Here is a 57671-nt window from a genome sequence, read left to right on the forward strand (position 1 = left end):
TCGACTATGTCCGCTACAGCAAGCGCATGACGCAGGCCGACACCGGCCTCACCGACCAGATCAGACGCCTGCATACCGGCGATGAACCGCCCCGGATCAGGCGCGTTCTCCAAGAGACCCTCAGGCGCCCCGACGCGCACACCGCCAATCTGGGGGTGACCGATCTGCCATGACTTAGGGGATGGGCGTAAAGAACGGCACCTTTTGGGGCGAGGCGCCCGAAGCGGGCAGGAAAACGACCTTGACCTTCTGGCCGATGGCCGTTTGTTCGGGATCGTCCGCGACGATATTGGTCAGCAGCCGCAGCCCTTCGTCGAGCTCGACATAGGCCACGACATAGGGTGGGTCCGCGCGGCGGAACACCGTGCACGAATAGATGACCCCCAGCCCCTCGCTGGCCACCCATTCGATGTCGGAGGACAGGCAGAAGGGGCAGGTTCCGCGCGGATACCAGTGAACCCGGCCGCATTGGTTGCACTTGGGCAGGACGAACCGGTCGCGCGCGGCGGCCTCCCAGAAGGGCAGCGTCTCCGGATCGGGCGACGGGCCGGGAACGATGCGATTGCCGGTCATGGCTAGAGCCGCTCCAGAACTAGGGTGGCGCTGGCGTGGCGGGTGGCAAGGTGACCGCCGGTGCCGTGGACGCAGGCCAGGTCGCAATCGGGGACCTGCACGGGGCCATTGGCTTCGCCGCGCAGCTGACGGACCGCTTCGACCATTCTGGTGATCCCTCCCCGATTTGCCGGATGGTTGTTGCACAGGCCACCGCCATCGGTATTAACAGGGAGTCGGCCGACATTGGCGATCAGATTGCCATCGGCGACGAAGGCCCCGCCCCGGCCCTTTTCGCAAAAGCCCAGATCTTCGAGCTGGACCACCACGGTTATGGTGAAGCTGTCGTAGATCGAGGCATATTTGATGTCGGCAGGCGTGACGCCGGCAGCGGTGAACGCGTCGTGGCCCGACTGACGGGCGCCTGAATAGGTAAGGTCGATGGCGCCGGACTCCTGATGGCCCAATGCCATGCCCGCGCCACGGATGGCGATTTTTGGCCGGTTGAGTTTGGCCGCGATCTCGGGCCGGGCCAGCACGATCGCCCCGCCGCCATCAGTGATAAGGCAGCAATCGAGGCGATGGAGTGGATCGGAAACCAGAGGTGAAGCCAGGACGTCCTCGACCGTCACCACATTGCGCAGCACGGCATGGGGATTGTGCTGGGCATGATGGGATGCCGCGACCTTGACCCAGGCAAGCTGTTCGCTGGTGGTGCCGAATTCGTGGAAATGGCGCGCCGCCACCAAGGCATAATTGGCGACGTTGGGCACGGCACAGGGCAGTTCCCAGGGCAGGTCCGGGGCCGTATCGTCCTTGACGATCTTTTTGGTGCCGGTGCGGATGCCGGCGGCCTTGGGCCGGCCGGCCTGAGTGATGAGGGCGACATTGCACTTGCCCATGGCAATGGCGGCGGCGGCCTGCGCTACCTGGGCGATGAGCGAGCACCCGCCGACATCGAGCGAGTCGAAATATCGCAGGTTGAGGTTGAGGTGATTGGCCATGGACAATACGCCCCCTGGCGCATCGCCCGAGCAGAAATAGCCATCGACATCCTCACGGGTCAGCCCGGCATCGCGCAGCGCGCCGGCGGCTGCCTCGGCGTGCAGTTGCGCTACCGATTTATCGGGCGCGGATCGGATGGGATGTTCGTATGCACCGACAATAAGACCGGCTTGGGCCATTGCAGTCATCGATCTTCCTGCTGGGCATCAAGTCCGAGCCGATAGAACCGCGACGCGGAACGCCAGAACAGGTCGTCTTTTTCATCGGGACTGACACCCGCCGCAATCCGCTTCATTCCATTCCATCCCACGGCATAGCTGTAGCTGCCCTTGTCCATCGGGAAATTGCTTTCGAACATGCAGCGGCTGGCGCCGAAAGCCTCGATGACCGTTTCCATCCAGGGCCTCCATGCCAAAGCCAGCTCTTCCGACGACGGTGCCCGCACGCCCTTCTCGAAGCCGAATCCGGAAAGGCTCATGCCCAAGCCGCCCAGTTTCACCATTACATTGACGCAAGATGCAAGCTCCTTGATTCCGGCGGACCAGACAGCAAAGACCTCGTCGCGCTTGCCGGCATAGGGACCGATGCCGGCGATGCCGCCGCAATGGTCGACGACGATCGGCGTTTCGGGAAAGGTGCGGGCCAGAGCCGCAAGGCGCGGCAGCTGATGGAAGAGCAGCCAGGCATCGAAGGTGAGCCCCAGGGGAGCCAGTTGCGCGAAGCCGGCGCGAAACGCGGGGCTGTCGAGCATATCCTCGGTCGGCCGGTAGGCCGGATTGATCATGGCCGGCTCGCGGTCCCAGACGGCGATGTGGCGGATGCCCCGGAACCGGCCCTCGCCGGGACGGCCGCCGCCGGCGGCGGTGATGTGGCCCTCAAGCAGCGGCCGGACGGCGTCGCCGGCCCGCAGATCAGCAAAGCCGACGATGCCGGCGCAAATCCTCGCCGGGCCGTATGAACCGCTCGCGCTCATGGCGGCGATGCCGTTGGCGAATTCGGTTTCGCCGATGGGCTTCATCCCCTCGAGTCCATCGGCCCGCAGCATGGCCCGACCCTGCACATAAACGGTGGCGCAAATGGCATGGCCCGTGTTGACGTCCTCAACCATCTCGTCGAGCAAGTAACGCCAGCCGGGACGGTCGAACAGGTGATGGTGGGCGTCCACGATCGGCTGATCGGGGTCGAGAATGTCTTCCATCGTGGTCGCTAGCCAATCCGGACGAACGACAATATGGCTGCGTTGCGGCGATGCGCTCACGGTGCGGGTTCCCCCAATTCAGGCGCTGCATTCTGGGGCAGGCCAAGCTCGAAGGCATTGGCGGTAAGCGAAACGAGACAATAATAGCCCACGATTCCGACCAGTTCCACCACGCCGGGCTCACCCAGAACGTTGACGGCGGCGGCGTATTGGGCATCCAAAAGGCGGTGGGTGGCGAGCAGGACCGCAGTGGTCTCGAATACCACTCGCTCTTGTTCATCGGACAGGACCGGTGGGCGACGAGCGGCGATGGCTGCGATGACGTCCTCGCTCAGCCCGGCGGCCAGTCCGTGCTTTTTGTGCGAGGTCCAGACCTGATGCGAACTCCAGTGGCGAGCACAGACGAGAGTGGCCAGCTCGACCAGCTTCGTTTCGAGCGACGTCCCGAACCGCAAATGCTCGCCGAGCAATTGGCCCCTGCGCGCAAATTCGGGGTTCTGGAGCCAGGCGATCATCGGTGACGGAATCTTGCCGCGCCGGCCAGCCACCACTTCGTCGCAAACCGCACGCTGGTCGGGCGTCATCTTCTCATCGGCTGGAAGGGCGAGCCTGGCCATGGCCTACCGCGCCGCCGTCAGCCCGCCATCCACAACCAGTTGCGTGGCGGTGATATAGCTTGCTTCGTCGCTGGCCAGAAACACCACCGAATTGGCAATATCCCATGCGTCGCCCATACGGCCCATCGGGACGCTCGCATGGCGCTTGGCAATGAAGGCCGCCGGGTCGTCGAGATTGAGCTGTTTGATGAGGCGATTTTCGACCAGCGGCGTGTGCATGGTGCCGGGGATCACGACATTCACCCGGATGCCCTTTTTTACATAGGCGATGCCGGTCGAGCGGGTGAACGCGACCACACCCGCCTTGGATGCGGCATAGGCCACATGAACGCGACCGCCAACCGCCGAACTCAGACAAGCAACGCTGGCCATATTGATGATCGACCCGCCTTTGCCCTCTGCCTCGAACTGCCGCTCCATGACCGGCAAAACGTGCTTGCAGCCCAGAAAGGCGGTCTTGAGGTTGAGGTCGAGCTGCGTTTCCCAGACATCCTCGGACATGGTCACCGGGTCGCCCGGCGCGCTGCCGCCCACATTGTTGACGAGGATGTCAATCCGCCCGAACCGTTCGAGGCAATCGTCAACGGCCGCCTTGACCTGATCGGAATTGGTCATGTCGCAGATGCGCGACGTCCAGTTGGCCAGCCCCTCGGCCTGCATCGCATCGGCGGTCGATTGCAGGGCATCGGCGTTGAGATCCACGCCGAACACCGTGGCGCCCTGCCGGGCCAGCAGGACGGCGATGGCCTTGCCGTTGCCCCAGCCTTCACCGGCCGAACCGGCCCCGGTGACGAATGCGACTTTTCCTCTTAGATCGAGCATGTGTTCTCTTCCCTTGCGCGGCTTGCCCGCGCCTATCGTTTAAACGGCAGTTCTCAGGCGATCAGGCCTTCTTCGATGGCCTTGATCTGGAGCGCCAGCGGCTTGGAATAAATCCGGCACTGGGCAAGACCACCGCCCATGAACCACAATCCCTTTTGAGCGGTGCCGCGGTACATGTTGTTCATCTCGCCATCCGGCGCGACGCCCCATATGGGCCCGATACGGTCGGCAATATCTCTACCGAGCAGTTGGCGAACCACTTCCTGGGGGGGCAGGTAGCCGCTGGCGGTGACGATCAGATCCGCCTTTTCGACGCGGCCGTCCTTCATCAGGGCACCATGCTGGACGAAGCGGTCGATATCCTCGTTCTGGATCAACCCGATTTCGCCATCGACGATGAGGTCCGAGCAGCCGACGTTGAGATAATAGCCCCCGCCGCGCCGCCGGAGCTTCATCTGGTGGCCGGTCTCGTCCTCGCCCATGTCGAGCTTGAACCCGCGTGCCCTGAGGCCGGCGATTAGATCCTTGTCGATCTCGACCATCGTCCTGACGTTGCCCTGATAGGTGCGGATCAACAACGGATAGGTATTGGCCGCCGAAATCAGGTCGCTGTCCTCGAGGGGGAAATCCTCGGTATAGAGCGAATGGTTGATCTGCGAGCTTTCGAGACTGACAACGGTGGTCGAACCGCGCTGCACCAGCGAAACGTTGGCACCGTGGCTGTGCAGATCCTGCGCCACGTCGTGACCGCTGCTGCCCGTTCCCAGCACCAGCGCCTTCTTGCCCTTCCAGGCCGAGCCATCGGTATAGTCGTGGGTATGAATGATCTCGCCGGAAAAGTCCTCGAAGCCGGGAAGGGTCACGCGATGGGGGATACCGCTCAGGCCATTGGCAAAAACCAGATGCCGCGGCCGGAGGGGCCGCTCGCTGCCATCCTCGCGTCGGACGCGGAGGATCCAGGCGCCGCTGGCCTCGTCATACGCGCCGCCCACAAGGTCGGTACCTGTCCAGACGTTGAGTTCCATGGCCCAGGCGTAATGCTCGAACCAGCCGGCCAGCATGTCCTTGGGCAGGAATTTAGGCCAGCTTGGCGGAAAGGGAATGTAGGGCATGTGATTGCGCTGCACCTCATTGTGCAAGGTCAGCGAATGATACCGGGACCGCCAGTTGTCGCCGATGCGCGGGTGCTTTTCGATGACCAGCGTATCGACACCGAGCAGCTTCAGCCGGGCCGCGACGCCCAGACCGGCCTGGCCCGCGCCGACGACGAGCACCGCAGGCTCACGGTCGGCGAAGGCCTGTTGCACGGTCCGCTTGTCCTGCCAGTTCTGAGCGCCGAAAATGCGGGTGTAGCCCGAGCCGGTGGGACGGCGTTCGCCAATCGGCTCCTCATGGTTCTTGATCTCATCGAGCGAAGTCAGCAGCACCCATGCCCTGCTGGTATCGGCCGTCGGCAACCGCAGCAACCCGTTGCCGCGACCGGATGCGGTCTCGAACTCGAAAATGGCTTCTATAACCTGCGCACCGGCGCGATTGACGCGGCGGGGGGCCGTGCGCTTGCCGGCGAGGCGAAAGCTGGAGGCTTGAATTTTCGGCTGCGCCTTGAGCAGCCGATCGATGATATCACCCCTGCCCTCATGGGTCGAAATGGTCCAGGTAAAGGCTACCAGGTCCCGCCAATGGCACTCGTCGGCGAACAGCCTGCCCAAAGCCTGCCTGTCGCTCCGCAGCAGCGCCCCCTCGAACGCTTCGAGCCAAAGGGCAGCGCATTCGCTGTCCGTCGTCGGCGTAACCAGAGCGGACTCCTTTGGAGCAAGGCTTATGGTGTTCATAAAGATCAATCCCCGTTCGGCTGCACCTACCGCAACACAGCCTTTCCTTGCCGGTGCGCGCCGCCTCCCAGCGGATCGACGCTACCAGCCAATTCATAGGGGCATTCTAGTGAATGGAACCGGTTACGAAAACGTCTTTTCGTGCGAAAGATTATTGCGCTTAGCGCAATAATATCGCGCCCAACATGCACGTACAAAGCCGTTTCGGCTTTCGTCTTTGCGAACAATTCAAAGAATTACCGCCTGACGACGGGTTAAGCCGTCCTCGCCATGGCAAGTCGGACGGCCAGTGACCCGGAAATATGGGCCTTGGCGGTCACGGCGGCGCGGTCCTGGTCACGGCGCGCGATGGCATCCAGTATTTCACCATGCTCGCTCATAGCGACCGAGATGCGATCACTCTGAACAAATGTCGTACTGGGCAAGACGGCAATGGTCTCGTGCAAATCCTCTACCGCCGCGCGCAGATACCTGTTGCGGGCCGCATCGTAAAGACGGGCATGAAACTCGCGGTTGACGCCGGCGGCCTCCTGAGGGGTTCGCGCCGCGCCAAACTGGACATTGAGCTCGACGAGGTTAACGATTTCCGCCTCGGTCGCGTGTTGCGCGGCGAACTTAGCCACCAGCGCCTCGAGCTCTCCACGCATGGCGTAAAGCTCGAATACCTGCTCCATGGTCAGTTTTGCAATGGCCAAGCCTCTGCCTGGCGCGGGCTGGAGCAATCCCTTTTCCTGCAAGCGACCCATGGCTTCACGCACAGGCGTCCGGCTCATGCCCAGCCGTTCGGCGACCTCTTCCTCGAGCAGGCGATCTCCCGGCGCGAATACACCGCTCCGGATGGAATCGAGGATGGCCTGATAGGCGCTCTGCCCCAACATCTTGCGTTTACCGCTCTCGGCCATACCCCGCCGTCTCCCGTCTCTCCAGCAAGCTTTTAGCGGAATTGACCGGCGGTGGCCATCGATCCTCTATCGACAATCGATGTATTGCACCCTATTGTATCCGTATGTATACAAAATAAAAGTTCGAGTGAATATGGATGATGCCCCTTGTCGAACAATCTACGAAAATTGAGCCAGCAGACCTGGGACGTAATTGTCGTGGGGGGCGGCAATGCCGCGCTTTGCGCTTCGATCGAAGCCGCCCAGGCCGGGGCTCGGGTTCTCCTGCTCGAGGGCGCGCCGAAGCCATATCGGGGCGGCAATTCGCGTCACACCCGTAATTTTCGCTGCATGCACACAGGCCCGCTTTCGGTTCTCACTGGCGCCTATGAGGAGGAAGAATATCTTCACGACCTGATGCTGGTGACCAAGGGAAAGACCGACGAACACTTGGCGCGCCTGGCGATTCGAACCTCTGAATCATGCCTGCCATGGATGGAGAAACATGGCGTGGTGTTCCAGCCTTCCCTGTCGGGCACGCTTTCGCTGTCGAGGACCAACGCCTTTTTCCTTGGGGGAGGCAAGGCGCTCGTCAACGCCTATTACAATACCGCCATCGACCTGGGCGTGACCGTGGCCTACGAGGCCAAGGTCGCCCACGTGATTATTCGCGACGATGCCTTTGAGGCTGTACGGCTGAGCATCGCCGGTGAAGACCTCGAAATAGCGGGCAAATCGGTGGTATTAGCCTCGGGCGGCTTTCAGGCGGATATCGATTGGCTGGCTCGCGCCTGGGGACCGGCGGCCCGCAACTTTCTCATTCGCGGCACGCCCTACAACCGTGGCGAAGTGCTGCGCGACATGCTGGACTCCGGCGCCGAAAGCGTCGGCGACCCCACCCAGTGCCATGCCGTGGCCATCGATGGCCGTGCCCCCAAATATGATGGCGGCATCGTCACCCGCCTCGACTGCGTGCCTTTTTCCGTAGTGGTGAACCAGGAGGGGCAGCGTTTTTACAACGAGGGCGAAGACGTCTGGCCGAAGCGTTATGCCATCTGGGGCCGCCTCGTGGCCGCCCAGTCCGATCAGGTTGCCTATTCCCTCATCGACTCCAAGAGCATCAACCTGTTCATGCCATCGGTATTTCCGGCCGTTTCGGCCAATTCCATCCCCGAACTTGCCGAAAAGCTCGGACTGCCGGTCGGGGCCGTCACCAAAACGGTCGAGGATTTCAACGCTGGCTGCCAACCGGGCACGTTCCACCCGACCGAACTCGATGGACTCGCGACCCAGGGTGTCGAGCCGGCAAAAACCAACTGGGCGCGACCGCTCGATACGCCCCCCTATTACGGCTATTCACTGCGGCCCGGCGTGACCTTTACCTATCTTGGCCTCAAGGTCGACGACAGCGCCCGGGTCAGCGGGAGTAACGGCCGGTACGATAATATCTGGGCAGCAGGGGAAATCATGGCCGGCTCGATCCTTGGCCAAGGCTATCTCGCCGGTTTCGGCATGACCATTGGAACCGTCTTCGGACGCACAGCCGGCAGGGAGGCCGCAGCCCATGTCAATTGATGCCCTAGCAACGCTCAGCAATCGCACGGCCGTCGATTTCGATACCGGCGCGGACGCTGCCATAAACGAGGCGCGCCGCCAGCTCGAGATTTGCAATGCCTGCCGCTATTGCGAAGGCTATTGCTCGGTGTTTCCGGCCATGACCCTGAGCCGCGCTTTTTCCGATGGCGAGGTGACGCAATTGGCCAATCTCTGTCACAATTGCCGGGGCTGCTATTACGCCTGCCAGTACACCGCGCCGCACGAATTCGACCTCAACCTGCCCCGCGCGTTGGCCGAGGTGCGGGTGGAGAGCTGGGAGCGCTTCATCTGGCCGAATGGACTCGCAAAGCTGTTCCAGAAAAGCGGTTCAGCCCTGGTCGGCACCCTTCTCGCCGCCATCGTGGTGATGCTGACCATCGCCTATGCCCTGCGTCCCGAGAGCGGCGAAGGGTTCTACGCCGTCATCTCGCATACGGTGATGGCGTCCCTGTTCATGACGGCCACCTTCCTGCCCATGATCATCATCATTGCCGGCGTGTGGCGATATTGGCGTGCAGTCGGCGGCGAACGGGTGACCATCAAGCATCTGCGTTCGGCCATGGTCGATGCAGGCCGCCTGAAGAACCTCTCGGGGGGTGCCGCCGATGGCTGCAACTACGAGCGCGAAGACCGCTACACCATGGCCCGCCGCTGGGCCCACCAAGCGGTGATGTGGGGATTTTTGCTTTGCCTTGCATCCACGATGTCCGGGACGGTGCTTCACTACGTCTTTGGCCTGGAAGCGCCGTACGGGCCATTTTCCATTCCAAAGCTGCTGGGCGTTCCCGGCGGGATCATCATGACATTTGGAGGAGTGGCCCTCATTGCTTTAAAGCTGCGGGCCGAGAAGTCGCTTGGCGCTCCCGCCGTATGGGGCGGCGAAATGGCATTCGTCGTCCTCTTGACCGCAGTAGCGGCAACAGGGCTAGCTTTATACGCCGCAACCGGAACGGTTGGTGTCCGGCCGTTGCTGATCGGGCATTTGGGTACCGTACTCGCTTTATATCTTACGCTTCCCTACACCAAAATGGTGCACGTACCCTTTCGCCTCGCAGCCCTCGTTCGCGACGCACAAACGCGAGAGCAATAGGAGCGTACTATAACAGGACGAAGCCAGAGGCGGATAAGACATGGCGCTCTATCACTAATGCATACCGTATCCTCTCGCCAGCGTGGCTGTTGTTAAGTGGCGTCGTTGCTGCGCCGATCTCTCGCAGGTCTTGACACTTGGCTGCCAATGATGGGGGCTATGGACGAGGCCTGAACCGCCCCGGAACTGTCGGAGGCTCTAACTCCCAGGTAGGATAGAGCCTGATGAGCAAGACAACGAACAAGTTTCCCCCCAAGGTGCGGACCCGGGCGGTGCGACTGGTGCTGGAGCATGGCGGGGAGTACCGTCGCGCTGGGTGGCCGTGGTTTCGGTTTCCCAGAAGATTGGCTGTTCGGCCCACACCCTGAACGACTGGGTGAAGAAGGCCGAGGTCGATGGTGGCCGGCGTGCCGGCGTGCCCAGCGAGGTGGCCGAGAAGCTCAAAGCTCTGGAGCGAGAGAACCGGGAGCTGCGGCAGGCCAACGAACCGAAGGTCCGCGTCAGCGAGTTCCTGCGCAAAGCCTCCGCATATTTCGCCCAGGCGGAGCTCGGCCTCCCACTGAAGCGATGATCGCCTTTATCGACGAGCATCGTGGGCACTATGGGGTCAAGCCGATCTGCAGAGTTCTGGAGTGAACCCCGTTTCACCTATCATGAACATGTTGCCCAACGCCGCGATCCCTCGCGGCTGTCGGCTCGTGCCCAGCGCGATGAAGCCCTCAAGCCTGAGGTCATGCGGGTCCTGTTGAGGTGCTGCGAAACGGTCTGGGTGTTCAGACAATTCTTGCTGATTACAAACTGCGGGCACTGCCACGTGATCGCGAGGAAGCATCGAAGTATCTGCAAGATGCGCTACCCGGCACTGTAGCCCATCACGGTGAGGCCGGGATCAAGCACGTCGCCGGCCTCGACCTTCTGGTCGGCCTGGACGGAGTTTGACAATGTAGGGCAAGTGAGAACATGGAAGAATGCCAAATTCCAGGTTCTTCAAGCCCATCAGCGCAAGCTGCACCGAATAATCCTATTATTACAGCGATCTAACCATAACATTGGAAGGAATGGAGCGGGTGAAGGGAATCGAACCCTCGTCGTAAGCTTGGAAAATAAACAGTATGATACGTTTTCCACAACCTACGTGTAACACAATATTCCGCATTTTGTATCACAAAAGCTATTCGTCAAATTGGGATGAGGACCATTGTAGGGTGCGTTCCAGATGACGTTGCCCCCATCTTTTATCCAGCGTGACGTAGACTCCGGGGGTTGTTTTGGCCCTGCTGAACCTGGTGGAAGACGGGGGCTGGCGTGGAGCTGGCCATTGAGCGCAGCGCCAGGTCCCGTCGTGGGGTAAAGGTGGTTGCGTATTCGGTTGGGGTGAGCCAGCCGAGCCGCGAGTGTCCAACCCGGCCGGTTACCGATAATCTGTTCTTCGCTAAACCTGTTGCGCTTCATCTCTGGTCCTTTTCGATGGGCCAGAGTCTATTTCAAACTGGATTAGGTCCGTGGGGCAACGTCACACTCTATGCCTAGGGCGATAACCTACCAGTAAGAGATATTTATTAACGTCACTCGAACTGGAGCAACGAATCAAAAGCTAGATTACGCGTTGTGGGCTCGAATATAGCTCATGAATGCGGAAGCCGAGCCACTCCAACCACTTTTCAGAGTGGAACTCCGAGGGACAAAGGCTCGACTGATGAGCAGAAAGACCAGAACGCTGTGGCTGGCAAAGCACCTCAAAACATCAAATTGCCTTTCGAGCAAAGTGTCGGCTACCAAGCTCGCCTTACTCATCGGCTTATACAGCGGCTCCTCCACCAGAAGATTGCGCCGTATGGGGTAACACCCGGCATGTGGTATTTTCTACGCGCCTTGTGGCACAAGGACGGGCAAACTCAGCGAGAATTGTCCCTTTTGGTCGGCACTATGGAGCCGACGACATTGAGCGCAATCAGAACGATGGAAGCTTCTGGATTAGTTCAGAGAAAGCGAAACGACGAGGACCGACGAAAAATAAATGTCTTTTTGACCGGTCGCGGACGCGAGTTGGAAAATATCCTTATGCCACTTGCGAAGGAGGTCGTAGATGCATCTGTTGAAGGTTTCTCCATCAATGAACGTGGTCTCTTGCTTCAATATTTGAAATCAATTCAAAATAATATTTTGAAGCACCTCGACGAAGACGTCCATCTGGGTTAACATCCCACTCTTGGCCTCCACCGCTCCCGAAGCTTACGGCGGACTGATTGTCCTCACAAATTCCTCGATCGACATGACCTCACGCGGGGGTATATCCTCGATTTCAGGCCCAGGATCGACGTCGTAGCTGAGCGTATCGCCATCCCAGAACCACCAATAGGCCACGTTCTCCCGCTTGCCCTCATGTTTGTCGAGTATCGACATCTTGAACTTGGGGAAAGCCTTCAGCGCGTCCGGTACGGGAGCGTTGCCCATCAGGCGCGCAGAAACGGATCCCATGTCGACGGCTGCGGCCAAGGGGATCATGGCGATAAAGCGCGTATCGAGCCTGGCAAGGGTGGCCGCATCCGCGCCCTGTTCGTATGGTCCGGCAAGAGCCCGCACCACCTCGGGGTAGGAGGGATGATTGTGGGTAACCTGGACATAGGCATGTCCACGCGGTGTTTCGACTTCGACTATGTCGCCTGGCACAAATTTCGTCATGGTTCAGAGACTGAAGCTTTCTAGGGTCGCAGGGTGAAAGAGCTCGTTCACATCGACCTTTCGGGGAGAGAGCCCCTGCTCATAGTGATAGCCGAGAAACGTCTCGAGGACCTTTCTGTTCTGATCGACGCCGTAGGACCATATATCGTTGCCCATCAGGTTGCGAGCGCGACGAAGATTGTCTTCGACGAACGGCATGGTGACCTTCGTTGCAGAAGTATCCGCCAGCGCAGCATCCGACATCGCCTTCGAGCGGGTGAAAGCCTTCAGCAGTGCTCCCGGCAGCCACGGATGCTCGTCTGCCAGACGGCGCCGCACACCCAGAACGTGCATGATGGGGAAGATGGCGGTGCGCCTGAAATAGTCCTCGGCCGCGCCGATCGAGTCGGTGAACAGGCGCCCCACATGCGGGTGTTCCTCGTCGTAGCACAGAGGCGCGCGCGGCCCTATGAACCCGTCTATCTCGCCAGCGGCAAGCATGGCGTTCAGCGTGGCGCCCTGAGGGGCTTCCTCGACCTTCACGTTCGGCGGCAGGTCGACCTTGATCTTTTCGGGACGCCCCGCCGTATTCATGCCGCCGCGGACCCAGACGATGTCCTCGGCGCCGAGGCCGTACTCGTCCTTGAGAATTCCACGCACCCAGACATTGGCCGATAGCTGGTATTCCGCGATTCCGATACGGCGTCCGCGAAGGTCCGCCGGCGTGGAAATGCCCTTGTCGGTGCGGATGTATATGGACGTGTGGCGGAACGCACGCGAGAGGAATATGGGAACCGCAACATAATGGGGCTCTCCGCGCGCGACCGAGATCGAATAGGAAGAGAGCGAAAGCTCGCTGATGTCGAACGCCTGGTGCCGGAATGCCCTGAAGAACATCTCCTCGGGCGAAAGCAGCATGCAGACCGGATCGACCCCGTCGATCTTCACCCGGCCGTCATAGATCGGCCGGGTCCGGTCGTAATCACCCATGGCAAGCGATAGATTGAGATTGCTCATTTATTCTCCCCTCATTGTTATACGGGCACCTGCTCGACGAGGTCGACGAAAGTCCCTGTCTCTGCGGAACGGATGATGGCGTGGCAAGCTTCAAGGCTCGCCAGACCCCATCTGGCGGACTGTACGGCCGGATGTCCGTGCCGGACGGTCTGGACCAGCGCATCGATGACTTCGGTGCGCGCTGTCTCGAACGTCGGCGCGGGCACGAATTTCTGTTCAAAGTCGCCATAAACGTGCAATCCAGAGGGAACCAGGCGAATGTCCCCGCGATCGCACAGCACAACGATCGGTCCGAAATGTTCATACTGGTCCGCCGGCTTGGGTGCGTCGCCGGCACCGTATGTACGGGTCGTCTTGAGCGCAGCTTCCTGCTGCGCATCGAGCACCGTCGCCAGCGTCCTGCGCGCCGCGCCATAGCCCTGGGGCGATTTCCGTTGCCCGAGCTCTCCGATCCCGTCCATCCAGATGTCGCTGTCGAAATGCGCGTAACCCGAATATGTGAAGGTCGCGAAGCACCCGTTTTGAAAGCTCATCAAAGCGCTGTATGCGCCTTCGGTGGGACGATCGGGGTCCCAGGCGCCGGTCATCGCCGCCAGCCGGGTCCCCACGCCTCCGGCGAGGAACCTCACGACATCGATCTGGTGCACGCCCTGGCTGAAAATGACACCCCCGCCCTCGTTCGTGCGCAATTCTTCCGGCCGCCGGGGCCGATAGAGAAAATCGGTGTAGTTGAAGGCCTGAATCATGCGAACCCGGCCAAGCTCGCCGCTGCGAATCAGATCCCCTGCCTGTTGCACGGGGCGATCGAAGCTGTGGCTGGGGCCGACGATCACATCGACGCCCGCTTTCTCCGCCGCCTCGACGATGCGCCGTCCATCCGCCATTTCCACGGCCAAGGGCTTGTCGAGCAAGATATGTTTGCCGGCCGCGGCGGCGGCTACCGCGTGGTCGGCATGCATCTGGTGCGGCGTGGCGATGTACACCGCTTCCACCTCGGGATCGGCGCAGAGTCCCTCCACATTCTCGTAGACGCGGCCGCCGAATTCCGCCTGAAAAGCACGCCGCGAGGCTTCCCGCGGCGCACAGGCGGCCACGAGGCGGACACGGGAATCCGAGCGGAAGGCGGGCAGCATGAGCATGAACGCCCGCCCCAGCCCTATAACGCCCAATCGGACGGGATTCGAAATTGCTCGGGAATCAGAGGTCAACGACAAGATTCCCGCTCTTTGCCCGGGACACGCAGATCATGATTGTGTTGTCCTTCTCCTCATCCATGAGCACCATGTCGCGATGGTCCACATCGCCGGCAAGAAGCCGGGTCTTGCATGAGCCGCAGGTTCCGCTTTCGCAGGAGCTGACGGTCCGCACACCGGCGTCGCGTACGGCCTCGAGTATGGAACGATCGGCAGGAACGTGCACCGTCTTGCCCGACTTGGCCAATTCCACATCGAAAGCCACGTCGTCGGGGCGGACGATGTCGACGGGTTTGAAATCCTCGAAATGGACACGTCCCTCGGGCCAATGGCCCGAAATCGCCTTGATCTCCTCCATGAGCGGCTTCGGCCCGCAGCAATAGACATGCGTCGGCTGGGGCGTCTCGAAATGATCCCAGAAATCGTAGATTCGCTCGAGATCGCCCTCGTCGTGATGGACGATCATCCGGTCGCCGAAGGCGTCGCGCATTTCGGCCAGATAGGCGGCATCCTGCGGGCTGCGGCTCACATAGATTATCCGGAACGGCTTGTCCTGCTCCTTGAGACGCTTGGCCATTGCATAGATCGGCGTAACGCCGATGCCGCCAGCGATCAGGAGATAGTCGGGCGCGGGACCGAGAGAAAACTCGTTCTCGGGAGGAGCGACCCGGAGCTTGTTCCCTTCAGCGACCTCATCATGCATCGATTGGGAGCCTCCGCGCGATTCCGGCTCCCGTTTGACCGCGATCGTATAGGTGTTCGCCTCGCCGCCGACGAGCGAATAGCGGCGCATCGCCCCCGAAGGGGTTTCCACGGTTATGTGGGCGCCCGGGCCGTACTCGGGCAAGCTGCCCCCCTCCTCCGGCTTGAGCACGAACTCCACGATACTCGGCGTCAATTCGCGGCGCGAACTCACGGTCATCGTGATAAGATCGTCGTCGGTTATGATCACGGGAAAACCATCCAGCTTGCTTTTTCCATTCACTTAGCTACCTAACTAATTTCTGTCAATGCCTAGACTTCGCAATTGAGATGCACTAAACTCTTAGCTTCCTAACTTAATGAGGGATGGAGACGATGCTTACTTCCGAAGAAAACGATCTTTTGTGTCGGGTATCGAACAACGCCCCGATGGGACGCCTGATGCGCCAGCACTGGACACCGGTCTGCCTTATCGAGGAGGTCGCCGAGCCGGATGGCACCCCGTTGCTGGTCGAGGCACTCGGGGAGAGGTACGTCGCCTTTCGCGACACCAATGGCCGCGTGGGACTTCTCGATGAGCTGTGTCCGCACCGGCGTGCCTCGCTCGTATTCGGACGCAATGAGGAGTGCGGTTTGCGCTGCCTCTATCACGGCTGGAAAATGGATGTGGACGGCAAGGTCATCGCCATGTCGTCGGAGCCGGAAGGCAGTCCCCTCCTCAACAAGGTGAGCCACCGCGCCTATCCCGTCAAGGAATGGGGCGGATTCGTCTGGGCCTGGTTCGGCGACAAGGAAGATGTTCCTGAATTCGACCCGCCCGCCTTTGCTCCTACCGTGGATACGCCTTTGGCAATCCTGAAGATTCGTGTTCCTGCGAACTGGGCGCAGATTCACGAAGGCCAGATCGACAGCGCGCATTCCTCGAGCCTGCACTCCTCCGATATGGTGCCGGCCAGGGTCGAGGGCGCCGCAGCCGACGACAAGTCGTGGTATCGCCCCTCGACGGACAAGTCGCCGCGCATGCAGACGCAGACGACGAGCTACGGGTTCCACTACGCGGCGATCCGCAAGCCGATCAAGAATGCAGCCACGCATGACTACCTGCGCATCACCGAGTTCATTGCGCCATATTACTCGCTGATTCCGCCCAACAGCTCCTACAATGTCGCCAGCGTCATCGTCCCTGTCGACGACGAGACCACGCATTTCCACTTCATCGCGTGGGGTGGCACGGCATGCCCCACCACCGAGGAGTGGCGCAAGTTCAACCATGCGGAGAAGGGAGTCGATCTGGACGAGAAATGGCGCTCGCGCCGCACGCTGGAGAACAACTTCCTCCAGGATCGCGAGCTGATGAAGCAGGGCAACTTCACCGGCGTTCTGGGCATTCCCAATCAGGACATCGTCATGTGGGTTTCCATGGGGCCGATCGTCGATCGCACCAACGATATCCTCGGGGCATCCGATCTCGCCATCGTCGAGTTCCGTCGTCTGATGGTCGATGCTGCGCGGAAGGTCGCCGAAGGCGGCAAGGCCATCGGCACTGAAGAGCCCCGGCTGCCGCATTCGCGGATCATGTCGCGCGAGGGCGTGTTCCCCAAAACGACTGATTGGCGCACTCTCGTCAATCATAATGAAATGGTCGCGGCCGAATAAGCCGCCCATCCCTGCCTCAAAAAGACCTTTCGGCCCGCGCGGCCGAAAGGTCTGCTGGCATGTCGCAGCCTTGCGATTTGTAACGACATATCTGCAAGCCGGCAGCTCTCCTCCCGCCACGACAGGAACGCAACCGCCCTTCCCGCCACATTTCTCGTTTCCTCGCGCACAGCCCGATGGAAGCGGACCGCTTCCCCTCACAATCCCGGTTCATGCGGAACCCCGGGCCGAAGTTAGGCAAAAGCGAAGGCCGCAGGAGCGAAAGATGGACGAGGCCGATTCTGCCAATCCAGAACAGCTCCATGAAGGCGATCGCCCAGAGTTCCCTTGCCTCGGAATTCGGCCAACGGGTGGCTTGACACATATAACTAAGTAAGCAAACTAATTAAATTGGCGCGAGGGGGGGAACGCCGATCTGATCGTCACAGACCACTTCCGGAGGAGGGAAGTTCCATGTTGAATTTCAATTAATCGACAGCGCGGCGCCGGTGGAATGTCTTCACGGGCCTGCTGCTGGCAGCGTCCAGCCTGGTGCCTCTGGCCGCCACCGCCCAGGACCTGATCGAGTTCGATCAATGGCGACCGGGAGGTCGGGGCCTACAATCGCACATGGGTTCCAGGCGAATAATGCGAGACGCCCCCTTCTCTCCTTGTCGGCTCCGGGAGCCGGCAAGGACTGTGTCGAGACCCATGAGTCTTGGCTGCGTTGGCCTTATACACCCCCCCGGGGCGCATCACGGCCGGACCGCGGCGGATTTTGAAACCATCGCGCTTGACTGCTTAGGAAACTAACCATAACGTTGATCCTGCCGGCCGCGGAGCGGAGCTATCCGGCAGCGAGATTTCTGCAAAAGCTCAGATTTCCAATGGGAGGAACAGATGCCATTATCGCGAATTACCCTGACCGGACTATCCCTCGCCTTTATCGTGGCGCCGGTGCTGCCGGCGACTGCGCAGTCGCTCAATCTCACACTCGCGGGCGCCAGCCCCGGAGGACTTTGGACGCTTCTTGGCGCGGGTCTAGATGCCGTCGTGAAGGCAAACGATCCAAACTCGACGATTACCTACCAGACTACCGGCGGCGGATTTGCCAATGCCGCAATGATCAGCGAAGGAAGGGCCGAAATCGGACTTATCCACGACGCCGAGCTTGCTATCGCGGCACAGGGTGGCGAGCCCTTCAGTGCGCCGATCGAAAATCTACGCACGATCGGCTACCTTTACGACTGGGCACCCATGCAGTTCGTCACGACGCGCAGCTTTGCCGAAGAGCATGAAGTCGATTCCGTGGACGATTTTGCTGCCGCGCAGGTTCCGGTGCGTATGACAGTAAACAGAGCCGGCAATATCACCGGCCAGATTGCGTCTGCCATCATGGCGGCGGCGGGCGCCGACGACGAAGCGATCGCCCAATGGGGCGGAGCAGTCGTTCAGGCCGGTTCGTCCGAGCAGGCCGGCCTGCTCCAGAACGGTCGTGTCGATCTCTACGCGAACGGTGTTTTCGTCGGTCACAGCTCCATCCGGGAAATCGAGAACGCACTCGACATCAAACTGCTGAGCATTCCGGCCGATGTCAGGGCGCAGATCGCCGAGGAATTCTCGATCGCCGAGTTCACGATTCCCGCCGATTCCTATGAGAACCAGCCCGAAGCCATCGAGACCCTGGCTCTGGGTGCCGTTCTGATCGCCAGCGCGGAGATGAGCGAGGAAGATGCCTACACGCTGACCAAGGCGCTGATCGACAATCTCGACTCAATACGCTCGGTCCATCCGGCAATGGCCGACCTGGACACCACGCTGCTCACTCGGGAGACCGCAGTGCCGCACCACGATGGCGCCCTGCGGGCATACCAGGAAGCGGGCCTGATCGAATAGTTTCCGTTTCCAAGAACAACCGGAGGAGTGGGTAAATGGCCTTGGCCAAACTCGTCGGAACCGGCCGCCGTCGATCTTTCGACGGCGTGCCGCGTCAAACCTTGACCGTTGCTGCCGCGATTTTTGCCGTCGGCGTTGTATATGCCAACATCTTTGCGCTGCCCGATGCGCTGCTGATCGGCATTCTGTTCGTCTGCGGCATTTATGCCCTGCTGTTTTTGACGGTCGGTCCGACCTCGACATCAACGGACCGGATCGGCATTGCCGATTGGGTCCTGAGCGGTGCGAGCGTCGCGTGCGGCATCTACTTCTTTACGATCAGGGCTGACCTGGCCAATCATATCACGCTCCTCCGGCCACTGCCCGGCGACCAGCTCTTCTTCGGCACGCTCCTGCTTGCCCTGACCATCGAGGCGGCCAGGCGGACAACCGGCATCGGGCTTACGATCGTCCTGCTCATTTTCCTTGCCTACAACCTTTGGGGACACCTGATCCCGCCCCCGCTCGGCCATGGGTTCATCGACTTCGGTTCCTTTGTCGACGTTCTGATGTACACCACCGACGGCGTATTCGGCGTACCCATCCAGGTGGCAGCCAGCTACGTCTTCTTGTTCGTGATGTTCGGTTCGGTCCTGTCTCATGCGGGAGGCGCCGAATTCATGTTCCAGCTCGCAGCGGCGCTCACGGGCCGCTCGCCCGGAGGCCCGGCCAAGATCGCCGTCATATCGTCCGGCATGTACGGAATGATCTCGGGCAGTCCGACTTCGGATGTGGCGACCACGGGATCCATCACCATTCCGATCATGAAGCGGCTCGGATACTCCCCGCGTTTCGCGGGCGCTGTCGAGGTCGCGGCCTCGACGGGTGGAGCCGCCATGCCGCCCGTCATGGGATCGGCCGCATTCATCCTGGCCGAGTATACCGGCATCGATTATCGGAACGTCGTGCTCGCGGCGCTGATTCCGGCGATCCTTTATTATATCGGCGTCTATTTGCAGGTGCATTTCCGTGCCGTTCGCCAGGGACTGCAAGGCGTCAAGGACGTCGACCCGGTGCAGGAGACCCTGAAGACGGGATGGGTGTTCGTCATACCGCTCGTGGTGATCACCGTAGCCCTGCTGATGGGCTATACGCCCACCTACGTCGCCGTTTACGGCACGGTTGCCCTGGTTGTCGCGTCCCTGCTGACCAAGCGGACCCGGATGACGCCGCGCAAGATGCTGGAGGGGCTGGGCGAGGCGACCATCCGCATGTTGCCGGTGGCCGGCGCCTGCGCCGCAGCGGGATTGATCATTGGCGGGCTGACGATGACCGGCCTTGCCCTCAAGACGTCGAGCCTTGTCCTGATGCTGTCGGGTTCGGGCCCCTTCGTCGTCCTGTTGCTCGCCGCCGGCATCGCGATTCTTCTGGGACTGGGGATGCCCACGCCCAGCGCCTATATTCTTGCGGCCGTGCTCGTCGGTCCGGCGTTCACGGTCGTCGGGCTGCCCCTGCTGGCCTCCAACATGTTCCTGCTCTACTTCGCCCTGCTCTCCGCCCTGACGCCGCCTATCGCGGTGGCAGCATACACCGCATCCGCAATCGCGGATGAAGACCCAATGAAGATTGCCGTCACGTCGGTGAAGCTGGCCGCCATCGGGTTCATTCTCCCGTTCTTCTTCGTATGGAACGAAGCCTTGCTGGCCCAGGGCAGTGCCTTGGAAATCGGTGTTGCCGCGTTGGGCGGCATCGTGGCCACGACTCTTCTGGCGCTTGCTCTGGAAGTCGAATTGAAGCCAATTGTGCGGGTGGTGATTCTGGCGGCCGCTGCGGCGGCGCTCTCTCCCTACCTTTTCCTTTCCATACCGGTGACCGTTCTCGCGATCGCGCTGGGCATATGGCGACGGACAAGGAAACTGGCCACAGATCCCGCGCACCAGGAGCGCACGATTTCACAACGCTAAGGTCCGCAGCGGAAGGATTGCGCATTGGCGAGGCCGTATTTCGGGAGACCCCCGTTGCGGCCTCCGCTCCCGTTCCACCAGGGGACGCATTGGGACGAGGCGTTCCCCGGACAGTTTGGCATCATCGCCTCGCCCTCGAAGCCCAGTATGCACGGACCGCTGAATGATGGATCGGAAAAAGCTATAACGACGCCTGTTTTAGGCTTCGATTATTGACACCCAACAACCGGGGATATCAAGGCAACCCTGGCCCCGCCATCGCATGACACGGCATGCAATCTGGAAAAGAGGATGTAATTCTCTCATCCGGAACCATATATTTTTGCAAAATACTATGAAGATTCCTACATATATTTATACACGAACTCCCCCCATTCAAAAATACAGAACGAGAACTGTCATTGACAGACTATCTTTTGAAAAGTAGTCTTGATTTGTTAGGAAGCTAAACGTTTTACCCCTCCGGCGGGGCGTTTGGCTCGTTCAGGAGGAAGATAAGGTGACCTTTGACACGCTTGAGAAGAGCTATCGCAAATATCTGAAGAGCGGCACCGCGGCGTTCGCGTTGCTGGCAATGCTTGCCGCCAGTCCAGTGGCGCAAGCACAGAAAATCGAAGAGATAAGCGGCACCCTGCCCGACGGCACGGCCTGGCTGATCAGCGTGCCCACCGACTGGAACGGCGTGCTCCTGCGCGATCTCGACTATGCGGCGAATTCGCAGACGGAGCGCTTTACGGATCTGCTGAGCAGAGGTTATGCCTTCGCGGGTCTGGCGCGCCATCCCATGCGCCCGTGGCAGTATGATCCGCAGCGGGAAATACATAACCTCGAAGCCGTTCAAACGATTTTCGAGGAGCAGTACGATCCCGAGTGGGTGCTGGCGTTCGGCTGCTCAGGAGCCGGATTCGTCAGTCTCGCCGCCGCCGAGGATTTCTCCGATCGCATAGACGGTGCGGTCGTTCTGTCGGCGCATATACCGGTGTGGATCATGAACAGCTACCTCGATGGCTGGTTTGCCATGCAGACGCTCCTCGCGGACGCGTATGAGGAAGCCGGCCTGGGCTCCGCGAGCGACCTTCGCATCGTCAACATGCCGAACGGCGCCGGCTCCGACGGCAGGACGATCGGCGACATCCAGGCCTCATGGCGCAGCGCGGTGGAGACATTGGGAGAGACTCCCGAGGGACGGGCGCGCCTCGCCCTTGCCTTCGCGATCGGCCAATGGTCCCCCTGGGAGGCTGCGGATCAGCCGTTCCCCGATCCGCTCACCTCCGAAGCACTGTCCGATCAACTGGTGCCTTCGGCATTGCGGCTTACCGGCACCGTCGGCGGCCAATCGCGCGTGATGTTCGAGAATGCCGCCTCGGGCCAGCAGCTTTCAGGCAATGAGGGCATCGATTACGCAGCCTTCTACGATACGGCATCGCCGATCATGAAGGAGCTTGTCGAACATCTTTATGCCGAGGCGGGCCTCGATATCGGCGAGGACATCGAGCGCATCAATTCCGCGCCCCGCATCGCAGCGTCCGACTATGCGCTCGATTACTGGAGCCAGCCCGGAAGAACAGCGGACGGGGACCTGCAGGTGCCTACGATCCGCGTGCACAGCCTGGGCGACAACTCGATTCCCTATAGCCTGATGCAGGGCTATCAAGCGCTCGTGGAAGAGAAGGGCACGACCGATCTCTACCGTCAGTCGCTGCTCAAGTTCACCGACCATTGCGGCTTCGAGGCGTCCGAAACCACCGCTCTTGTCGAGGTCATGATGGAGCGGCTGGAAACGGGCGAGTGGCCGGACACGTCGCCGGAGGCCCTGAATGCCGTCGCTGCCGAGCTCGATCTTGGCGAAGCCCGCTTCATGGAGGAAGACGGGTGGCGCGTTGAAGAGTACAATCGTACCTGGATAGCTGGAGAATAAGCCTCCGGAGAACGATGCGGGGCATTTCCCCGCATCCATTTCCCCACGGCGCGATTTATCGATATTCGCGCCGTAGACGCCACGGGCCTCAATCGACCCGGCTGATCAGCATTCCTTTTTCCAGCGGCTTCACGCTTGTCTGCCCCGGAACGAACGCCGCGGTTTTGTGGGGGCTGCTGCCGTCGACCCCGAACCGTGCGCGCCCCAGCCCCTCAATTTCGATCTCGAGGCTGTCTCCCACGTTTATGGGCTTGAGCCCTTCATGGTTGGTGCCGGTCGTGACGAGGTCCCCGGCGTGAAGCGTGGTGAACCGGGAGAGCCATTCGATCTGCTCGGGGATTCGATTTGCCATGGTATTCGTCGAGAAATCCTGGGCGATCACGCCGTTCAGCCACGAGCGCACCCGAAGCTCGTGCGGGTCGTGAATTTCGTCAGCGGTCGTGATCCAGGGTCCGCACAGCGCAAATCCGCGCTGACCCTTGGGGATGAACTGTCCCCTGCGATGCAATCCTCGCGCCGAGATGTCGAAGAACGGAACGAATCCGAAAACCTTGCCCATTGCATCTCCGGCAGAGACATCCTGGACCTCGCTGCCGATAACGAAGGCAAGCTCCGCTTCAGCGTGGAAGACCACGACGTCGTCAATGTCCGGCAATGTGGTCCTTCCACCCGACCCAACCAGATCGTTGCTCTTGTGGAAGAACTCGTTCGGCAGGCGGTCCTTCGTGAACCCGAGAATGTCACGTAGTTCGCGAACGCCGAGAGACCTTTCGAGGGGCGATGAAGCGGCGCAAGAAGTTTCACGTCGGAAAGGGTCTGGCCGGGCGCCCTGGCGAGCAGATTCTCGATTTCCGGTTTCAGCTCCTGAAAATTCGCGATCAGGAAGTCGAGAGCGCCCTGCGGACCGCGGACGCTGCGCATGGGGACGAGATCGCTGACATCGACCACTTCCGCTTTTGCATTGAGCACACCGATCTGATCGTCGTTGAACCTGAGAATCTTCATTTCACGTTTCCATTATATGCGTCTGGATCACGCCGGCGATCGACCGGGAGCGGGATTTCCTTGAGGATGATGGACAGGCAAAAGGCCAGCACGGCAGCAACGGCCGTACAGAGAAAGATGGGATGGAGAGCACCGGTGAACGCATCCAGGACCGTATCCCGCAAGGACGGAGGAAGCTCGGAGATGAGCTGGGGCGACATTGCGCGCAAACCCGTGTTTCCCGTATCGTTCAGCAGGCCGCCGGGGAGCCGGCTCGACAGCCCGGCGGCAAAAATCGCGCCGAAGATGGAGACCCCGACGGAACCGCCGATCATGCGGAACATCTGGGAGCTCGCCGTCGCGACGCCGAGCGCCCCCGCGGGAACGGCATTCTGGATCGCGGCGACGCCGATGCTGTTGACCGGGCCGATCCAGATGCCCACCGTCAAAAGATAGAGGCCCAGGATCCACACATTCGTGTCCGGGGTGATGGTTGCGAGCAGAAGCGCGCCGACCGCCAGCAGGGGCATGGACAGGATGGGCACTATTCTGTAGCGGCCCGTCCGGCTCATGAAGATGCCGGACAGGATGGACCCGCCGACGAATCCGAACATCAGGGGCAGCAACAGCAGGCCGGAAACGGTCGGGCTGTAACCTTTGACGACCTGTAGGTAGAGCGGGATGAACGTTATCATGCCAAACATCGACATGCCGATGATGAAGCGCACGGCATTGGACACCACGAAATTGTTGATGCGAAACAGGCCGAGAGGCAGAATCGGCTGAATGGTCCGGGATTCGATGAACAGGAACCCCAGAAAGCCCAAGCCGCAGACCACGCCCAGCGCAACGCTCGGCCAGGATGCCCAGGGAATGGCCGTGCCGCCAAGGCTCGCGAAGAGAACGATGCCGGTCAGCGTGATGGCGAGCAGAATGGCCCCGGGATAGTCAATTTTCTGCCGGCCGTGATTGCCGCCCTTGGGCAGCAGGAAAGTGATGCCCTGAACGCCAGGACGCCGAACGGCAGGTTGATGAAAAGCACCCAGTGCCAGGAAAACTGCTCGGTCAGAAAACCGCCCAAAAGAGGGCCGAAGACGGTCGAAAATCCCAGGACGGCACCCACAACTCCCTGTGCCTTGCCACGATCGCGTTCGCGCAGAACATCGGCCACTACGGTCATGGCAACGACGATCAGCCCCCCGCCTCCCAGACCCTGGATGAAGCGCCCGAAGATCAGCACCCCCATGCTGCTGGCCAGACCGCCGATTCCCGCGCCGGCAAGAAAGACGAGAATACAGGCCTGAAGAACGGGCTTGCTCCCGTAAAGATCGGCCAGCTTGCCCGAAATCGGCGCGCCGACCGTGGAGGCGAGCAGATAGACCGTCATGATCCAGGTGACGCTTTCGACGGACCCCAGATCGGCGACGATAACGGGAATGGCCGTGGCAATGCTCGTCTGGCTGAGAGACGCGAGCAGCAGGACGCAGGCCGCCGAAAAAATGATCAGTCGGATCGGCTGGCGGGGACTTGCCGTCTCGGAAGGTGTGGCAGCTGACATCCGTCAGGTCCTTTCGCGTGAGGTTGGATGCGAGATGAGACCGGCTCGGCGATCAGGTGCGCGAGATCAGGAACGAGCCGACAGATCGATTGAACCGCTCCGGCTGGTCGATCCACAGGAAGTGATTGGCCTTGTCGAAGATGTGCAGTTCCGAGTCGGGCAATGAGGAGAACAGGTCGATTCCCGACTGCATGCCCTTCACCGTGTCCTTGCCCAGATGATGAGCGGGGCGGATTTGAGCTTGTGCAGGTGTTCGCGAAGATGGACGCCATCAAGCAGATATTGCTGCCTGTTTCTCACACCGCCGTCGGCCCAGAATGCCCGCCAGGGATCTTCCCATATGGGAAGCCAGTGTTTCGCCCTGCCGATACCGTAGGCGATGAAATCGTCCGGAACACTGGCCATGTCGTGAACCATGGTGTGGAGCAGTCGGACCACGCTTTCCGCATCCGGTTTCAGGCCCTCGAGAAACATGGTGTTGGGCAGGAAAATCTCGTGATGGCGCTGCGCGACATTCGCGTGGTTCAGGCCGCCCTCGGGAAGCGTGAGACTTGCGCTGTCGACCAGCACCAGACCCTTGACCAGATCGGGGCGCGTGACGGCGATGAAGGCCGAGATCCAGGCGCCCTGCGACTGTCCCACCACGTCAGCATCCTCGAGATGAACGGCGACAACTATCGCCTCGCGCAAAGCCGGGCACGAAAAACCGCCAACCCTCACCAATAAGATCGCCGACGCTGCGAGCGGAAAACTCTGGTCGGGCTACGCCCTCCCGACGTTCCCCGCTCGCAGCAGCGCCAGTGGCCTGGTTTTGCGCCGCCCAATGGCCGGTTTTTGCTCCGCCGTTGACACCCATGCTGGTCTTTATGGCCGCGCGACGCATCAACACGATCAAAGCTGATGTGGTTCTGCTCGAAACGCGCCTAGCCGAAATAGTCGCCGCCGATCCCGAGATGGCCGACATCGACCGCCGCCTGCGCTCGGTGCCCCACGTCGGCCCGTCCTAAGCTGGACACTTTTGGCCCATCTGCCCGAACTGGGCCGCCTCTCCCATGGCCAGATCGCCGCCCTTGTCGGGGTCGCCACCTATGATCGGCAAAGCTGCGCATTCAAGGGTCGCAGCACGATCGGGGGGCGGACGCTCCGCAGTGCGCAACGTCGCCCACATGGCCGTCCTCAGCGGCGCCAGCTTCAACCCAAGTCTCGCCGCCATGAAACACAGGCTCGCCGCACGCGGAAAGGTCATCCTGTCGCTCTGATCAACAAGCTCATGACCTGGCTCAATGCCATCATCAAAAACCAAACCCAATGGCCCCCAAACACAAACTGAACAACACAGTTGCTTATCCGACCGCGACCATCACCACGCCGGCCGTTGCCAGCAGGGTCGCAAGAAGAATGCCGGGGGCCGGCATGCGCTCGGTCTTGAAGACGACGACGGCGAGGTAGGCGGCGATATAGATCTCGACCGAGTTGATCACGGCGACCTGCGTCACGCCGGTATAGGTCAGCGCGATGAATTGGGTGATCTGCCCGACGGAGATGCACAGGGCGGCGAGCAACTGCCAGGGATCGGGCCGCCGCAAGGCGTCGACCACAACCTTGCGGTAGTAAGGGCTGACGGCGCAGCCGGCGACGTAGTAGCCGAGCGCGGCGACCGAACCGACGAACGCGCCGAGATATGCGTCAGGCAGCGCCATGAGGCCGAATTTCCGGCCGATGTAGCTAGCTGCGTAGGATGCGGCGCAGATGATGCCAAACATGTAGCCGCGCGGGATGTCGGGCGGCGCGTTCGCGCCCGTCTCTTCCGCCATGCTCCTGTCGCGCCGTTCGATGACCAGCAGGGCGAAACTGACGGCCAGCAAGGCAATTCCCGCCCCCGTCAGCCCACCAATCGTCTCATCCAGGATGAGCCAGCCGAGAAGGGTCGAAAGGAAGGGCGTCAGGCGGCGAACGGTCGAGACGCGGATTACGCCGGCATTCTGGATCGCCTTGTAGAGCGTCTGCCTGCCCCAGACAGTGGCGAGAATGCCCGAGGCGAAGAACCACACCATCGCCATACCTGGTGCGTTCGCCACCGTTTCGAGCGGCAGGCCGACGACCAGCCATACCAACGCCGAAAGTAGGCCAGTGAGCAGCACCGACAATAGCACGCCACCTTCCCCGCTCGCGGCCGGATCGGCTCTCGCGATGGCGACGCTTCCCACAGCGAAGGCGCAAGCGGAAAAGAGCGCCATCAGTTCGCCGATCACGACGGGCTCTCCGACGGATGGTCGCGGCAAGCTGCCGTCATGGTTCTCGTTGTCCGTTCAGGCCGATGTGGATGTTCTTCTCCACGGTAAAGGTGGTCAGTTCGTCCAGACATTCCTCGCGGCCGATGCCCATATTCTTGACGCCGCCGAAAGCGGCGCCGAGAAAATGCTTCGCGACCTCGTTGATCCCGACGAAGCCAGCCTCTACGCGCATCGCGGTGCGGTGCACCTTGCTGATTTCGCGCGCGCCATATCGAGCAGGTAAGGCCGTATTCCAGCGCGTTGACCTGCTCGGTCATCACCGCTTCGTCGTCCCAACGTCGCACGCCGAGGTCGGGGCCGAATATTTCCTGGCGCGCGATCCGCATCGACGGCGTCACGTCGGCGAAGATTGTGGGCTCGAGGTAATAACCGCCGGCCAGGCGGTCGTCGTCGGTCGCCTGGCCGTGTCGGGATGCCCGGCTTGACTCCGCCGGCGACTTCATGATCACCGAATTGCCGGCAGCCACCGGCGCGGCGATCTTGCCTGTGCAGAACATAAAAGGATGATTGAAGGCGATGATCCGCGCGATGAGGCCGAGCGGCTGACGCATGGAGAAATTCACCGCGTGCGGTCCCATCGGGATCGACGCGCCTTTAATCTCGGTCACAAGACCGGCGAAGAATTCGAGTTGCGCTGCGACGATATTGGCGTCGGCGATCATCTCCGTCACCGGATTGCCGCAGTTTGCGACGTCGATCGTGGCAAGGTCGCGCGCATTCGCCCTAAGCAGTCGCGCGACCTCCTTGAGAATGCGTGCGCGTTCCAGGGGAGCGACGTCGCGCCAGACCGGAAATCCCGCCTTGGCCGCGGCGACCGCACGGTCGACGTCCGCATTCCTGGCCTCGGCGAGGCGGCCAGCACGATGCCGCGGCCGGGGTCGAACGTATCGATGGACGAACTGTGGAGTGGCGAATGCCAGTCGCTCCATAGAAGAAGGATCGATGCTCCGGCAGAATTTGGTCCAGAACTTCTCACGACGTCTCTTGCCGACCACCTTGCATGATGCGCTCCGCCCAGCTCCTTAACCTATCCCTAGAGTGTCAGCCTTCCGTTGTCGATAACATTGCGCATTCCCACCCGTTCCAATCGTTATGCGAAGAAATGATTAGGCTGCGAAGTATCTGCAATTCTTGAAGGAGCGTGGCGCTGCTTGCCTCGCACATCTGGTGGTTTGGCGTCTCCGAGTTAGACCGCTGAAGCAGTAGTTCGAGCAGTGGGGAATAACAGAACCGTTTCCGGCGACGCAAGTGTTCGCATATGTTCTCGCACGTTGTGTGCGAACGCGGTAGCCTAGCACTACTTTGGCAGAAGTGAGGGTATCGCGCTTGGCAGGGAGCAACCGCACTGAGGGCATTGCCCGGGCGGCGGTCTCGACAGGCGATCAAGGATGGCTTGTCGAACTGCCGGCATGCTCGGCTGAGGCGGTGGCCCGGAGAGTCTTTTTTTTCCGCCCCGCCTGAGCGAGCCTTCTATTCTGCAGAAAGGCATAGGCCATCATCGTCATCAGTGCGTGGCGATGCAGCCCCGTCCAGGACCGCCCTTCGAAGTGGTCGAGGCCAAGCTCTTCCTTGAGTTGCTGATGTGCCTGTTCGCAAATCCAGCGCGCCTTGATCGCGCCGGCCAGATCCCGGATCGGCGTGTCGGCTGGTAGGTTCGAGAGATAGTATTTCCGCTCGCCGTTTGAGCGATGCTCACCCACCAGCCAGGCTTCCTCGCCGGGCATGTGCTGGGCCCCGGCGGAACCGATCCGTTGCGGCGGCCCGTCGGCGATGCGTACACGAACGGCGGCAAAGCGCGCCGCAAGCCGCCCCTTTGTTCCTCGGCGCCAACTGACCTGACGCCACTTTGCATTTTCGAGCATGGCGTGTGCGGCGCGGGATTTAAGGTCGGGCACGTGCCGAACACGCGGTCGCCCGCGGTCCGCCACCGGGAAGATCAGTTGCACGTCTGCAGGGTAGACCTTCTGGTGCCGGGGAATGCCAACGGCCCAGCAAAGATCCCGTGCGCTCAAGGCCTGCCGGAACGGCGCCGAGAGACCATAGCCAGCATCTGCCAGTACGCAGCCGAAGCGAACCCCGGCGGCGATCGCTCGGTCGATTTCCTCGATGGCGATCTCGGGCTTGGTGCGATAGCTCTGGAAAGGCTCGGGCACGCCGGCCCTAGTCATCCGGGCCGTATCGCTGGTCCAGCTTTCCGGCAGGAACAGCCGCAAGCTCAGCATGACCGGCACCTCCCCTGAGGCCAGCGTCATCGACACCAGTGTCTGGCAGTTCGCGTTCTTGCCCAACGCCGTAGCATATTGGGGCGCAACGCCAACGGATGCTTTGCCCTTCTTAGGCAGCGCCGTGTCGTCAATGATCAGCCAGGCCTTGGCGCCGCCGACCAGTTCATCTGCCTGCTGCCACAAAGTCGCTTCCAGCGGGGCGCTATCCCACAGGCCTGCGCCGATGAAATGATGCAGACGGTCGTAGCTGAGTGCATCCACGCGTGCCGCCATGGGCTGGATGCTCTTGCGGTCGCCGGGGCCGATCAAACCAGCAATATAGGCCGGACACATCCGCCGCCGCGTCTTGTTGCCCAGATCCCGCAGATACGGCTCGAGCCACCGTTCCAGATCATCCTGCCAGTCTGCTTCCATCGCCAGCCTCCATCAAAGCTGGCTCCCTATGAATCACGCATCACACGCCGAGGGAATCCCGAAAATCACACTTCTGCCAAAGTAGTGCTAGGCCCTGTTGACATAAGTCGGCATCCATAACTTCGCAGCGGCGAGAGCCAGGAAGCCCAGGAAAGAGACGGCGGTCTTGTCGTATCTGGTTGCGATACGCCGGAACTGCTTGAGCTTGTTGAACATGCGCTCGACGCGGTTGCGGTCCTTGTATGCCCGGAAGTCGCAGGTGATGGCCTGCTTGCGGTTGGCCTTTGGCGGGATGACCGGCAGTATCCCCTTGAGTAGCAGGCTGGCGCGGACGTCGTCGCTGTCATAGCCCTTGTCAGCCAGCATGAGCCTGGGCTTGGCAACCGGCAAGGCGATCAGGTCACCGACCGCTTTGTAGTCGGAGGTCTCGCCGCCTGTGAGGATAAAGCCAAGAGGGCGTCCCTGACCGTCTGCGCGGGCGTGGATTTTGCTCGTAAAGCCGCCGCGGCTTCGACCAAAACCCTCCTTATGAGTCCCCCTTTTACGCCCGCTGCCTGAGAGTGGCCGCGCACTGTGGTGCTGTCGATCATGTGCTGCCAGTCGTCGGTGAGCCCGAGTTCGACCAGCGTTTCCAGCAAGGCATCCCAGACGCCTTGTTCGGCCCAGCGCCGGAACCGAACATAGACCGAGTTCCACTTGCCATAGCGCTCATGCATGTCGCGCCAAGGGCAGCCGACACGCAACACATAAAGCATGCCATTCAGAAAGCGGCGGTTGTCCTGGGCGGGTCGAGACCATCGACCGCGCTCGGACGGCAACAGCGCCCCCACCAGTGCCCACTCATTATCCGTCAGATCGCCACGAGCCAAAAATGCCTCCATGAAAGGAAGCCTTGAATCAGTCACGCGGCGATTTGGGAATCCCTTTTGTCAACAGGACCTAATTGTAGTCACTCAGCGAGAGCTGTGCTGCCGTTGAGAGGCGCTCTGCAGCCGGGTTCACATTTCGGCTTTTGCCAACATGACAAATTTGCCGAACCGCATGGTGGGCCGTGTCACACCTTCGCAGGTCGCCTTCGGTATCCGTCACGTCAGACGTAATGGCGAGGGGTCGACACCGATGATCCGGAGAGCCCGTATCTGTGCATGCGCCTCGAGCAGGCCACAGTGATTGAGACCGGATCAGCGAACTGCCATCAAGGCCATGCAGAAATCGAACGCTGCAACACAAAGGGCCGGACAGATGACCGCAGCGACCAAATGCTGTAATGTTCAGTCAAACCAGAGCAAAAGGTGTGGCACCTGCAGGTGCAAAGGTGTGAGGTCAACAAAAATCAACTTTCGTCAACGTTTACCTTTGTTGACATTCGTTGACTGGTCCATCTGAAGTTACTGCTTCCCACCAAAGTTTTGGCAATTTTGTCAAATTGCCCAATGCGGGCCGGCATCTTTCTGTACCGAGACGACATCGACTAAAGTGAGATGCTCGCGCTCCATTTTGTCAATTTTGTCAATTCTGTCAGCAGGCCATGAGCGGGATGACGCAGCCGGCTACAGTCCAAGAAAGAAGAAAAACCCCGGAAATGCCTTCGGCACGAGCTTAAGTAGGGGGGGTACCCGGAGGCGGGATTGTTTGCGCGGATACGAAGAGGACAGGCCCGACGAATCGCGCTGGGCCAGTGCTCTCGACCACGGATGGCGTGGAGAAAGAATGTATCATGCGTAAGACCATCAAGAAGTCGGCCAGCAAAGCGGCGGCCGATACGGAATTGAGCTCGACGATCGAGAACGATCTGCCGCAGCAGTCGACTGACGCACCGTCTCCGGTGCCGGCCGTGGCGCAGGCGCCCATCAGTCCGTTTGCGATCGCGGAAATGAACGACAATAAAGTTGAAAGTGTCGACTCGGACGGCTGGGCGGTCGAAATCGACTGGAGCTTCCTTGATCCTAGCCGCGCCGCGCCGGCTCCCGTGTTTCCGATCGAGAAACTGCCCGAGCCCTTGGCAGAGCTCGTTGCCAAGCTGGCGCTGGCGCGGCGCCTGGTCGTGGACTTCGTCGCCTTCGCCATTCTGGCGGCCTTGTCCGGAGCCATTGGCAACCGTGCTCGCGTTCAGCTTTTCGATGGCACTCTTGAGCCCTTGGCCATTTACGTTGCCTTGGTCGGAGCGCCTTCGACGGGCAAGAGTCAGGCGATCGGCATGGTCGAGACGCGCTTGCGCGCGTTGGACGGTGATCTGACAGCAAGCGTGAGCGGTGCGGCCATGGCCGCAAGCCACGCGGCTCTCGATCGCCTCAACGTAAAAATCCGTGCGAAGGTTGCGGAACGTTTGGCCGTGGAGTTCGAAGCGCCTGAAGATTACCGAGAGGGACCACGGGGTGGGAGGCTCTTGCTGACCGAAACGACCGGGCCGGGATTGATCGAGGAGTTGAGCGCCGACCGGTCCGGGCGCATGCTGGTCACTCATGAGCTCTCGGGCGCGATCGGTTATCTGTCATCGAGCCAGCCGGCCAGGTCGCGTGGACTTTTTCTGCAGGGCTTCGATGGAAATCCCGTCGTCGTGAGTACAAAGTCGGAAGGTCGGAAGCTGATCCCGGAGCTGCTGCTAAGCGTGCTGGGAGCTGTGCAGCCGGGCCGCTTGTCGTATCTCATGCGACACGGCGATGATGGCTTTGCCGCGCGCTTCTTCTGGGTCCATCCCGATGTTGTGCCCTCTGCGGCACTCGGAGATAATCCGGGTCCGATCGACGACTTGGCGGGCGTCCTCTCAGCTTTGCAGGGTATCCAGCCCGCGGCCAACGAACATGGGTATTCGGCCGCGGTGCCGCTTGCGGCCGATGCTCGGACGCCCTTGGAGATGGCCGCCAAGAAGTGGACAACTGACCAGATGTTCAGCAGCGAGTTGTTTTCCTCGGCATTGGGGCGTGGGCGACAGTATGCGCTCCGCCTGGCGGGTATCCTGCAGATCGCGACGCATGTGATGGAAGGGAAGTCCGGCCTACCGGATGTGGTGAGTGCCGACGCCATGACGAGCGCTATCGCGATCGTCGACACCTATATCCTGCCTATGGCGGAACGCGTATTCGCCGCCAGCGATACGAAACCTTCGGACGCGGCCGCCCTGGCGCGTTTTCTCGCGCGTAGCGGAAAGCCGATGGTCAACGCTCGTGCGGATATCATGCGTGGTCGCGGCTCGCCGGTGACCCAGGCGCTGGCCGTGCGAGAGGCGATCGAAGAACTCGAACAGCGCGGAGTGTTAAGGCCGGCTCCGCAGCGCCCCGGGCGCGGTCGGCCCTCGAGCGACTGGATCGTCCACCCCGCCCTTCTGGCGATGGCGCGGAAGTAAGTTTGAGAGGGGCGGCACCGCCCCCCTCGTATACCAAAGGTGCAATTATGGCAGGACGATACGACGAACTTCTCGTTGACTGGCCGGGTGACGTTCCCTTCGAACGGGTCGTTCGGCAACGCCTGGATGCCTTTGACAGCCTCGTAGCGCAGGGTGTCACGTGGCCATCTATTGCAGCGGCGCTTGCGCGTGCGGGAATTACCAAGAAGGACGGGGCCCCACTGTCTTGGCGTCAGGTCAATGCGGTGTATCGCCGAAACAAGGTGAAGCCGACCCGCTCACAGGCCTTGCCTAGCGCTTCTCCGAAGCCGCTTCCAATGCCTGCGCGGTCTGGAAATAGCACGGTCACGCACATGTCGACTTCTGGCAGGCTGGCAGACAGGCTCAGAGAAGCACGCAAATTCAATAAAAGCCCATCGGCCGAATACGAAGAATAGAAACCCATGTCGATAAAATTGCCAAAAAGGACGCGCCATGGATGCCACAGATATTTCTGATCTCATTCAAAACACGCCCCTCGCGAGAGGCGAGGCAGAGCACTTCGCTCAATACGCGACAGCGGTCTTTGAGGGAATGGGCCAGCATCGGCGCACGATGGGTCTTTCGCAAAGCTCGGATCTGCTCGCCACCTACATCGCGTCAGCGATTGACTGGAATCTTGCGCTTGAGCCCGCGGCCAAGGCTGAGAACGCCAAACTTGGTTCGCGACCGCGCGGTCGCTTTGGTGTGATCGAGCAGTTAGAGCGAATTGGCGAAATCCTCGGCTGGGATATGGTGCCCGGCAGCAAGCAGCCAAAACTCCGCGACCGTCCAATTACGAGCGATGTCATAAACGCTCTCGCACAAAAGGGCGCACTCGGCCCGGTTCTTGTCTCACATGTCGAGCCACCGGACGGTCGACAACGCAAGGACCTGAAGTTCCGCCCTTTGGGCGGCACGAACGTTGATCTGAATGAGGGCGTGCCTGAGGAGCATGACGAAACGGTATTCGGTTTTCACGATCCTTCCCATCTGACCGATGACGGAAAATCCAATGCACGAAAGCTCAAGCGGAAATTTGCTTTTGCGAGTAAGTTTGGAGCTCCTGCCGTTCTCCGCACCGATCCGGTCACCTGGCACCTGGACGATCAGCCGCGTAAAGCAATCGAGAATGCCGAACCTTTTATGGGTGGAGTGTTTCAGAGCTTGCGATCTGTGAGAAATTTGCTGGCAGGCCAAGAAGGTGCCCGTAAGAACCTCGCGGTCACTGCACGCCGCGCTGCCCGCTTTCTCGAGATCGAGTTTGCCATGACGGATCGAAACAGAAACAATCAGTCCCATGAAACGATTGCCAGCTGGACCAAGCCCAATCCATTTGCAGAATTTGGCATTGCGCTGTTCGAGGTACTCGCACCGACCCGAAATGGCGAAAGCTTGCCCGATATCCTCATGCCCGACGACATAAAGGGCGATTTGAAGCAGGAGGCCGTAGACCTGGTTCTGGAGGGTGCTCAGCATGCGCGCCGGGTGTTCGGCATACTCCAAGGTCGGTTGCGTGCGCATGGCATTGATATTCCAGAAGCCCATCTGGTTGATCCAGACGACGCAGATGAAGATCTTCCAGGGCCATTACAGGCGCATTACCTCGATCGCGGCTCGCCCGTTATGCGAATTTCCGAAGACATTAGAGACACCACCGGTCGCCTCAACGAAGGGCGCCGCCGCACGCTGGAACAACTTTGGAGACTTCGCGACAATTCGGTGAAATTGCGTGCTCTCACCGAAATGTTCTTTGCCTATCATGAGCAGTTGCTCGACCGCGGTGGCAATTACGGCCCATTAAGAAATGAAATGCTCGAGAAGATCGCCAATCCGACGCTCGACTGGTATCGCGAACTCGGTGCTCGATTTGATGAGGGCGTTGTTTACAAGTCCGACATCAAGCGACGATCTGGAGGATTGCCGAACGGCGTGCCCGATGTTCCGAGCGAACTCGAACGATATCAAATGAAGTTGCAGCATTATCCGGCGATAATGGCTTGGGGGGCTCAGCGCCACGACGCAGTCATTGAGGCTGTTCTCACAGCGCTCGATACATCGGGAGACGCTTGGCTGCTCTGGAAGACAGTGAGCGCTATTGTGAACGAGGACGCTGGATAAAGGCGTGCTATTGGCGTTGGCCGGATCTTCGGGCCGCCCCGACGGAGCGGCCCTGAGTTGATCTAGCTGGGCTTGCGGTTCGGGCGAGACCAGACGAGGCTGGCGGTAGCGCCGGTTTCATCATCGAAGAGATTTGCGAAAATCGGGGCGGCGAAGCTCGGATCGTCGATCTTGGCTGAAAGGTAGCTTCGGCCCTCGTTGGACTTTTTCGTCCACGCTGCCCCGATCTCGACGCGGCCCGCAAAGAGGCGGTGCGAGGGGGCATCGTTGTTGGTCGAGGTGGTCTCGGGAACAATTTTTACGTTCTTGGCCTGAAGGTTCAGCGTAGCGATCTCACCGACGAACTCGGAGTTAGTCTTTTTGAAGGTACCGATGGTTGCCATTTGAAATCTCCTTGGTCTGGTTTCGGACCGCCTGATTGCGGCCTCGATGGCGATCTTGGGGACACGAACGACCGGCGACGCATCGCTTTGGCGACCGGAGTGAAACGGAGGACAGCGAGGACCGTCTTTCTTGCCTCGCGAGGAATGGCGGCATAGGCCGTCAGGGGAAGAAAGTCGGGCGGCGCAGTTGCGGCAAGACGGTCGAGGCGAAGCCGATTCGAGTCCAGATCAGGCCAGAAAGAGGACACATTCAGCCGGGTCGGCGGTAGAACAAGGATAATGTATGGGGCTCCCCCGGCTTTCAAAATCGCCACCGAGGTTTTTGGCAAGCGATTGCACGCAACCGGAATTTTGGGCTCCGACGATTTGACGGAAGTAGTCGCAAGGCCAGGACACCTAAAATGCAGGCTTGAACGGGTTGGATCAATTTGGGGACATCGGATCCATCCTATTTCGGGCATGGGGAACATCGCCGATATGGGGCGACATCAGGGTGCCAGTAGCAACAGCAGCTGGTCGTATCGGATAATTTGCGAGCCGCCGGGAAAACACCGTTTGCCTGCCATTGCCTAATTGCCTAGGCATATCTGACACTGACGGCGTTCGCGATATTTTTGGTAATTTTGTCAGTTTTGGCAGGGAGCTTCCCGCGCGGGGCGCGCCGGGTCCCCCGCAATGCCCCAGAAGACAATCTGGCGCGACACATGCAATCCCCTGATTCCGCAGCGTTCTGCCGCAAAATTTGGAACAAAAACTCCTGACCCGAACACCCCTGACGTTTAACTCGGGGGGGTGCCCGGAAGAGACATTTTTCAGCGTGCTTTTCTCGTGGGCGTCATCAACGCTCAAGGAGCAAATCATGAGCAGCAAGAATACCACCGGCAAGCCGCCGGTCTCTCCGACCCAGGGCCAGACGGCATCTGCCGTCGAAGTTCCGACCGTCGCCTATTGCTTGGGCCCGAAGGGCGGAATCGGCAAGTCAACGGTCGGTCGCCTGGCGATCGACGGCTGCTTGGCCGCCGGACGTAATGTTTCGATCGTTCAGATCGATCGCGCGCCCACACTTCCGGCTCTCTATCCGGAGCTGACGACCACGATCGCGGCGCCATCGGCGGAAGACCTTCGCGCGGACCTGCTTGCGTCCGTGCGTGTTTTCGAACCGCTGGAACATAAGATTGAGGAGATCGTTGCCAGCAACGGTGTGCTGGTGGTTGATGTCGGCGCCGGCCATAACACAAGTGCACTGCTCCATTTCGTCGCCCGCGCCCGCTTCGACCGTCATTTGGCCGACAAGGGCGTGAAAGTGGTGGCGCTGGCGGTAACGACGGCGGACAACAGCGCGATGACGCAGACTGCGGCGATGATCGATGACCTGATTCAGGTCCATCCCGCGGCCGAGATCGTACCTGTCCTTAATGCATATGGCGGCAATTTCCGCTTTACGACGACGAGCCCCGCCCACAAGACCTTCGCCGAGCGCATCCAGCCTGCCATGAAGGGCCGGCGCCATCTGCAGTTGCCGGCAGTGGCGGAAGGCGCCTGGCCGCTCTTCGAATCCGCCGGGATGACATTCATCGATGCGGTCATGGCGACCGACGAAGAACTGATGACGCGCCTCGGTTTGTCGCGCGCCATGGCTGTGGCGGTTCAGGCGGACGTCTCAGACTTCCTCGGATACGTCTGGCCGCGTCTGGGTCAGATTGTCGGCTTCGACGTGGAGAGGTCCAATGGCTAGCATCCCTGCCAAATTGATGGGGCGGATCGCCCGGAACGGAGCGCGCGGCAAGGCCGCGCGTCTCTTCCTGCGCCGGAACGTGTCAAGATTGTCGCCAGAAGAGATCGCCAAATTGCCAGCTTCGACGCTGAAGCGAATCGGTCGCGAGCTGCGCGCGGCGGCGATGGGGCAGGCGAACGAAACCGTCGGCGCTGCGTCTGGCCAGATCACGCCCCCCGCGTCATCCAGTTCGAACAGGACCAAACGCATTCCCTCGCTCATCCAATTGCTGATCGAGGCTGTGATTTGCATCGTCGCCCTGACCGTGACCGCTGTGGCCGTCGAACGTCCCGTCCGTTGGGGTCTTTATCACGTTGGCCTCTTCTCATCTGAGCAGATGGGCCTTTGCCAGCGTCTTGATCGCTGGAGCGATGGCTGCAGCTTTGAAGTTCGGACCGATGGTCTTGGCATTGATCAGGTTGCCGTGCTCGTGGACATGCCGCCGGCGGTGCTTGCCGCCGCCAACCCAACTCTTTTCCCCTACGAACCCCTGCCTAGGGGCACGCTCGTTCGTATTAGCCGTTCGGGAGGCAGTAATGAGTAACAAAGATCACGACCTCACGCCGGTGCCCGACGTTTGGCCGGGCCGTCGAGCCGCGTTTGGCGCTTCTGTCCTCATAGGCCTGATTGTCGCCGCTTTTTTATTCGGTGTCCTGCCGGTCTATGGCTGGAACTCGACAGCTGCCTCTATAATGGTCCTCGGCCATGAAGGCTTGTTGTCCATCATCGGTCTTGCCGCCATGGATGCGACTCCCAAACTTGCAGACGCCGCCAATCCTGTCGAGCGTCTGATAATGCTGCCGTTCAATGGTATGCTATGGCTCGCCTATCCGATCAGCTTTGTTCTGGCTTTGCCCGCTCGACTTGTTGAATGGGATTTGCTGGCCGATATTTCGCTCCGCTTGTCGGGCACGGCAGCGGCGAGCTTGGCGGCTGCAATCTTGGTATTCCGCCATGTGGTGAACCGGGCGCCCTATCGCCGCCGCGCGACCTGGGTCGACGGCCCGCAGGTGCGCTGGTTCAGTGATGCCGTCGCAGGCGCCTCCAATCATTTGCGCAGACTTGTCGCTGAGGCCGGTCGTGGTGTGAAATTGGCGCCGGGCCTTTTCCTGCCCCGGCGGGCGGAGCATGAATCGATGTTCATCCTGGGACTGCCGGGATCGGGCAAGAGCGTAATCGCGGAAGGGCTGATGCGGCAGGCGATCGAGCGCGGTGACCGGCTCCTCTGCGTCGATGTCAAAGGCAACCTCATCGATCGAATGGTGCGTCTTTTCGGCAAAACAGTGGCTAATGTCGTGGGCATGGAACCCGGTGGCGGCATCTGGGCTATCGGCGGGGATGTTACGAGCCGCATGACTGCATCGCGCGTCGCTGCCCTGCTAATTCCGGCGTCCAAGGATCCCGTTTGGTCTGCTGCTTCACGGCTGCTGCTCGCCGCCTTACTCGTCAAGCTGGTCCAGTCCCGGGGCAGAAGCTGGGGGTGGACCGAAATTAGACAGTCCATTTCTCGCCCGGTTGAAGAAATTGCCGCCGAACTCGCGCCGACCATGCGACAAGTTGCCGAAATGCTGCGCGGTCGCGATGGCGAGCCGTCGTCGATGGCACTCTCGACGCTCTTCAATATGGTTTCACATATTGATGATCTCGTTCAGACCTGCGCCGATCTGGAAGCCGAAGGCTGGCCAAGAGTGTCACTGAGAGCCTGGATTACGGGCAAGGGACGCCGCGTCCTTATCCTACGCCACGATCTGGGAAACCGCGAGCTTTCCGGACGCCTTCTTGCCGCCATGGTACGAGCGGTCTCGAGCGATCTGCTGAGCCGCCATCTCGAAGATAACATCGATCACGGCATATGGATATTTGCTGACGAACTCCCGCGCATCGGTACCGCGGCCAAGGATGTTTCGGATCTGGCGTCGCTTGGACGGTCCCGCGGCATAAGAGTGGTAGCAAGTGCACAAAGCCAGGCACAGCTGGAAGAAAAAATGTCGCCTGCAGCGGCCGAAGCCCTGACCGAGAATTTTGGCAAAGTCATTGTCTGCAAGGTACGACCGGGCAAGAGCGCCGAGCGCATCTCCACCTCGATGGTGGGAAGCGCAACCTATGCAATCAGGTCAGGAAAGGATGAGACACAGACGCTTCATCAGGTCGCGGCGTTTTCCGCCAGTCAGATGACCAGAACGCTGGGGCTGACAATTGACTGGCGAGGCGGCAAATCGATCCGCGCTGCGGTCATTGGGCTCGACGATGTCTATGTTGTGGAATGGAAATTCAGCGATTGGCCTGGCCTTTAGCGTGAGGAGCGATGCAGCTTATTTGAGGTGTGGCCGGGGATTTTGGTTTGCGGCTGCGCCGTTAAGTGGAGGGGGTGCCCGGAAGCCAGGATTTCAGTCCCTCTAGTTTCGCCTGTGAAAGGGAGCAGGCGAAATGGTTGCAACAATCGCGGCGGGCACCTCCGCCCAATATTACACCGAGACAACTGAATACTACGTCGGTGGGCGGGAACCGGCAGGCCGGTGGATTCTCACCGCCGGGGGACTTTTGCTTTCGGTCGGCAGCATTGTTGAGTCCAAGCCTTTTGAGCTCTTGCATGCCGGCTTGCGTCCGGACGGTTCAGCCCTCCTGTCCACCGTCGGCGTCGGCGGCCCCCGTCGCCGCATCGGCGGATACGATGCGACGTTCTCGGCGCCCAAGAGTTTCGCCCTCTTGTGGGCGATGGCCGATGATGACTTTCGCGCCAGGCTGGAAGACGCCCAGGCCAAGGCAGTCGCTCAAGCGATCGAAATCGCCGAAAAATACGCTGCCTTTTGCCGGTTCGGACGCAACGGTGTCCACCGGGAAAAAACCCGCTTAACGGTCGCCAGCTTCCAGCATGGCGAATCACGTCCAGCCGAACACACGGACGGACGGGTTTTTGAGGACCCAAACCTTCATACGCATACCGTGATCATTAACGCCGGCCCGCGTCAGAATGGGGGCTTTGGAGCCCTCGACGGAACGGCGCTGTTTGCCTGGAAAATGGCCATGGGTGCTCAGTATCATGCCGTGTTGGCGTTCGAGCTCATGCGACTTGGTTTCAAGATCGAGCTAACAGGCAAGAACGGCCTTTTCGAAATCCGCGGCGTTCCCGCCGATCTCATTAAATATTTCTCGGCGCGCCGGAATGAGATTGCGGACGAACTTGCTGCCATCGGCATGCAGAGCATGGATGCGCCCTCGGTCGCGGCCTCAGTCGCACGCAAATCGCGCAAGATCAAGCAGCAGCATCAGGCCGAGGATCGGCATGTTGGCTGGCGCGACCGCGTTACCGAACAGGGATATGACGCAACTACTTTGATCGCGACGAGCCTCGCTCAGCCGGAACACAAGGAAAGCCTTGCGGACCGCCTTGCTCAGATTGCCGGAGCATTGACGGAGCACGAGTCAACGTTCGAACGGCGGAATCTGCATGCCGCAGTAGCGTCGGCTTACGTTGGCACTGGTGAGGACCCACGTCATGTGGCTGCCGAAGTCGATCGAATGATCGCTGAGGGGGAATATGTCGTGCTTGACCGTGACCGGTTCGGCCAGGAAATCCTGACCACCCCCGAAATGCTCCGGATCGAACGCGAGATCGGCCAGATGGTGCGCGAGCTGACTGCCATACCAGGCGCAGCGCTTGATGCCGGACGCGTCGACGAGCTGGTGACCGAGCATGGACTCAATGACGAACAGGCAGCGGCCGCACGGGCAACCCTTACCGCGCAGGTCATCCATATCATCGAGGGGGCACCGGGGTCTGGCAAGACCAAATTGCTCGAGGCAGTGACCGAGGCTCTTCAGGAAACAGGCCATCGCGTCATCGCCGGCGCCACGGCCTGGCGAGTCGCCAATGCCCTACGCAATGATCTTGCGATCAAAGCCCGTGCCATCGACTCCTGGCTCGCCGTCGCCCGGACCGGTGGCGACTTCATCACCGCCGGTACGGTCCTCATCGTTGACGAGGCCGGTCTGCTCTCGAGCCGTCAGATGCACGCCCTGCTCAGAGCCTTTAGCGAGGCGCAGGCAAACGGCGATAGCAGCAGCCGTCTGATCCTGGTGGGGGATCGCGACCAGTTGCAGAGCGTGGGCGCCGGTTCTGGCTTGCGGCTCGTCGCCAACGCAATGTCGGGTTCGAAAGTCGATGAGATCGTTCGCCAACACGAGCAATGGGCTCGCGATGCCATCACTCATTTTGGCAAGGGCCGCGCGCGCGAGGCGCTTGCGGCATATCGCGAACGAGGACTAGTCCTCGAAGCCGATGGTGCTGCCGCCACCGTCAAAGCCCTCGTCGATGCCTGGGAGCAGACCAGGGTCGGCGCGGGAAACGGTTCTGCACTGATCATTGCCAAGAGCAACGCGCAGGTCCGAGCGATATCGACTGAAGTGCGCAGGCGTCTACGCGACCGGGGCCAGATCGTCGGAGCCGAGTTGCTCCTGCCAGCTGTGAGCGCATCGCATCAGGAAGTAACCCTGCCGCTGGCCCAGGGGGATCGTGTGCGCTTCCTCACGCGCGCAACGCTGGACGGCGGTGAGATCGTCAACGGTACGGAAGGCCGGATCGAATCTATTCGTAGCGGAACGCGCGTCGAATTGACCGTTGCGACCCAGAATGGCCGCGTCCGATTCTCGCCTGACGAAATCGCCGACGAACAGGGACGCGCAAAGCTTGCCCACGCCTATGCCAGCACCATCCATCTCGCCCAGGGAACCACCGTCGACCAGGCTGTCGTCTGGGTGACGCCAGGCATGGATCGCCACGACATCTATGTGTCCGCCAGCCGGGCCCGTGCCCAGACCCAGCTCGTCATCGATCGTAGGGCGGTCGAAACCAGTCTGAAGGCCAGCCTGCCACTCAGCGAGCGCAGACGAGGTGAGGCGAAAGAGTTCGATGAGCGTCTGGACTTTCTGGCGACGCAACTGGCGCGGGCACGACTCAAGCGCACCACCCAGGATTTCGCGCCGCAGATGGAGCCGCAGGTTCCGCTTCCCCTCCTGTCAGCGTCGCGGGAGCAAGCGCAACAGGATGACGCCAGAAAGCGCGTGCAGGTCAGGGAGATCAGCCTTGACTGAGGCAAACGTGAAGCGCCGCAAGTCAGTATCGCCTATGGTCGAACGGTCCGCCCACGCGGACCGCTCAACCCTGATGATGGCCAAGACCAACGCCAAAGTCCAAGCGATCAGTGCCTGCGCCCGCGAATCACTGTGCGCCAAAAACGAGCTTGGCCAGTCTGACCTGTGCCGGTCAGATGCCGTATCCCCCTCGGGTCAAACCCATCAGCTCGCTCTCGCGGCGGGTGATCACATCCGATATCTCGCGCGCAAGGATGAACTCGGGGTCATCCATGGCACGGCCGGGCGCGTGCTCGATGTCACGACCGATCTGACCGGAACGCTGATTGTGCGTGCCAAAGTGGAGGGTCGCGCCCAGCTTGCCCACGCATGCGCGACCACCAGTTGCGGGTCTCAGGGCCTTACGACCGACCAGTCTTTTCTGATCTCTGATACATCCATGGACCGCCACGACATCCTTGTCGTGGCCTGCCGTCACAGGCATGGGCTCGAGGTCTTTTTTGATGCCACAGAGCCCGATACCGGCGCAAAAGCGGCCCGTTTGCTCACCGATCGGGAGCGGCCGGTCCAGGACGGAGAGCGCCACGTCCTACTCGCCCAGATCCTGAGCCGCTCAGGGACGCGGGCTTCCACCCCCGACTATCTCCGCCCGTGTGCTCTCGAGCATGTTCAGGTGCCAGATCAGGGTGCCCACAAAGCCTGCCAGATATCTGCAGCGCGAGCCGCGCTAGGTCTCAGCCATGAGCGCTGATGACGCAAAGCTTAGGCCCAACAATCCGCCGACCAAAACCATCCCCCGTGATGTTGACCATTGCGAACGATATCTTGACCGCCTTGCACTGGTCGTGGAACGGGCCGGCAGAAATGCCGCAGCCTTTGTCCCCATCGTGCGCCGGCTCGAAAGGGAGCTCGCCGAGGCCAAGGCGGATGAGGAAGTGCTCGCCAAACTTAGGGCAAGGTTGCGGGCCGGATCAGCAAACACACGACAAACCAACCCACAAGACATAACCGGAGACAGCGAATGACCCTCACCTTTGCCCTGCCAAGATGTCCATTTCCGCTTGTAGACATGCCGCCGAAAGTTTCGCCCCTCGATTACGAACGGTTTCGCCCGAGAAGGTACTGTGCCGATGAGCGCTATGTTTATCGAGTCGACTACCTTCATAGCTTTGGAGACTGGCTTCCGGACCGCATTAAGGCTGACGGTCATGGATACAGAATCCCGCTGGACAATATTTTGCGTCACCGTGACGCCAACAAAGCGTATATCGATGCGATCATGGAAAAGCTCGATCGCATGACGCGCACCGGGTCGAGCCTTCGCGCCATCTATTTCTGGGACAATCACAATCTGGTGCGTGAATTCCAGCTCACCCATATCCGGGACTTTTCCTACATGGAAATGGATCATGCCCGAAATGTTACCGGTGAGCTAAAGTCGTACGAACTGAAACATATCCCGGTGATCTCACGCGTACACCGCTCGCACTTGCCCTTAGGCACTATAATTCCCGATCTCAATCCCCAGCTTACCCCTTTCGGACTGGCCCACGTTGTCGCGCTTGCCTCGGGAGAGCACGTCAGCATCCCTTCACAGCACATAGAGTTCTGGTATCGCAACCAATGGACCGATATTGCCAATATTGACCCCGACATGCTGCAAGCCCAATGCGCCCAGGGATCGCTGCGATCCGTCGTTCCAGCGATTCCGCAGTATCTCCTTGGCGGCGACCGGGGTCGTTCTCGTGTCGACCGATGAGGGCAAAATGGAATACGGTGCAAGATTGCATATGCAATGACCTTGGCAATGTTGTTGACTGTCCTGCAGCCTAACCATTCCAGAGGCAAGAGCCCGGGAATGGAATGGCGCAGGGTGCCCGACTGTGATGCAAGGGGTTATCCCGCCTGGCCATGCACCAAGAGCCAGTTTGCAGCCTGGGATGCCTTGGCGGCAGCCGAAAAGATCGCCTTCTTGTCGTTTTTGAGAATGGCCAGCCAGCATTTGATATAACTGGCATGATCGGCGCGGGGCGTGGGCGTCAGTCCCAGATCGGCACACAGAAATGCTGCACCAAGTTCGGCAATCAGCTCTTCGGCAGCATAGGCTTCCTTGCCAAAGCGACCTGAAAGATCCCGATCGAGTCTGGATTTTGCGCCTGACCAGTGTACAAGCTCATGGCAAAGCGTCGCGTAAAAGGCCTCGCGTGCCCCACTTGTATTTGTGCCCACAAAGCGCTTGCGATCCGGCATTCGGATCAGGTCATAGCCGGGAATGTAGCATGCATGTTCGCCACCCTCGTCGATGACTGCACCGGTGGCGGCAACGAACTGCTCTGCCTTCTCGATCGGATCGAATAGCGGTCCGTCTGGAAGTGTCTCTGGCGCACATTCAAAGCCCTCAACCTGTGCTGCGTTGAACACGGAGCTGGCCCGGGCAATGAACCGCTCACCGACTTGGGTTTCGCCGGTCTCCTGGTTGGTCTCTTCAACCGACAGAGTCTTATGAAAGACCACGAGCGCGGATTTCTCGCCGCGGCGGACCTGGCAGCCCTTGTCCTGCCATTGCCGATACGTGCCCCAGATGTTGGACGGGTATTCAGCAACAAACGCTGCGACCCAGAGGCTGACGATGTTGACGCCATTGTAGGGGTTCTTCGAAGCGATGTTGACGGGGCGGGCAAAGCTGCCGGCCGTGCTTTTGATCCATGGGAGCCGGAAGTCTTCGGCGGTCTCGATCGCATCGACGATGCGGTTGGTGATCTCCTGATGGACATCGAATTTTTGGGTGCGTGGCATGGGTCTCTCCTTTCGTTGCCTGGAGCCGCGATCGGCGCGGCCTGATGGCGACCGAAGAGGCTGAGCCAGACGGCCCTTGCACCCCGAAAGGGGCGGGCGAAGCGAAAAGACGGCGCATGCCGTTGCGAGGGCGGAGGGTTCGGCCAGGAAAGCCACGAAGGAAGGCCGCGACACACGCGGCGGTCAGACGGAAAGCTGGAGAGAGAAAGCGACGCCCATGAAGATGAATGCAGCGCAATCGAGCACACCCAGCATGATCCGGCAAATGTTGAAGCGTCCGGATTCAGCGCGAGGACGGCGCCCCCTCCCAAACTATTGACTAGAACCTAGTTACAAGGTACTACTAATCGCATCAGTGCAAAGAGGATGGTGTGCTACTGTGATGCCCGTTGTTCGAATTTCCGACGCCACCTGGGACCGGTTGAAGAGGTATGCGCGTCCCTTAGAAGATACGCCCGATGATGTGATCCGGACCGCCTTGGATGCATTGGACAAAACGCTGGGCAAAACGCCGCCTAAGCCAATCCGGGCAGCGCCCAAGCCCAGGGGCAAGAAGACGCCGCAACGCGAATTCCGCAATCCTCTGATGCGCGTTCTTCTTGATTTAGGAGGGGCCGCATTCAGCAAGGATATCCGCGATCGGATGGAACCGGAGGTGCGCTCTATGCTTGGAGCGGCCGATCTCGCACCAGTCTCATCAGGCGATCCACGGTGGTGGAACGCTGTGTGCTGGGAAAGAAATGACCTAAAGAAAGAAGGGCTGATGCGCAGCGATTCCGATCGTGGAATCTGGGAGCTGAGCGAGGACGGCTTGCGGGAGGCGAGACGGCTATCAGAGTAGAGCTGAGCCTTTCAAGGAAGCCTAGCTATCGAAGTCCATGGCAGTCTGCGGGTCTTCGGGGGGCAGATCAAGGTCGGCTGTTCGGTAGGCTCTCAACCCAGCCTGCTCCGCATATCTCACAACATCGGTGTCGTCAGAATAGACGGTTGTCGCCCCTTCGGCTTTCGCGATGGCCACGATCTGGCGGTCGAATTTGACCTTACCGCGCGTGACCTCAGGATCAGCAGAATCGATACGAATTCCTCCGCGTCTAAGCGCGTCGCCGATCGCTAACGCTGCCTCGATGGCGGCCTTTTGATCAAAGTTTGCAATGCGGAAGACGGCCTGCCCATTCAGGGCATCAAGATAGTGATTGGTTGCCTCACCCGAATGGACCAGGATTTCACTCAGCACCGGCGTTGGCACGATGATCTTTTCACTGGCGTCGGACAGTACAGAAACAAGATGCTCTATGCGGGCAGCAGCGTTTTCGACCGGCAAACCGGTCGCTGGATCAATCGGGGGCTTTGCCTTTGGCTCGATGAGCAGCAACAGAACGGAGGTATCGAAAACCACCATCAGTGAAGGCCATCCTTGCCGTCCCGCAACTCATCAAGCGCCGCGATCGGATCGTCCATTTCGGCCCAATGGCTGCCCTGCGCGGCCCGCAGATCTTCAACAGCCTCCGCAAGGTCGTGATTCTTGAGGATAGCAAAGGTGGCAACTCGGAAACGCTTCAGCGTCCAGATGCCGTCTTCTTCTCGCATCCATCTCCCGCTTCCATGGAGTCGGATTGGCTCGAACAGGTGATGCCCGAGTCGGCGCGCTGTTTCTCGGTCTGTTTCAATGCCGGTATACTTCAACTCGCCATTCTGTAGCTGAAGGTGGATTGTCTGGTCAGCACCCGTCACGCTGATCAGAATACCATCAATCGACCCCTCCTGCGTGAAAGGCCCGTATTTGACCGGCTTTGGCCGTTTGACACCCGGAAACTCAATGATCTGGGCCGTGGGACTTTCACCCTCGTAGACATAGCCGGTGGCATTGTCATCGGCGAGAAGCCGGTCGATTTCGTTCCACGCCTTCAGAGCGTCTTGGCCAGCTTCCCTACGACGGACACGCTCAAGCTGCTCATCCACTTTAGGGATTTCTTCGCGATCAATGCGACTGACAAGCTGCGTGCTGCCCGGCTTGAGCTGGTCAAAATGAACCCCATGTTCGTTGCCCAGCATGGCAGCAAATGCCTGCATGTACTTCGCCAGACGCCCCATGGGAATGGTTTTTGGCGAATAAGCTTTGATGTAGAGCGTGAGTGTTTTTTCGTCCGCCTTCATGGGCTCACCGCTCGCTCCAGGCTAATCTTCAGCCGCGAACCCGTCGCAGCAGCATAGCGTTGTAGCGCCTTCATCGAGGGACTGACCCGTCCACTTTCGAGCTTGGCGATATAGGACTGCGAGGTATGCATCCGCTCGGCCAGTTCCGTCTGCGTCAAGTCTGCCTCGCTCCGCGCACGGATCAGCGCCTCCGCGATCGAGAACTCCTCGGCGAGAGATTCATATTCAGCGCGCACATCGGCACGCTTCAGCAGATCCTTTTTCAGCTCGTTCAAGCTTGTCATCTCACATCCTTCGCTCGCTTCAGGGCGAGCTCGATTTCGCGGCGTGGGGTCTTTTGGGATTTCTTCACGAAGATCCTGACCACCACTACGCGCTTTGGTCTGGCAACGACATACAGAGCGCGGGATATGCCGTCCCTGCCCTTCATCCTGATTTCCCAAAGCGGCCCTTCCAGGTGCTTCACGTGGGGCTCGCGAACGCGCTCCAGCCCCAAAGACTGGATCAGCTCACCGATCCGCAGGAAGCGGGCAATCTGGTCAGCCGGCAAAGCTTCAAGCTCCGCCCGCACCGTGTCACTCAGGATTTCAATCTTCCATGAAATCAATATATCAAATCTGACGTAATAATGCAAGGGTGCTCATCAGATGCTAGACTCCAACAGCTCGATCTCCTCACCAGTCAAATCGAAAAGTCCATACACCAGCTCGTTGATACGGCGCTCATTGGCCTGGATCTCGGACGAAAGGCGCGCAATTTCTGCCTTGTCTCGGGCGATCCAGTCTTCCCAGTCGCTACGCTCGGACAGGGGGATATCTGCCTTCAGACACCTCTTGACCTCAGACCGGAATGCAGCGAAATCCGGCAAAAGCCACCACTTCTTGAGCTTGTTTGAAAGATTCGTGAACGCTCCAATAGGAGCGATATCCGGTATACGTCGTGTTGGGGCACGCTGCAGGACGTGGCGTCTTTCCGCTGCCGCTTGACAGGACTCAGCGATCGCGGCGATTTCGTTTTTCTGAGATTCAGAAGCAAGTGGAATAGGAAGCGACCTCAGATATTGGCTCTTCATCCGGAAGTATCCGCCCCTAGCTATTGTTGTTTCGCTCGTGAGTGCAAACCAAAGTACGTTGGAGCCGAGTAAAGCGGCCTCATAGTGGGAGGCGCCTTTCAAGCAAAAACACGTCATGTCGATGTAGCTTCCGCTATCAACGGAAAAGCTAGGACGGTTGGCGATGTCCCGGTACACAACTTTCGTGCCTGCATAAGTAGATTCAAACGCTGCTTGCGCCTGCTGCAGCTCAAACCATTCCTGCTTAGCAGCCCGCTGTTCCAGTCTAGACTTGAATTGGGAGAGTCGCTCTAGGATTGCGGGGTATTTTAGGACATCGATGGTTGACTTCGGGATGTATATAATGAAGCGTTCAGCCGACGCTACGTGCCACTGCTCCAACTCATTGCCAAAAATAATGGGCTTAATGAGGTCCGCAGAGTTCGGATCGGCGGCGACAAGCCGGTTTCTTTCTGTGCGGTCGATGACAAACGCCTCGTTACGCCCAGTTTTTATGCCAGCATACGGATCACCGTAAACATCACCCAATCGCTCCCGCCCTGTCCGGATCTTGCGCCGCAGCGACTGCAGCCCAGCCTCTTCCAGAGACCACGACCCAGAGGAAAGTGAAGACTGCGGATAAGTGGCCGCCCCTTTCTCAAAATTCGCACGAAAGTTAGATTCTGGTAGCGTGTCGACCGTCCAAAAACGAAGCGTGTGATCTTTTAAAGGGGCCTCGCGCCGCATGGTGAGGATGGCGGGATAGGTGGTCACCCCCTCAAAAACTTGCAGATCGCCAAAATAAACTACGGTTTCAATCGTTGCCTTCTGGCGCAGAAAATCGCGTAGCGGCCTACCAGAGCCCGTTTTGAAGAAAGACGATGACGAGATGTATCCAAGCCGACCTCCAGGCTTCAGCAGGTTGAGCCCGCGCTCGAAAAAGTAGCAGTAGAGATCCGCCCGATCCGACACCACCTCGAACCGTTTTTCTAGGTAAGGCTTCATCAGCTTAAGGTGCTCCATCCGCACATAGGGCGGATTGCCGAGCACGATATCGAAGCCACCTTCGGCCATGATTTGGGGAAAGGCGCTCGCCCAGGTAAACCCGTGCGAGAGATAGGCGAAATTGGAATCTTCGATCAGGCTGTCGCCCACCTTCAGATTGCCACCAAGACTGTCAAGCGGCTTGCCGCGACGAGCCGTTTTCACCCAAAGCGAAAGCTTCGCGATCTCGATGCTTTCGGCGTTCACATCGACGCCGAACAAATTGCTGGTGAGGATCTCACTGTCGGGGACGTAATTGAGAAGATCGCCCATATGCTCAGCCCTGGGCGCCAGCTCCTTGATCTTCTCATTCACGCGCAAGAGCTCGGCCTTCATGTAGTCGAAGGCCATCACCAGAAAAACGCCCGACCCGCAGGCTGGATCGACGATGCGCAGCGACTTCAGCCGGTCCCGATAGGCCTGCCATGCTTCCAGTTGCGCGCTCTTACGCTTCCACTTGATCGCCTCGTAATCAGCAAGGCTCGATCCCTTCTGCGCAAATTGCCTGACGATGCAGGCAAAGATCTCTTCCAGGTGCGTGCCGAGCGTTTGCTCGACGATGAAGCGAGCAATGTAGTCTGGAGTGTAGACGACACCGTCGCGCTTGCGGCGACCACTCGTTCCTGTTTTCTTTTCAGCTTCGACCTCATCACCGCGTGCTTCGGCTTGGAGACGTTCCACATCGGCGATCGATTGCTCAAAGATGTGCCCCAGAACGGTGACCGAGACTTCCGAGCTGAAGTCGTAGCCGCCGATATCTTTGAATTTCTCGCAAACCGCGTCGGGGATGTTGAGCTGATCGACGATGGGATCAGGGGCAAACAGTCCCCCATTGTACGGCGGGACATTCAGCTGATGATTGCCCTTGTCGATTGAGGTGAAGAGCCCTTTGAAATTATCCCAGATTGGGCGAGGATTGAAAGGATCGGAATGCTCGAATGCCTTTTCGAGAATGTGGCGTGGCAGGAGCCCTGTGTCCTCGGCAAAGGCCGTAAAGAGGATGCGGTCTAGGATGGTCTGCGCCGCTGCGATCGCGCTCAGACCGTCGAGAGATGGTAGTTCCTGGCGCACTGCCGCGATGAGGTCGCCGCGCAAGGATTTGTAGTCCGAATAAAGCGCGTCGGTAATGTCCTGGTCTTCGCGGCGGCTCTCCTTGAGCAGCGCGGCCGTTTGGCCGCTCAGCAGGTTCTCCGCCCCGAGCAGAAGCATAAATCGAGCATATTGAGCCGGCTCAGTCAGCTTGGCGAGCTCGAAGTGCTCATAGGCTTGCGTGCCTTCGCCGAAGCCGTAGAGCCTGAGCTCAACATAGTTCGACACGACGACCCATTTCACACCGGGCGCGTTTGTGGCGTACTCCCACGCCTGCTGCACCGGACTCTTTGCCCGGCCAGGCATAATGGCATCGAGATCCTTGGTACGCGCTCCCTTGAGCTCGAAAGGTGCAAGGATCTGGGAACGCTGCGGCCCAAAATGACCAAGGGCCAGATCGACAGAACCGCTCAGGATCGACTGTTCTGAAGTCACCGTGTGGTCAGGGGACACGACGGCGCTGACATAGCCAAGCACACCCTCCACAATCTTGGCCTTGAAGTCGCCGTGAAGGGCCGTCTCCTTCAATCCGGTGATACGGCCCGAGCGGATGAGCTCACTCCACTCTTTCAGCAGGGCCTCGTGACTGGCAGGAAGACTGTCCGGGTAAGCAATATGGCGATCGAGCGTTTTGGGATTGAAGAGATGCATGCGCTTCCGATCACAACAGCCTTGGCTGTGGTTTGTTGCGGCCCGGGCTGATAGCGAGGCACCAAGATCTCGCCTTCGCGCGCGCGAGCTTGGGCAATATCACAATCGCACTGTATGTACATGAGCTGGGCGACGCGCGGCCATTCAGAAAAGCCGAAAATGCGGCGCGGATGAACCCAATCGCCTCGGCCGCCAGGGTCACGGACAGATCTAGTCGATCGAGCGCCAGCGCCCGGATGTAGTGCCCCAGGCAGCCCGGCCGCGCCAGCGCGGTTTCAGCACGAATTGCCACTATGTCCCTCCTGATGGGTGAATCACCTCTTGAAAGCATAGCTTTGGGGAAGCTGACAACATAGCCCATGTCAGCAACGGCGTGTTCCAGGGAGTCGGCGCCTAGATCGAGCGCGACAAAATCGAGGGTTCGAACGGTAAAACCATCCGCTCGAGAAGTGACCGACGCCACTCCAGAGCGCCCCCTGACCCATATTCCTGGCGTGAACGACGATGGCCAAAAAAGATTTCGCGCATTTCCCCGTCAATACCGGCTTCTTTCATCCGGTCTTCAAACGAGTGACGGATGCTGTAGAGGGTGTGTTTTGACGTTGGGACGAGGCCGTTCTCGCGCAGATACTTATTGATTGCAGCGCAGGCAGCTTCTTCCTTCTCCCGATAGCGGGGAAAACCGCTTGGATACATTTGAAATGCCAACAAAGCAGCGCCGACCAGCGGAATCTCGCGAATGGAGGCTGCGGTCTTCAATTCACGTGGCGCCTCCGGATCATCGCGCTCCACAAAGCTAATGTAGGGCACTGGGCCATCAAGGTGGATGTTGCTGGCATCGAGATTACAGGTCTCGCTCGGCCGCGCCCCCGTTTCGATGGTGACCAAAAGGATGGCCCGCGCCTCCTCGTTCAAGCCTTTGAGAGCGTCGGCTTTCAGAATCTTGTCCCGGATCCAGGCGGTCGGGAAAGGAGGCCGCTTGGCTTTCTTGCGCTCCTCAAAACTTAGTCCTGCGAATGGGTTGAGCTTGTTCTCCGCGCCCATGAAGGCATGATACTCGCGATAGATCTTTCGCAGCTCACCAATCTGCCGGTTGCCCGATGATGCAGTATGGGTTGGCTTCTTGCCTTTGTCGGCTGGAGCGATGCGCGCCAGCCAATAGCGATAGAATTTGTGCGCGTCGTCGCGGGTGATGTGCGAAATCGGCTTGTCCCCGACGATCTCGACAAAGTTGCGCACAGCCCGCTCGGGAATGACCCGCCATTTCCGCCTTTGCTGCGGCGACTTCGTCACCAGCTGAGATGCAGCAATATCGTTGATATAGACTTTAAGCGCTTGGGTCAGCGTCACGCTGGGCGTTGGCTCTCCACCCAGCACCGCCGTTTCGACTGCATGGGATGTCCGCGTATCAAGAATTGCCTCCATCCGCTCGGCCAACTCCTGCCAGCTTGCCTTGGCTTCGAGCTCGCCTGCAGGACGATAAGCAAAGCCGAGCGCCGCTGCCCGACGCACGGCGGCCTTGTGGCGCTTCAGAGCCGCTGACTCTTCCTCATCGCACAGAAACGATGCCCACAGGTCGTTGTCCGCCTTTTCCAAGGCATCGCGCATGACGCGGGCGACCGCCAAGTCGTGGGTCTTGAGCGAACTACGGATAACTGGAGCCCGCTCATCCTGCTCAGCCACCATGGCGGGAACGCGCCGAACATACTGCCAGCGGTCCCCGCGGCGCTGCAAAAAACGGTCGAGTTGAGAACCCCTGGGCACGCCATTCCTCTCCAATGTATCACGTTATAGGATCAAAATGTGTCACGAATTTCCGGGCAAGACAACCCAAAGTTGGCTGTGTACACCGAATTCCTTGGCCGTTACAGCGACATAGCAATTTTGCAAAGCTGGGAAAATGGAGCGGGTGAAGGGAATCGAACCCTCGTCGTAAGCTTGGAAGGCTTCTGCTCTACCATTGAGCTACACCCGCCCGAGGGTGTCTCGCTACTCTGTCTGTTCAGCCCGTAACGGGCAAGCACGATTTTGGTGGAGGGGGCTGGATTCGAACCAGCGTACGCTAAGCGGTCAGATTTACAGTCTGATGGATTTAACCACTCTCCCACCCCTCCCCAATCGTGACATCGGCGAAGCGAGGTACCGTGACGATGTTTGTTGCCGCGCACCATCACGGGCCGGTTTATGGTGGCAGCGTCCTTATCTGTCAACTGCCTGGGGCAGGAAATTTCATCAGTTTCACAGCTTCGCTTGCCGCTTGCCCGCCGCGCGGCAAAACGATACGCCATAACCCATGAGCAAGAACAAGTTTCCGCCCAAGAAGCGCCCGCCTGTCCTGCCCGATGACGGGCCGGTCTATCTCTACGGCCTGCACACGGTCCGCGCCGCGCTGGATAACCCACGGCGCAGCAAAACGCGGCTGCTTGCCACGCCCAACGGGCTGAACCGGCTGACGGAGGGCGCTCCCCTGCCCGCCCTCGCCATCGAGGAAACCACGCCGCGCGACCTCGACCGGCTGCTTGGCGCCGACGCGGTGCATCAGGGTGTTGCGCTGGAGGTCGATCCCGTCGACCGCTTCGGGCTGGACGATCTCGAAAAGCTCGATCTGGTCATCGTGCTCGATCAGGTCACCGATCCGCACAATGTCGGCGCCATCCTGCGGACCGCCTGCGCGTTCGGCGCGGACGCGGTGATCACCACCGCGCGTTACGCGCCGCGCGAAACCGGCGTGCTCGCCAAATCGGCGTCGGGCGCGCTCGATCTCATCCCGATGGTGTCGGTGAGAAACCTCGGCGAAACGCTCGAAACGCTCAAGAGCCGAGGCATGGTTTGCCTGGGCTTCGATTCCGAAGCACCCGCCGTGCTCCGGCCGCGCCAGCCCGGCGGCAAGCTCGCCATCGTCCTCGGCGCCGAGGGCAAGGGATTGCGGCAGAAAACCCGCTCGCTTTGCGACGAGATGGTCCGGCTCGACATGCCGGGACCGATCAAGTCGCTCAACGTCTCCAACGCGGCGGCGATCGCGCTATTCGCCGCGACGGCTGGCTAGAGCGTTCCCGGCTCGTCGAGCGGCGCTTCCGCCGTCACCAGCGGGGTATCGAACACGCCGCTGTTGGCCCGCAGGGTGACGACGCTATAGCCGTTCTCGCGCAGCGTGCTCAGAAAATCGGGCAGCATGGCAGCGGTCCGCATATGGATGTCATGGAAAAGGATTATGCCCGACCCTCTGGCATCGAGCCGCGCCAATGTACGGTCGAGCACCTGTTGCGGCGTTTCGGAATAATAGTCCTTCGAATCGATATCGACGTCGAGAACGATGAAGCTGCTGTCGACGGCCGACGTGCGGATCACGCCCGTCTGCGCCAGATATGGGAAGCGGAAAAAGCGCGATGGCACCCGGTTCGATGGGGCCAGCGCCGCAGCCACGGCCTGCTGGCCGGCATAGATTTCCGCCACCGCTTCGGTCGGCCCCAAGGTCGACAGATCGACGTGGTCATAAGTATGCGTGCCGATGGTGTGGCCACGCTCGGCGACGTCCAGCACGAGGCCGGGGTTCCGCTCGGCTGACGAACCGAGCATCAGGAAGGTCGCCTTGACGCCGAAGCGGTCCAGCGTATCGAGGATCAAAGGCGTGCTGCCGGTGCGCGGTCCGTCATCGAAAGTGAGGATCACTTCACCGGGATTGAGAACGATCTCTTCGGTCGCGCCTACTGTAAGGGTCCGGCCCGCCAGCGTCATGGATGGCAAACCAGGCATGGGCTGATAGGACGTTCTGAACGTCGCCACGGGTTGGAACGCGCTGGTTGTCGTCGTATCGACCGAGGCGGTTCCGAGCAGGCTTTCATGGTTTTGGGGTGGCTTTGCGCACCCCGCCAGCAACCCAGCCATAACCGCCACAAGACATGCCGTCCGAACCACTGCAAGCACCCGACCAAAGCGTTTCCCCTGCTGGTCAGCCTGCCGTGATTATGGTTAACAACCTCTTCCGAGCCGCCAAATTTATGCTTAACAAACAGTTACTTGCTGGCGCGCTCGCGCTTTGCGCGAGTCAGCAATTCATCTAGAGCCTGGAGGAAACTGGAGCGGTCACGGGACGTGTATTCCTTATTGTACCCCTTGCTCTCGCCCGTTTCCCTCAAGTGCTGATTGAGATCGCGCATAGCAAGCGCCATTCCAATGGAATCGCTGGTGAAGGGCCTGCCGGTCGGGCCGAGCACATGGGCGCCCTTTTCCAGGGCGCGCGAGGCGAGTGGGATATCGGCAGTGACCACGATATCGCCGGCCGCAACGTGCTCGACGATCCAGTCATCCGCCGCGTCGGCGCCTTGCGGCACCATGACATTGCGGATCATGGGGTCCCGCGAAGGTCGCAACCCGAAATTGGCGACGAAGGTCACCACGACGCCATGCCGCTCGGCCACGCGGATCACCTCCGCCTTGACCGGGCAGGCATCGGCATCGACGTAGATGTCGAGCATAATTAGTAAAGCACCACCGAGCGGATGGATTCACCCGAATGCATAAGCTCGAACCCCTTGTTGATATCCTCCAGCCGCAGCGTGTGGGTAATCATCGGGTCGATCTCGATCTTGCCGGCCATATACCAATCGACGATTTTCGGAACGTCAGTGCGCCCTCTCGCGCCGCCGAACGCGGTGCCCATCCATGTGCGGCCGGTGACGAGTTGGAAGGGGCGCGTGGAAATCTCCTGCCCTGCCCCGGCGACTCCGATGATGATCGACTTGCCCCAGCCGCGATGGCTGGCTTCGAGCGCCTGGCGCATGACCGTGACATTGCCGGTGCAGTCGAACGTGTAGTCCGCGCCGCCGATCTGGTCGGCACCGCGCTTGGTCATGTTGATGAGGTGCGGGACGATATCCCCCTCAATCTCGCGCGGATTGACGAAATGGGTCATGCCGAAGCGCTCGCCCCATTCCTTCTTGGAATTGTTGAGATCGACGCCGATGATCATGTCGGCGCCCGCAAGGCGCAGACCCTGGATGACGTTGAGGCCGATGCCGCCGAGACCGAAGACGACGGCGGTCGCCCCCTGCTCCACCTTGGCGGTGTTGGTGACAGCGCCCACCCCGGTGGTAACGCCGCAGCCAATATAGCAAACTTTGTCGAAGGGCGCCGCCGAATCGATCTTGGCGACGGCGATTTCGGGCATGACGGTGTAGTTCGAGAAGGTCGAACAGCCCATGTAATGGAACACGGGCTTGCCCTTGTATGAAAACCGCGTCGTGCCGTCGGGCATCAGCCCTTGCCCCTGTGTGGCGCGGATGGCGGTGCACAGATTGGTCTTGCGCGACAGGCAGGACGGGCATTCGCGGCATTCTGGCGTATAAAGCGGGATGACGTGGTCGCCGGGTTTGACGCTGGTAACCCCCGGCCCCACTTCCACGACGATCCCGGCCCCTTCATGACCGAGAACGGACGGAAACAGGCCCTCCGGATCGGCGCCCGACAGCGTGAAATCGTCGGTATGGCAAAGGCCCGTGGCCTTGATCTCGACCAGCACCTCACCCGCGTTGGGGCCTTCGAGGTCAAGTTCGACGATCTCAAGGGGCTTGCCCGCCTCGAACGCCACCGCCGCTTTGGTTTTCATATCCGCTTCTCCGCGATTCCCATACCAGCCGCGAAAGTGGCACAAGCCGATCACCAAGGGCAACGCCCATATGATTACGGGCGCACGAGGCGCCCGTAACGTGTCCGGTTATACCTTCATGGCCCCCGGCCCGGGAATGGCGCCGGGCGGGCATTTGCCCATGATGATCATGCCCAGCACCTCGTCCTTGGTCACGTCGGTGGTTTTGGCGGTGCCCACCACCTGCCCGTTCTTCATCACGCACAGCCGATCGGCGAGATCGAAGACGTCATGGATATCGTGGCTGATGAGGAAAATGCCGATGCCTTCCGATTTGAGCTGCCGGATGAGATCGCCCACCTGCGCGGTTTCCTGCGGGCCGAGAGCGGCTGTCGGCTCGTCCATGATGAGGATGCGGGCGTCGAACAGGATGGCCCGGGCAATGGCCACCGATTGGCGCTGGCCACCCGAAAGCGCCTTCACCGGCTCCTTGAAGCGGCGGAAATTGGGGTTGAGCCGCCCCATGACCTCACGCGCCT

At 60.2% G+C, this 57671-nt stretch carries 52 protein-coding genes, 2 tRNA genes, 3 pseudogenes and 1 other annotated feature (2 of these 58 running past the window's edge); of the genes and pseudogenes, 22 read left to right on the forward strand and 35 right to left on the reverse strand.

All coding sequences use genetic code 11. The annotated features are described in order from the left end of the window. On the forward strand, positions 1-173 hold the end of the coding sequence (locus V4T21_RS09040) for an MFS transporter (RefSeq protein WP_332715678.1). The gene continues 1456 nt to the left of window position 1, outside the view; the window shows 173 of its 1629 coding nt (coding positions 1457-1629); its start codon lies beyond the left edge, outside the window; it ends in the stop codon at positions 171-173. A gap of 1 nt (position 174) precedes the next feature. Here V4T21_RS09040 and V4T21_RS09045 read toward each other — a convergent pair whose 3' ends face one another. The 7 genes from V4T21_RS09045 to V4T21_RS09075 all read right to left on the reverse strand — a co-directional run bounded on the left by V4T21_RS09045 (position 175) and on the right by V4T21_RS09075 (position 6928). Next, positions 175-573, reverse strand: coding sequence for a Zn-ribbon domain-containing OB-fold protein (locus tag V4T21_RS09045; RefSeq protein WP_332715680.1), 399 nt, complete (start codon positions 571-573; stop codon positions 175-177). Between the two features lie 2 nt (positions 574-575). Further along, entirely contained in the window at positions 576-1736 is a 1161-nt protein-coding gene (locus tag V4T21_RS09050; protein WP_440589643.1) for a thiolase family protein, read from the reverse strand. A 5-nt stretch (positions 1737-1741) separates the two neighbouring features. After that, a complete protein-coding gene (locus V4T21_RS09055; protein ID WP_332715839.1) occupies positions 1742-2755 on the reverse strand; it encodes an amidohydrolase family protein in 1014 nt (337 codons plus the stop codon). A 56-nt stretch (positions 2756-2811) separates the two neighbouring features. Further along, positions 2812-3372, reverse strand: coding sequence for a carboxymuconolactone decarboxylase family protein (locus tag V4T21_RS09060; RefSeq protein ID WP_332715684.1), 561 nt, complete (start codon positions 3370-3372; stop codon positions 2812-2814). A 3-nt stretch (positions 3373-3375) separates the two neighbouring features. Further along, on the reverse strand, positions 3376-4194 hold the full coding sequence (locus tag V4T21_RS09065) for an SDR family NAD(P)-dependent oxidoreductase (protein ID WP_332715685.1): 819 nt from the start codon (positions 4192-4194) through the stop codon (positions 3376-3378). 53 nt (positions 4195-4247) lie between these two features. Next, a complete protein-coding gene (locus V4T21_RS09070) occupies positions 4248-6026 on the reverse strand; it encodes a flavin-containing monooxygenase (protein ID WP_332715687.1) in 1779 nt (592 codons plus the stop codon). A 254-nt stretch (positions 6027-6280) separates the two neighbouring features. Continuing rightward, positions 6281-6928, reverse strand: a complete 648-nt coding sequence (locus V4T21_RS09075) for a GntR family transcriptional regulator (protein ID WP_332715689.1) — start codon at positions 6926-6928, stop codon at positions 6281-6283. Positions 6929-7075: 147 nt separating this feature from the next. Here V4T21_RS09075 and tcuA point away from each other — a divergent pair, with 147 nt between their 5' ends. The 4 genes and pseudogenes from tcuA (at position 7076) to V4T21_RS09100 (ending at position 11792) form a co-directional block, all read left to right on the forward strand. Then, entirely contained in the window at positions 7076-8482 is a 1407-nt protein-coding gene (gene tcuA, locus V4T21_RS09080) for an FAD-dependent tricarballylate dehydrogenase TcuA (protein ID WP_332715691.1), read from the forward strand. Continuing rightward, positions 8472-9593: a tricarballylate utilization 4Fe-4S protein TcuB gene (gene tcuB / locus V4T21_RS09085; RefSeq protein WP_332715693.1), complete on the forward strand. Its 1122-nt coding sequence runs from the start codon at positions 8472-8474 to the stop codon at positions 9591-9593. The genes tcuA and tcuB overlap by 11 nt, the downstream gene beginning before the upstream one ends. 224 nt (positions 9594-9817) lie before the next feature. After that, positions 9818-10335: pseudogene (locus V4T21_RS09090) on the forward strand (transposase); the annotation flags it as partial. Continuing rightward, positions 10119-10235, forward strand: a sequence feature (AL1L pseudoknot). (Overlaps the previous pseudogene by 117 nt.) A 977-nt stretch (positions 10336-11312) precedes the next feature. Further along, entirely contained in the window at positions 11313-11792 is a 480-nt protein-coding gene (locus V4T21_RS09100; RefSeq protein WP_309207448.1) for a MarR family winged helix-turn-helix transcriptional regulator, read from the forward strand. Positions 11793-11825: 33 nt separating this feature from the next. Here V4T21_RS09100 and V4T21_RS09105 read toward each other — a convergent pair whose 3' ends face one another. Genes V4T21_RS09105 through V4T21_RS09120 form a run of 4 tightly spaced genes read right to left on the reverse strand, consistent with a single transcriptional unit; the run spans position 11826 to position 15416 of the window. Then, a complete protein-coding gene (locus tag V4T21_RS09105; protein ID WP_220305745.1) occupies positions 11826-12263 on the reverse strand; it encodes a hypothetical protein in 438 nt (145 codons plus the stop codon). A 15-nt stretch (positions 12264-12278) separates the two neighbouring features. Beyond that, a complete protein-coding gene (locus V4T21_RS09110) occupies positions 12279-13271 on the reverse strand; it encodes an ABC transporter substrate-binding protein (RefSeq protein ID WP_220305746.1) in 993 nt (330 codons plus the stop codon). A gap of 17 nt (positions 13272-13288) precedes the next feature. Next, complete coding sequence (locus V4T21_RS09115; protein ID WP_332715706.1) at positions 13289-14485, reverse strand: Gfo/Idh/MocA family protein; 1197 nt, start codon at positions 14483-14485, stop codon at positions 13289-13291. Then, positions 14469-15416 carry a PDR/VanB family oxidoreductase gene (locus V4T21_RS09120; RefSeq protein ID WP_332715709.1) on the reverse strand — a complete coding sequence of 316 codons (948 nt, stop codon included), beginning with the start codon at positions 15414-15416 and terminating at the stop codon, positions 14469-14471. Before V4T21_RS09120 ends, V4T21_RS09115 begins: the two co-directional genes overlap by 17 nt. 125 nt (positions 15417-15541) lie before the next feature. On the opposite strand from V4T21_RS09120, the gene V4T21_RS09125 reads away from it, so the two are divergent. From V4T21_RS09125 to V4T21_RS09140, 4 genes are all read left to right on the forward strand, one after another. Beyond that, positions 15542-16822 carry a Rieske 2Fe-2S domain-containing protein gene (locus tag V4T21_RS09125; RefSeq protein WP_332715712.1) on the forward strand — a complete coding sequence of 427 codons (1281 nt, stop codon included), beginning with the start codon at positions 15542-15544 and terminating at the stop codon, positions 16820-16822. Positions 16823-17701: 879 nt separating this feature from the next. Continuing rightward, positions 17702-18697 (forward strand): TAXI family TRAP transporter solute-binding subunit, encoded by a 996-nt coding sequence (locus V4T21_RS09130; protein WP_220305749.1) that lies wholly within the window; start codon positions 17702-17704, stop codon positions 18695-18697. 35 nt (positions 18698-18732) lie between these two features. Further along, positions 18733-20640: a TRAP transporter permease gene (locus V4T21_RS09135; RefSeq protein WP_332715717.1), complete on the forward strand. Its 1908-nt coding sequence runs from the start codon at positions 18733-18735 to the stop codon at positions 20638-20640. A 499-nt stretch (positions 20641-21139) separates the two neighbouring features. After that, positions 21140-22558: a hypothetical protein gene (locus V4T21_RS09140; protein ID WP_240549621.1), complete on the forward strand. Its 1419-nt coding sequence runs from the start codon at positions 21140-21142 to the stop codon at positions 22556-22558. A gap of 88 nt (positions 22559-22646) precedes the next feature. On the opposite strand, the gene V4T21_RS09145 is transcribed toward V4T21_RS09140, so the two are convergent. The 5 genes from V4T21_RS09145 to V4T21_RS09165 form a co-directional block, all read right to left on the reverse strand. After that, a complete protein-coding gene (locus V4T21_RS09145; protein WP_220307389.1) occupies positions 22647-23297 on the reverse strand; it encodes a fumarylacetoacetate hydrolase family protein in 651 nt (216 codons plus the stop codon). Between the two features lie 262 nt (positions 23298-23559). Continuing rightward, complete coding sequence (locus V4T21_RS09150) at positions 23560-24381, reverse strand: MFS transporter (protein WP_421952990.1); 822 nt, start codon at positions 24379-24381, stop codon at positions 23560-23562. 74 nt (positions 24382-24455) lie between these two features. Beyond that, positions 24456-25100 (reverse strand): MFS transporter, encoded by a 645-nt coding sequence (locus V4T21_RS09155; protein ID WP_332715723.1) that lies wholly within the window; start codon positions 25098-25100, stop codon positions 24456-24458. A 52-nt stretch (positions 25101-25152) separates the two neighbouring features. Continuing rightward, complete coding sequence (locus tag V4T21_RS09160; RefSeq protein ID WP_332715726.1) at positions 25153-25293, reverse strand: alpha/beta fold hydrolase; 141 nt, start codon at positions 25291-25293, stop codon at positions 25153-25155. A gap of 5 nt (positions 25294-25298) precedes the next feature. After that, positions 25299-25745: an alpha/beta fold hydrolase gene (locus V4T21_RS09165; RefSeq protein ID WP_332715848.1), complete on the reverse strand. Its 447-nt coding sequence runs from the start codon at positions 25743-25745 to the stop codon at positions 25299-25301. Here V4T21_RS09165 and V4T21_RS09170 point away from each other — a divergent pair. Together V4T21_RS09170 and V4T21_RS09175 are read left to right on the forward strand one after the other, a co-directional pair. Next, a pseudogene (locus V4T21_RS09170) lies at positions 25722-25826 on the forward strand (ATP-binding protein); the annotation flags it as partial. The gene V4T21_RS09165 and the pseudogene V4T21_RS09170 sit on opposite strands and share 24 nt — an antisense overlap. Before the next feature lie 128 nt (positions 25827-25954). Further along, positions 25955-26107, forward strand: coding sequence for a hypothetical protein (locus tag V4T21_RS09175; protein ID WP_332715728.1), 153 nt, complete (start codon positions 25955-25957; stop codon positions 26105-26107). A 336-nt stretch (positions 26108-26443) separates the two neighbouring features. Here the strand turns inward: V4T21_RS09175 and V4T21_RS09180 are convergent, their stop codons facing one another. The 4 genes and pseudogenes from V4T21_RS09180 to V4T21_RS09200 all read right to left on the reverse strand — a co-directional run bounded on the left by V4T21_RS09180 (position 26444) and on the right by V4T21_RS09200 (position 30902). Next, on the reverse strand, positions 26444-27352 hold the full coding sequence (locus tag V4T21_RS09180; RefSeq protein ID WP_332715730.1) for an EamA family transporter: 909 nt from the start codon (positions 27350-27352) through the stop codon (positions 26444-26446). Continuing rightward, positions 27349-28389, reverse strand: a complete 1041-nt coding sequence (locus V4T21_RS19185) for an aldehyde dehydrogenase family protein (RefSeq protein WP_421952992.1) — start codon at positions 28387-28389, stop codon at positions 27349-27351. The genes V4T21_RS09180 and V4T21_RS19185 overlap by 4 nt, the downstream gene beginning before the upstream one ends. 387 nt (positions 28390-28776) lie before the next feature. After that, complete coding sequence (locus tag V4T21_RS09195; protein ID WP_332715732.1) at positions 28777-30033, reverse strand: IS701 family transposase; 1257 nt, start codon at positions 30031-30033, stop codon at positions 28777-28779. Between the two features lie 87 nt (positions 30034-30120). Continuing rightward, positions 30121-30902, reverse strand: a pseudogene (locus tag V4T21_RS09200) (IS5 family transposase). An 848-nt stretch (positions 30903-31750) separates the two neighbouring features. Here V4T21_RS09200 and V4T21_RS09210 point away from each other — a divergent pair. Both V4T21_RS09210 and V4T21_RS09215 read left to right on the forward strand, forming a co-directional pair. Further along, positions 31751-33376, forward strand: coding sequence for a DUF3987 domain-containing protein (locus V4T21_RS09210; RefSeq protein WP_332715738.1), 1626 nt, complete (start codon positions 31751-31753; stop codon positions 33374-33376). Positions 33377-33850: 474 nt separating this feature from the next. Further along, entirely contained in the window at positions 33851-35515 is a 1665-nt protein-coding gene (locus V4T21_RS09215; protein ID WP_220305757.1) for a hypothetical protein, read from the forward strand. Positions 35516-35577: 62 nt separating this feature from the next. Here the strand turns inward: V4T21_RS09215 and V4T21_RS09220 are convergent, their stop codons facing one another. Continuing rightward, positions 35578-35898 (reverse strand): DUF736 domain-containing protein, encoded by a 321-nt coding sequence (locus tag V4T21_RS09220; RefSeq protein WP_220305758.1) that lies wholly within the window; start codon positions 35896-35898, stop codon positions 35578-35580. Between the two features lie 859 nt (positions 35899-36757). On the opposite strand from V4T21_RS09220, the gene V4T21_RS09225 reads away from it, so the two are divergent. The 7 genes from V4T21_RS09225 (at position 36758) to V4T21_RS09255 (ending at position 44522) form a co-directional block, all read left to right on the forward strand. Further along, positions 36758-37633, forward strand: a complete 876-nt coding sequence (locus tag V4T21_RS09225) for a hypothetical protein (protein WP_332715743.1) — start codon at positions 36758-36760, stop codon at positions 37631-37633. Continuing rightward, complete coding sequence (locus tag V4T21_RS09230; protein WP_220305760.1) at positions 37626-38216, forward strand: hypothetical protein; 591 nt, start codon at positions 37626-37628, stop codon at positions 38214-38216. The genes V4T21_RS09225 and V4T21_RS09230 overlap by 8 nt, the downstream gene beginning before the upstream one ends. Then, the gene (locus tag V4T21_RS09235) at positions 38209-39966 is read left to right on the forward strand and encodes a type IV secretion system DNA-binding domain-containing protein (protein WP_309207455.1); all 1758 of its coding nucleotides are present in this window, start codon (positions 38209-38211) and stop codon (positions 39964-39966) included. Before V4T21_RS09230 ends, V4T21_RS09235 begins: the two co-directional genes overlap by 8 nt. 133 nt (positions 39967-40099) lie before the next feature. Then, positions 40100-42763, forward strand: a complete 2664-nt coding sequence (mobF, locus tag V4T21_RS09240; RefSeq protein ID WP_220305762.1) for a MobF family relaxase — start codon at positions 40100-40102, stop codon at positions 42761-42763. Then, positions 42756-43514, forward strand: coding sequence for a hypothetical protein (locus V4T21_RS09245; protein ID WP_332715750.1), 759 nt, complete (start codon positions 42756-42758; stop codon positions 43512-43514). The genes mobF and V4T21_RS09245 overlap by 8 nt, the downstream gene beginning before the upstream one ends. After that, positions 43504-43788, forward strand: coding sequence for a hypothetical protein (locus V4T21_RS09250; protein ID WP_220305764.1), 285 nt, complete (start codon positions 43504-43506; stop codon positions 43786-43788). Before V4T21_RS09245 ends, V4T21_RS09250 begins: the two co-directional genes overlap by 11 nt. Next, positions 43785-44522 (forward strand): hypothetical protein, encoded by a 738-nt coding sequence (locus tag V4T21_RS09255; RefSeq protein WP_220305765.1) that lies wholly within the window; start codon positions 43785-43787, stop codon positions 44520-44522. The genes V4T21_RS09250 and V4T21_RS09255 overlap by 4 nt, the downstream gene beginning before the upstream one ends. Positions 44523-44659: 137 nt before the next feature. Here the strand turns inward: V4T21_RS09255 and V4T21_RS09260 are convergent, their stop codons facing one another. Next, a complete protein-coding gene (locus V4T21_RS09260) occupies positions 44660-45559 on the reverse strand; it encodes an ArdC family protein (protein ID WP_309207457.1) in 900 nt (299 codons plus the stop codon). Between the two features lie 382 nt (positions 45560-45941). Between V4T21_RS09260 and V4T21_RS09265 the strand changes: the two genes are divergently transcribed. Next, positions 45942-46400, forward strand: a complete 459-nt coding sequence (locus V4T21_RS09265) for a winged helix-turn-helix domain-containing protein (RefSeq protein ID WP_240549718.1) — start codon at positions 45942-45944, stop codon at positions 46398-46400. Between the two features lie 21 nt (positions 46401-46421). Here V4T21_RS09265 and V4T21_RS09270 read toward each other — a convergent pair whose 3' ends face one another. From V4T21_RS09270 to V4T21_RS09310, 9 genes are all read right to left on the reverse strand, one after another. Further along, entirely contained in the window at positions 46422-46958 is a 537-nt protein-coding gene (locus V4T21_RS09270) for a type II toxin-antitoxin system VapC family toxin (protein ID WP_220305768.1), read from the reverse strand. Next, complete coding sequence (locus V4T21_RS09275; protein ID WP_220305769.1) at positions 46958-47713, reverse strand: hypothetical protein; 756 nt, start codon at positions 47711-47713, stop codon at positions 46958-46960. Before V4T21_RS09275 ends, V4T21_RS09270 begins: the two co-directional genes overlap by 1 nt. Next, the gene (locus V4T21_RS09280) at positions 47710-47997 is read right to left on the reverse strand and encodes a helix-turn-helix domain-containing protein (RefSeq protein ID WP_220305770.1); all 288 of its coding nucleotides are present in this window, start codon (positions 47995-47997) and stop codon (positions 47710-47712) included. Before V4T21_RS09280 ends, V4T21_RS09275 begins: the two co-directional genes overlap by 4 nt. Continuing rightward, the gene (locus V4T21_RS09285; RefSeq protein ID WP_309207458.1) at positions 47994-48347 is read right to left on the reverse strand and encodes a type II toxin-antitoxin system RelE/ParE family toxin; all 354 of its coding nucleotides are present in this window, start codon (positions 48345-48347) and stop codon (positions 47994-47996) included. Before V4T21_RS09285 ends, V4T21_RS09280 begins: the two co-directional genes overlap by 4 nt. A 9-nt stretch (positions 48348-48356) precedes the next feature. Then, entirely contained in the window at positions 48357-51548 is a 3192-nt protein-coding gene (locus tag V4T21_RS09290; RefSeq protein WP_332715757.1) for an Eco57I restriction-modification methylase domain-containing protein, read from the reverse strand. A 10-nt stretch (positions 51549-51558) separates the two neighbouring features. Next, entirely contained in the window at positions 51559-51840 is a 282-nt protein-coding gene (locus tag V4T21_RS09295; RefSeq protein WP_220305772.1) for a hypothetical protein, read from the reverse strand. Positions 51841-51941: 101 nt separating this feature from the next. Then, on the reverse strand, positions 51942-53312 hold the full coding sequence (locus tag V4T21_RS09300) for a tyrosine-type recombinase/integrase (protein ID WP_240549624.1): 1371 nt from the start codon (positions 53310-53312) through the stop codon (positions 51942-51944). A 137-nt stretch (positions 53313-53449) separates the two neighbouring features. After that, positions 53450-53523 (reverse strand) — tRNA-Gly (locus V4T21_RS09305). 54 nt (positions 53524-53577) lie between these two features. Next, a tRNA-Tyr gene (locus tag V4T21_RS09310) sits at positions 53578-53662 on the reverse strand. Positions 53663-53841: 179 nt separating this feature from the next. Here V4T21_RS09310 and rlmB point away from each other — a divergent pair. Then, positions 53842-54594: a 23S rRNA (guanosine(2251)-2'-O)-methyltransferase RlmB gene (rlmB, locus tag V4T21_RS09315; RefSeq protein WP_332715761.1), complete on the forward strand. Its 753-nt coding sequence runs from the start codon at positions 53842-53844 to the stop codon at positions 54592-54594. Here the strand turns inward: rlmB and V4T21_RS09320 are convergent. The 4 genes from V4T21_RS09320 to V4T21_RS09335 all read right to left on the reverse strand — a co-directional run. Further along, positions 54591-55433, reverse strand: a complete 843-nt coding sequence (locus V4T21_RS09320) for a polysaccharide deacetylase family protein (RefSeq protein ID WP_332715763.1) — start codon at positions 55431-55433, stop codon at positions 54591-54593. The two genes, rlmB and V4T21_RS09320, sit on opposite strands and share 4 nt — an antisense overlap. Before the next feature lie 128 nt (positions 55434-55561). Continuing rightward, the gene (locus tag V4T21_RS09325) at positions 55562-56023 is read right to left on the reverse strand and encodes a YaiI/YqxD family protein (RefSeq protein ID WP_332715766.1); all 462 of its coding nucleotides are present in this window, start codon (positions 56021-56023) and stop codon (positions 55562-55564) included. Positions 56024-56025: 2 nt separating this feature from the next. Further along, positions 56026-57153 carry an S-(hydroxymethyl)glutathione dehydrogenase/class III alcohol dehydrogenase gene (locus tag V4T21_RS09330; RefSeq protein ID WP_332715768.1) on the reverse strand — a complete coding sequence of 376 codons (1128 nt, stop codon included), beginning with the start codon at positions 57151-57153 and terminating at the stop codon, positions 56026-56028. A gap of 108 nt (positions 57154-57261) precedes the next feature. Then, positions 57262-57671 carry the 3' portion of an ATP-binding cassette domain-containing protein gene (locus tag V4T21_RS09335; protein WP_332715770.1) on the reverse strand. The gene runs 376 nt beyond the window's last position, so only the last 410 of its 786 coding nucleotides appear in the window; its start codon lies beyond the right edge, outside the window; the stop codon is at positions 57262-57264.

Origin of the sequence: Pelagibacterium mangrovi (assembly GCF_036662815.1) — a bacterium.
Classification (GTDB): Bacteria; Pseudomonadota; Alphaproteobacteria; order Rhizobiales; family Devosiaceae; genus Pelagibacterium; species Pelagibacterium mangrovi.

Excerpts from the sequence above, each read along its gene's own strand:
- V4T21_RS09070 (WP_332715687.1), bottom strand. The coding sequence starts at position 6,026 with ATGAACACCATAAGCCTTGCTCCAAAGGAGTCCGCTCTGGTTACGCCG.
- V4T21_RS09320 (WP_332715763.1), bottom strand. The coding sequence starts at position 55,433 with ATGGCTGGGTTGCTGGCGGGGTGCGCAAAGCCACCCCAAAACCATGAA.
- V4T21_RS09265 (WP_240549718.1), top strand. The coding sequence starts at position 45,942 with ATGCCCGTTGTTCGAATTTCCGACGCCACCTGGGACCGGTTGAAGAGG.
- V4T21_RS09270 (WP_220305768.1), bottom strand. The coding sequence starts at position 46,958 with ATGGTGGTTTTCGATACCTCCGTTCTGTTGCTGCTCATCGAGCCAAAG.
- V4T21_RS09235 (WP_309207455.1), top strand. The coding sequence starts at position 38,209 with ATGAGTAACAAAGATCACGACCTCACGCCGGTGCCCGACGTTTGGCCG.
- V4T21_RS09075 (WP_332715689.1), bottom strand. The coding sequence starts at position 6,928 with ATGGCCGAGAGCGGTAAACGCAAGATGTTGGGGCAGAGCGCCTATCAG.
- V4T21_RS09280 (WP_220305770.1), bottom strand. The coding sequence starts at position 47,997 with ATGACAAGCTTGAACGAGCTGAAAAAGGATCTGCTGAAGCGTGCCGAT.
- V4T21_RS09230 (WP_220305760.1), top strand. The coding sequence starts at position 37,626 with ATGGCTAGCATCCCTGCCAAATTGATGGGGCGGATCGCCCGGAACGGA.
- V4T21_RS09130 (WP_220305749.1), top strand. The coding sequence starts at position 17,702 with ATGCCATTATCGCGAATTACCCTGACCGGACTATCCCTCGCCTTTATC.
- V4T21_RS09290 (WP_332715757.1), bottom strand. The coding sequence starts at position 51,548 with ATGCATCTCTTCAATCCCAAAACGCTCGATCGCCATATTGCTTACCCG.
- V4T21_RS09160 (WP_332715726.1), bottom strand. The coding sequence starts at position 25,293 with ATGCAGTCGGGAATCGACCTGTTCTCCTCATTGCCCGACTCGGAACTG.
- V4T21_RS09275 (WP_220305769.1), bottom strand. The coding sequence starts at position 47,713 with ATGAAGGCGGACGAAAAAACACTCACGCTCTACATCAAAGCTTATTCG.
- V4T21_RS09055 (WP_332715839.1), bottom strand. The coding sequence starts at position 2,755 with ATGGAAGACATTCTCGACCCCGATCAGCCGATCGTGGACGCCCACCAT.
- V4T21_RS09330 (WP_332715768.1), bottom strand. The coding sequence starts at position 57,153 with ATGAAAACCAAAGCGGCGGTGGCGTTCGAGGCGGGCAAGCCCCTTGAG.
- V4T21_RS09125 (WP_332715712.1), top strand. The coding sequence starts at position 15,542 with ATGCTTACTTCCGAAGAAAACGATCTTTTGTGTCGGGTATCGAACAAC.
- V4T21_RS09065 (WP_332715685.1), bottom strand. The coding sequence starts at position 4,194 with ATGCTCGATCTAAGAGGAAAAGTCGCATTCGTCACCGGGGCCGGTTCG.
- V4T21_RS09050 (WP_440589643.1), bottom strand. The coding sequence starts at position 1,736 with ATGGCCCAAGCCGGTCTTATTGTCGGTGCATACGAACATCCCATCCGA.
- V4T21_RS09260 (WP_309207457.1), bottom strand. The coding sequence starts at position 45,559 with ATGCCACGCACCCAAAAATTCGATGTCCATCAGGAGATCACCAACCGC.
- V4T21_RS09325 (WP_332715766.1), bottom strand. The coding sequence starts at position 56,023 with ATGCTCGACATCTACGTCGATGCCGATGCCTGCCCGGTCAAGGCGGAG.
- V4T21_RS09255 (WP_220305765.1), top strand. The coding sequence starts at position 43,785 with ATGACCCTCACCTTTGCCCTGCCAAGATGTCCATTTCCGCTTGTAGAC.
- V4T21_RS09110 (WP_220305746.1), bottom strand. The coding sequence starts at position 13,271 with ATGAGCAATCTCAATCTATCGCTTGCCATGGGTGATTACGACCGGACC.
- V4T21_RS09215 (WP_220305757.1), top strand. The coding sequence starts at position 33,851 with ATGGATGCCACAGATATTTCTGATCTCATTCAAAACACGCCCCTCGCG.
- V4T21_RS09155 (WP_332715723.1), bottom strand. The coding sequence starts at position 25,100 with ATGTCAGCTGCCACACCTTCCGAGACGGCAAGTCCCCGCCAGCCGATC.
- V4T21_RS09210 (WP_332715738.1), top strand. The coding sequence starts at position 31,751 with ATGCGTAAGACCATCAAGAAGTCGGCCAGCAAAGCGGCGGCCGATACG.
- V4T21_RS09175 (WP_332715728.1), top strand. The coding sequence starts at position 25,955 with ATGCTGGTCTTTATGGCCGCGCGACGCATCAACACGATCAAAGCTGAT.
- V4T21_RS09135 (WP_332715717.1), top strand. The coding sequence starts at position 18,733 with ATGGCCTTGGCCAAACTCGTCGGAACCGGCCGCCGTCGATCTTTCGAC.
- rlmB (WP_332715761.1), top strand. The coding sequence starts at position 53,842 with ATGAGCAAGAACAAGTTTCCGCCCAAGAAGCGCCCGCCTGTCCTGCCC.
- tcuB (WP_332715693.1), top strand. The coding sequence starts at position 8,472 with ATGTCAATTGATGCCCTAGCAACGCTCAGCAATCGCACGGCCGTCGAT.
- V4T21_RS09225 (WP_332715743.1), top strand. The coding sequence starts at position 36,758 with ATGAGCAGCAAGAATACCACCGGCAAGCCGCCGGTCTCTCCGACCCAG.
- V4T21_RS09060 (WP_332715684.1), bottom strand. The coding sequence starts at position 3,372 with ATGGCCAGGCTCGCCCTTCCAGCCGATGAGAAGATGACGCCCGACCAG.
- mobF (WP_220305762.1), top strand. The coding sequence starts at position 40,100 with ATGGTTGCAACAATCGCGGCGGGCACCTCCGCCCAATATTACACCGAG.
- V4T21_RS09220 (WP_220305758.1), bottom strand. The coding sequence starts at position 35,898 with ATGGCAACCATCGGTACCTTCAAAAAGACTAACTCCGAGTTCGTCGGT.
- V4T21_RS09045 (WP_332715680.1), bottom strand. The coding sequence starts at position 573 with ATGACCGGCAATCGCATCGTTCCCGGCCCGTCGCCCGATCCGGAGACG.
- V4T21_RS09195 (WP_332715732.1), bottom strand. The coding sequence starts at position 30,033 with ATGGAAGCAGACTGGCAGGATGATCTGGAACGGTGGCTCGAGCCGTAT.
- V4T21_RS09250 (WP_220305764.1), top strand. The coding sequence starts at position 43,504 with ATGAGCGCTGATGACGCAAAGCTTAGGCCCAACAATCCGCCGACCAAA.